Annotated in this window: 54 protein-coding genes, 1 pseudogene and 1 riboswitch (1 of these 56 only partly in view); of the genes and pseudogenes, 27 read left to right on the top strand and 28 right to left on the bottom strand. The window is 68.0% G+C overall.

All coding sequences use genetic code 11. The features are described from left to right. Positions 1-687 carry the 3' end of a malate synthase G gene (locus tag G6N67_RS32870; protein WP_036439840.1) on the top strand. Its footprint begins 1,512 nt before the window's first position, so the window shows 687 of its 2,199 coding nt (coding positions 1,513-2,199); the start codon falls outside the window, past its left edge; it ends in the stop codon at positions 685-687. A gap of 64 nt (positions 688-751) precedes the next feature. Then, positions 752-2,971 carry a substrate-binding domain-containing protein gene (locus tag G6N67_RS32875; RefSeq protein WP_036439838.1) on the top strand — a complete coding sequence of 740 codons (2,220 nt, stop codon included), beginning with the start codon at positions 752-754 and terminating at the stop codon, positions 2,969-2,971. Positions 2,972-3,032: 61 nt separating this feature from the next. Here G6N67_RS32875 and gcvP read toward each other — a convergent pair whose 3' ends face one another. The 11 genes from gcvP to secA2 all read right to left on the bottom strand — a co-directional run bounded on the left by gcvP (position 3,033) and on the right by secA2 (position 14,603). Continuing rightward, positions 3,033-5,858 (bottom strand): aminomethyl-transferring glycine dehydrogenase, encoded by a 2,826-nt coding sequence (gene gcvP / locus G6N67_RS32880; protein WP_036439836.1) that lies wholly within the window; start codon positions 5,856-5,858, stop codon positions 3,033-3,035. Between the two features lie 150 nt (positions 5,859-6,008). Then, positions 6,009-6,107, bottom strand: a riboswitch (glycine riboswitch). 108 nt (positions 6,108-6,215) lie between these two features. Continuing rightward, entirely contained in the window at positions 6,216-6,836 is a 621-nt protein-coding gene (locus G6N67_RS32885; RefSeq protein ID WP_036439834.1) for a MerR family transcriptional regulator, read from the bottom strand. 233 nt (positions 6,837-7,069) lie between these two features. Further along, positions 7,070-7,564, bottom strand: coding sequence for a bifunctional nuclease family protein (locus tag G6N67_RS32890; protein ID WP_036439829.1), 495 nt, complete (start codon positions 7,562-7,564; stop codon positions 7,070-7,072). 111 nt (positions 7,565-7,675) lie between these two features. After that, positions 7,676-8,416: a transcriptional regulator FtsR gene (gene ftsR / locus G6N67_RS32895; RefSeq protein WP_036439828.1), complete on the bottom strand. Its 741-nt coding sequence runs from the start codon at positions 8,414-8,416 to the stop codon at positions 7,676-7,678. A gap of 3 nt (positions 8,417-8,419) precedes the next feature. After that, complete coding sequence (gene garA / locus G6N67_RS32900) at positions 8,420-8,902, bottom strand: glycogen accumulation regulator GarA (RefSeq protein WP_036439825.1); 483 nt, start codon at positions 8,900-8,902, stop codon at positions 8,420-8,422. A gap of 177 nt (positions 8,903-9,079) precedes the next feature. Continuing rightward, entirely contained in the window at positions 9,080-9,475 is a 396-nt protein-coding gene (gene gcvH / locus G6N67_RS32905) for a glycine cleavage system protein GcvH (RefSeq protein ID WP_036439822.1), read from the bottom strand. A 37-nt stretch (positions 9,476-9,512) separates the two neighbouring features. Continuing rightward, positions 9,513-10,361 (bottom strand): DUF881 domain-containing protein, encoded by an 849-nt coding sequence (locus G6N67_RS32910; protein ID WP_163642391.1) that lies wholly within the window; start codon positions 10,359-10,361, stop codon positions 9,513-9,515. 11 nt (positions 10,362-10,372) lie between these two features. Continuing rightward, positions 10,373-10,705, bottom strand: a complete 333-nt coding sequence (locus G6N67_RS32915; protein ID WP_036439818.1) for a small basic family protein — start codon at positions 10,703-10,705, stop codon at positions 10,373-10,375. 23 nt (positions 10,706-10,728) lie between these two features. After that, positions 10,729-11,634: a DUF881 domain-containing protein gene (locus tag G6N67_RS32920; RefSeq protein WP_036439816.1), complete on the bottom strand. Its 906-nt coding sequence runs from the start codon at positions 11,632-11,634 to the stop codon at positions 10,729-10,731. Beyond that, positions 11,631-12,260, bottom strand: coding sequence for a CDP-alcohol phosphatidyltransferase family protein (locus tag G6N67_RS32925; RefSeq protein WP_036439814.1), 630 nt, complete (start codon positions 12,258-12,260; stop codon positions 11,631-11,633). The genes G6N67_RS32920 and G6N67_RS32925 overlap by 4 nt, the downstream gene beginning before the upstream one ends. Positions 12,261-12,269: 9 nt before the next feature. Next, the gene (gene secA2 / locus G6N67_RS32930) at positions 12,270-14,603 is read right to left on the bottom strand and encodes an accessory Sec system translocase SecA2 (protein WP_036439812.1); all 2,334 of its coding nucleotides are present in this window, start codon (positions 14,601-14,603) and stop codon (positions 12,270-12,272) included. A 136-nt stretch (positions 14,604-14,739) separates the two neighbouring features. Between secA2 and G6N67_RS32935 the strand changes: the two genes are divergently transcribed. Together G6N67_RS32935 and G6N67_RS32940 are read left to right on the top strand one after the other, a co-directional pair. Next, complete coding sequence (locus G6N67_RS32935; RefSeq protein ID WP_036439810.1) at positions 14,740-16,671, top strand: ABC transporter ATP-binding protein/permease; 1,932 nt, start codon at positions 14,740-14,742, stop codon at positions 16,669-16,671. A 28-nt stretch (positions 16,672-16,699) separates the two neighbouring features. Continuing rightward, positions 16,700-18,610 carry an ABC transporter ATP-binding protein/permease gene (locus G6N67_RS32940; protein WP_036439809.1) on the top strand — a complete coding sequence of 637 codons (1,911 nt, stop codon included), beginning with the start codon at positions 16,700-16,702 and terminating at the stop codon, positions 18,608-18,610. Here the strand turns inward: G6N67_RS32940 and G6N67_RS32945 are convergent. From G6N67_RS32945 to G6N67_RS32955, 3 genes are read right to left on the bottom strand one after another with little or no spacing between them, the layout of a single operon-like run. Continuing rightward, positions 18,607-20,100, bottom strand: a complete 1,494-nt coding sequence (locus G6N67_RS32945; protein WP_036439807.1) for an FAD-binding protein — start codon at positions 20,098-20,100, stop codon at positions 18,607-18,609. The two genes, G6N67_RS32940 and G6N67_RS32945, sit on opposite strands and share 4 nt — an antisense overlap. Continuing rightward, a complete protein-coding gene (locus G6N67_RS32950; RefSeq protein ID WP_036440717.1) occupies positions 20,097-20,591 on the bottom strand; it encodes a VOC family protein in 495 nt (164 codons plus the stop codon). The genes G6N67_RS32945 and G6N67_RS32950 overlap by 4 nt, the downstream gene beginning before the upstream one ends. 51 nt (positions 20,592-20,642) lie before the next feature. Next, positions 20,643-21,332 (bottom strand): TetR/AcrR family transcriptional regulator, encoded by a 690-nt coding sequence (locus G6N67_RS32955; protein ID WP_036439805.1) that lies wholly within the window; start codon positions 21,330-21,332, stop codon positions 20,643-20,645. A gap of 104 nt (positions 21,333-21,436) precedes the next feature. Here G6N67_RS32955 and G6N67_RS32960 point away from each other — a divergent pair, with 104 nt between their 5' ends. Next, complete coding sequence (locus G6N67_RS32960; protein WP_036439803.1) at positions 21,437-21,880, top strand: nitroreductase/quinone reductase family protein; 444 nt, start codon at positions 21,437-21,439, stop codon at positions 21,878-21,880. 28 nt (positions 21,881-21,908) lie between these two features. Here the strand turns inward: G6N67_RS32960 and G6N67_RS32965 are convergent, their stop codons facing one another. From G6N67_RS32965 to G6N67_RS32985, 5 genes are all read right to left on the bottom strand, one after another. After that, the gene (locus G6N67_RS32965; RefSeq protein WP_036439801.1) at positions 21,909-22,589 is read right to left on the bottom strand and encodes an Rv1815 family serine proteinase; all 681 of its coding nucleotides are present in this window, start codon (positions 22,587-22,589) and stop codon (positions 21,909-21,911) included. Positions 22,590-22,732: 143 nt separating this feature from the next. Continuing rightward, positions 22,733-23,353 (bottom strand): LysM peptidoglycan-binding domain-containing protein, encoded by a 621-nt coding sequence (locus G6N67_RS32970; RefSeq protein WP_036439799.1) that lies wholly within the window; start codon positions 23,351-23,353, stop codon positions 22,733-22,735. Positions 23,354-23,591: 238 nt separating this feature from the next. Continuing rightward, a complete protein-coding gene (locus G6N67_RS32975; RefSeq protein ID WP_036439796.1) occupies positions 23,592-24,512 on the bottom strand; it encodes a sterol desaturase family protein in 921 nt (306 codons plus the stop codon). Between the two features lie 18 nt (positions 24,513-24,530). Then, positions 24,531-26,081, bottom strand: coding sequence for a carboxylesterase/lipase family protein (locus G6N67_RS32980; RefSeq protein ID WP_036439793.1), 1,551 nt, complete (start codon positions 26,079-26,081; stop codon positions 24,531-24,533). Further along, on the bottom strand, positions 26,078-26,734 hold the full coding sequence (locus G6N67_RS32985; protein WP_179976772.1) for a vWA domain-containing protein: 657 nt from the start codon (positions 26,732-26,734) through the stop codon (positions 26,078-26,080). The genes G6N67_RS32980 and G6N67_RS32985 overlap by 4 nt, the downstream gene beginning before the upstream one ends. A 157-nt stretch (positions 26,735-26,891) precedes the next feature. Between G6N67_RS32985 and G6N67_RS32990 the strand changes: the two genes are divergently transcribed. Genes G6N67_RS32990 through G6N67_RS33005 form a run of 4 tightly spaced genes read left to right on the top strand, consistent with a single transcriptional unit; the run spans position 26,892 to position 29,936 of the window. Next, positions 26,892-28,139, top strand: coding sequence for an acyl-CoA dehydrogenase family protein (locus G6N67_RS32990; RefSeq protein ID WP_036439791.1), 1,248 nt, complete (start codon positions 26,892-26,894; stop codon positions 28,137-28,139). A gap of 17 nt (positions 28,140-28,156) precedes the next feature. Continuing rightward, positions 28,157-29,248, top strand: a complete 1,092-nt coding sequence (locus tag G6N67_RS32995; protein WP_036439789.1) for a hypothetical protein — start codon at positions 28,157-28,159, stop codon at positions 29,246-29,248. 29 nt (positions 29,249-29,277) lie between these two features. Beyond that, positions 29,278-29,613 carry a DMT family transporter gene (locus G6N67_RS33000; protein ID WP_036439788.1) on the top strand — a complete coding sequence of 112 codons (336 nt, stop codon included), beginning with the start codon at positions 29,278-29,280 and terminating at the stop codon, positions 29,611-29,613. After that, entirely contained in the window at positions 29,613-29,936 is a 324-nt protein-coding gene (locus tag G6N67_RS33005) for a DMT family transporter (RefSeq protein WP_036439786.1), read from the top strand. The genes G6N67_RS33000 and G6N67_RS33005 overlap by 1 nt, the downstream gene beginning before the upstream one ends. Before the next feature lie 276 nt (positions 29,937-30,212). Here the strand turns inward: G6N67_RS33005 and G6N67_RS33010 are convergent, their stop codons facing one another. Genes G6N67_RS33010 through G6N67_RS33020 form a run of 3 tightly spaced genes read right to left on the bottom strand, consistent with a single transcriptional unit; the run spans position 30,213 to position 32,922 of the window. Continuing rightward, entirely contained in the window at positions 30,213-31,370 is a 1,158-nt protein-coding gene (locus G6N67_RS33010; protein WP_036440710.1) for an MFS transporter, read from the bottom strand. A gap of 50 nt (positions 31,371-31,420) precedes the next feature. Beyond that, on the bottom strand, positions 31,421-32,320 hold the full coding sequence (locus tag G6N67_RS33015; RefSeq protein WP_036439783.1) for an SDR family NAD(P)-dependent oxidoreductase: 900 nt from the start codon (positions 32,318-32,320) through the stop codon (positions 31,421-31,423). After that, the gene (locus tag G6N67_RS33020; RefSeq protein WP_036439781.1) at positions 32,317-32,922 is read right to left on the bottom strand and encodes a TetR/AcrR family transcriptional regulator; all 606 of its coding nucleotides are present in this window, start codon (positions 32,920-32,922) and stop codon (positions 32,317-32,319) included. Before G6N67_RS33020 ends, G6N67_RS33015 begins: the two co-directional genes overlap by 4 nt. Before the next feature lie 116 nt (positions 32,923-33,038). Between G6N67_RS33020 and lysA the strand changes: the two genes are divergently transcribed. The 8 genes and pseudogenes from lysA to G6N67_RS33060 form a co-directional block, all read left to right on the top strand. Continuing rightward, positions 33,039-34,319 carry a diaminopimelate decarboxylase gene (gene lysA / locus G6N67_RS33025; RefSeq protein ID WP_036439779.1) on the top strand — a complete coding sequence of 427 codons (1,281 nt, stop codon included), beginning with the start codon at positions 33,039-33,041 and terminating at the stop codon, positions 34,317-34,319. A 33-nt stretch (positions 34,320-34,352) separates the two neighbouring features. Beyond that, the gene (malQ, locus tag G6N67_RS33030; RefSeq protein ID WP_036439777.1) at positions 34,353-36,488 is read left to right on the top strand and encodes a 4-alpha-glucanotransferase; all 2,136 of its coding nucleotides are present in this window, start codon (positions 34,353-34,355) and stop codon (positions 36,486-36,488) included. A 79-nt stretch (positions 36,489-36,567) separates the two neighbouring features. Continuing rightward, positions 36,568-36,981 carry a hypothetical protein gene (locus tag G6N67_RS33035; protein WP_036439775.1) on the top strand — a complete coding sequence of 138 codons (414 nt, stop codon included), beginning with the start codon at positions 36,568-36,570 and terminating at the stop codon, positions 36,979-36,981. An 82-nt stretch (positions 36,982-37,063) separates the two neighbouring features. Next, positions 37,064-37,963 carry a metal-dependent hydrolase gene (locus G6N67_RS33040; RefSeq protein WP_036439773.1) on the top strand — a complete coding sequence of 300 codons (900 nt, stop codon included), beginning with the start codon at positions 37,064-37,066 and terminating at the stop codon, positions 37,961-37,963. After that, on the top strand, positions 37,963-39,069 hold the full coding sequence (locus tag G6N67_RS33045; protein WP_170315720.1) for a PDR/VanB family oxidoreductase: 1,107 nt from the start codon (positions 37,963-37,965) through the stop codon (positions 39,067-39,069). Before G6N67_RS33040 ends, G6N67_RS33045 begins: the two co-directional genes overlap by 1 nt. A gap of 23 nt (positions 39,070-39,092) precedes the next feature. Beyond that, positions 39,093-40,520, top strand: a complete 1,428-nt coding sequence (locus G6N67_RS33050) for a serine/threonine-protein kinase (protein WP_036439768.1) — start codon at positions 39,093-39,095, stop codon at positions 40,518-40,520. Continuing rightward, positions 40,517-41,392 (top strand): LLM class F420-dependent oxidoreductase, encoded by an 876-nt coding sequence (locus G6N67_RS33055; protein ID WP_036439766.1) that lies wholly within the window; start codon positions 40,517-40,519, stop codon positions 41,390-41,392. Before G6N67_RS33050 ends, G6N67_RS33055 begins: the two co-directional genes overlap by 4 nt. Next, a pseudogene (locus tag G6N67_RS33060) lies at positions 41,362-41,781 on the top strand (nuclear transport factor 2 family protein); the annotation flags it as partial. The gene G6N67_RS33055 and the pseudogene G6N67_RS33060, both read left to right, overlap by 31 nt. A 22-nt stretch (positions 41,782-41,803) precedes the next feature. Here the strand turns inward: G6N67_RS33060 and G6N67_RS33065 are convergent. Beyond that, positions 41,804-42,325: an NUDIX hydrolase gene (locus tag G6N67_RS33065; protein ID WP_036439762.1), complete on the bottom strand. Its 522-nt coding sequence runs from the start codon at positions 42,323-42,325 to the stop codon at positions 41,804-41,806. 63 nt (positions 42,326-42,388) lie between these two features. Between G6N67_RS33065 and G6N67_RS33070 the strand changes: the two genes are divergently transcribed. The 3 genes from G6N67_RS33070 to G6N67_RS33080 all read left to right on the top strand — a co-directional run bounded on the left by G6N67_RS33070 (position 42,389) and on the right by G6N67_RS33080 (position 44,689). After that, complete coding sequence (locus tag G6N67_RS33070) at positions 42,389-43,207, top strand: hypothetical protein (RefSeq protein ID WP_036439760.1); 819 nt, start codon at positions 42,389-42,391, stop codon at positions 43,205-43,207. A gap of 285 nt (positions 43,208-43,492) precedes the next feature. Then, the gene (locus G6N67_RS33075) at positions 43,493-43,792 is read left to right on the top strand and encodes a hypothetical protein (RefSeq protein ID WP_036439758.1); all 300 of its coding nucleotides are present in this window, start codon (positions 43,493-43,495) and stop codon (positions 43,790-43,792) included. Between the two features lie 123 nt (positions 43,793-43,915). Beyond that, on the top strand, positions 43,916-44,689 hold the full coding sequence (locus tag G6N67_RS33080; RefSeq protein WP_036439756.1) for an SGNH/GDSL hydrolase family protein: 774 nt from the start codon (positions 43,916-43,918) through the stop codon (positions 44,687-44,689). A gap of 9 nt (positions 44,690-44,698) precedes the next feature. Here the strand turns inward: G6N67_RS33080 and G6N67_RS33085 are convergent, their stop codons facing one another. Both G6N67_RS33085 and G6N67_RS33090 read right to left on the bottom strand, forming a co-directional pair. Next, positions 44,699-45,262 carry a hypothetical protein gene (locus G6N67_RS33085; RefSeq protein WP_036439754.1) on the bottom strand — a complete coding sequence of 188 codons (564 nt, stop codon included), beginning with the start codon at positions 45,260-45,262 and terminating at the stop codon, positions 44,699-44,701. Positions 45,263-45,333: 71 nt separating this feature from the next. Further along, positions 45,334-46,128, bottom strand: a complete 795-nt coding sequence (locus tag G6N67_RS33090) for a nuclear transport factor 2 family protein (RefSeq protein WP_036439752.1) — start codon at positions 46,126-46,128, stop codon at positions 45,334-45,336. Positions 46,129-46,224: 96 nt separating this feature from the next. Here G6N67_RS33090 and G6N67_RS33095 point away from each other — a divergent pair, with 96 nt between their 5' ends. From G6N67_RS33095 to G6N67_RS33105, 3 genes are all read left to right on the top strand, one after another. After that, positions 46,225-46,584 carry an Rv0313 family protein gene (locus G6N67_RS33095; RefSeq protein ID WP_036439750.1) on the top strand — a complete coding sequence of 120 codons (360 nt, stop codon included), beginning with the start codon at positions 46,225-46,227 and terminating at the stop codon, positions 46,582-46,584. A gap of 100 nt (positions 46,585-46,684) precedes the next feature. Beyond that, positions 46,685-47,110 (top strand): hypothetical protein, encoded by a 426-nt coding sequence (locus tag G6N67_RS33100; RefSeq protein WP_036439748.1) that lies wholly within the window; start codon positions 46,685-46,687, stop codon positions 47,108-47,110. 88 nt (positions 47,111-47,198) lie between these two features. Next, the gene (locus G6N67_RS33105; protein WP_036439746.1) at positions 47,199-48,881 is read left to right on the top strand and encodes an acyl-CoA synthetase; all 1,683 of its coding nucleotides are present in this window, start codon (positions 47,199-47,201) and stop codon (positions 48,879-48,881) included. A 36-nt stretch (positions 48,882-48,917) separates the two neighbouring features. On the opposite strand, the gene G6N67_RS33110 is transcribed toward G6N67_RS33105, so the two are convergent. Next, positions 48,918-49,211 (bottom strand): hypothetical protein, encoded by a 294-nt coding sequence (locus G6N67_RS33110; protein WP_036439744.1) that lies wholly within the window; start codon positions 49,209-49,211, stop codon positions 48,918-48,920. Positions 49,212-49,223: 12 nt separating this feature from the next. Beyond that, a complete protein-coding gene (locus G6N67_RS33115; RefSeq protein ID WP_036439742.1) occupies positions 49,224-50,933 on the bottom strand; it encodes a sodium:solute symporter family protein in 1,710 nt (569 codons plus the stop codon). A gap of 130 nt (positions 50,934-51,063) precedes the next feature. Here G6N67_RS33115 and G6N67_RS33120 point away from each other — a divergent pair, with 130 nt between their 5' ends. From G6N67_RS33120 to G6N67_RS33135, 4 genes are all read left to right on the top strand, one after another. Beyond that, positions 51,064-51,855: a DeoR/GlpR family DNA-binding transcription regulator gene (locus tag G6N67_RS33120; protein WP_036439740.1), complete on the top strand. Its 792-nt coding sequence runs from the start codon at positions 51,064-51,066 to the stop codon at positions 51,853-51,855. Beyond that, a complete protein-coding gene (galT, locus tag G6N67_RS33125) occupies positions 51,852-52,934 on the top strand; it encodes a galactose-1-phosphate uridylyltransferase (protein WP_036439738.1) in 1,083 nt (360 codons plus the stop codon). The genes G6N67_RS33120 and galT overlap by 4 nt, the downstream gene beginning before the upstream one ends. Before the next feature lie 3 nt (positions 52,935-52,937). Then, a complete protein-coding gene (locus G6N67_RS33130; protein ID WP_036439736.1) occupies positions 52,938-54,041 on the top strand; it encodes a galactokinase in 1,104 nt (367 codons plus the stop codon). A 67-nt stretch (positions 54,042-54,108) separates the two neighbouring features. Further along, complete coding sequence (locus tag G6N67_RS33135) at positions 54,109-55,611, top strand: AMP-binding protein (protein WP_230021472.1); 1,503 nt, start codon at positions 54,109-54,111, stop codon at positions 55,609-55,611. Here the strand turns inward: G6N67_RS33135 and G6N67_RS33140 are convergent. Then, complete coding sequence (locus G6N67_RS33140; protein WP_081812792.1) at positions 55,522-56,544, bottom strand: esterase family protein; 1,023 nt, start codon at positions 56,542-56,544, stop codon at positions 55,522-55,524. The genes G6N67_RS33135 and G6N67_RS33140 overlap by 90 nt on opposite strands. Positions 56,545-56,828 lie beyond the last annotated feature (284 nt).

Raw genomic sequence — 56,828 nt, forward strand, 5'->3', positions numbered from 1 at the left:
GCCACGGGCCTGTCGGGCAAGGCCCAGATCGGCAAGGGCATGTGGGCCATGACCGAGCTCATGGCCGACATGGTCGAGCAGAAGATCGGCCAGCCCAAGGCCGGCGCCACCACGGCGTGGGTGCCCTCACCCACCGCCGCCACGCTGCACGCCATGCACTACCACCAGGTGGACGTGTACGAGGTGCAGAAGGAACTGGTCGGCAAGTCCCGCGCGAGCATCGACGACCTGCTGACCATCCCGCTGGCCGACTCGTCGCTGACCTGGTCGCCCGAGGAGATCCACGAAGAGGTCGACAACAACTGCCAGTCGATCCTCGGTTACGTGGTCCGCTGGATCGACGCGGGTGTCGGCTGCTCGAAGGTGCCCGACATCCACAACGTCGCGCTGATGGAAGACCGCGCAACGCTGCGCATCTCCAGCCAGCTGCTGGCCAACTGGCTGCGCCACGGCGTAATCACGGCCGAGGACGTCAAGGCCAGCCTGCGCCGCATGGCGGCCGTGGTCGACGAGCAGAACGCCAAGGACGCCGACTACCTGCCGATGGCGCCGAACCCGGACGCCAGCATCGCGTTCCAGGCCGCGCAGGAGTTGATCCTGTCGGGAGCCGAGCAGCCCAACGGGTACACAGAGCCGATCCTGCACCGACGCAGGCGCGAGTTCAAAGCCGGCGCCGCTGCCCGGTGACTAGACTGCGGCGGGGTCGGATGGCGAATCGACGCTTCGAGTACAGGGTTTGGGGTGGCTAGGTTTGGGCAGACACAGCATTCCCGATCCTGACGATTCCGACGACGAAGCACGGTACGAGCCCGACCCCGACCAGGGATACGACGAGCCGGAGCCGCCGTCGTACCGGTATGAGTCGGACTATCCGCGCGGACGCGGTGACCGAGACGACCGGCCGGACTACCCGCAGCCCGGTTACGACCAGCCCGGCCACCGGCCGTCGCAGTACCGCGAGCCCGACTACCGCCAACCCGAGCCCGGCTATCGCACGTCGCGATACCGTGACGACTACGACGAACCGGCACCGGCTCAGCCCGGGTACAGCGGCGACGAGTACGACGAGTACGCCGACGATTACGACAACGAGTACGACGACACCTACGGTGACGACTACGCCGACGGCTACGACGACGATCGCGATGCCCCGACCGCGAAGTTCAGCGCGGCAGGCGGTCCGCCCCCGTCGACCCCGACCGGCCCGCAGCACACCGGTGAGTGGGACGGCGGCGAGTGGACGGGCAGCCATCGCGCGGTGGCCGGCGGCAGGCGCGGGGTCAGCGTCGGCGTCATCGTGGCACTGGTCACGGTCGTGGTGGTGGTTGCCGCGGTCATCCTGTGGCGGTTCTTCGGCGACATGCTGTCGAGCCGCAGCGACGCCGCGGCGGCGCGCTGCGTCGACGGCGAACTGTCGGTGGCCGTGGTCGCCGACCCGACCATTGCGTCGCACATCGAGACGCTGGCCAACAAGTACAACGAGACCGCGAGCCCGGTCGGCGACCGCTGCATCAAGGTTCAGGTCAAGTCGGCCAGCTCCGATCAGGTCGTGAGCGGTTTCGCCAACACGTGGCCCGAAGAACTCGGGGAACGGCCAGCCCTGTGGATCCCGTCGAGCCAGATCGCCGAGGCCCGCCTGGAAGCCACCGCGGGTGCCAAGACCGTCAGCGACAGCCGGTCCCTGGTCACCTCACCCGTGCTGCTGGCGGTGCGGCCTCCGCTGAAAGACGCGCTCGCGCAGCAGAGTTGGTCGACGCTGCCGAAACTGCAGACCGACCCGAACGCGCTGGCCGGTTTGAAGCTGCCCGGCTGGGGTGCACTCAAGCTTGCGCTGCCCACACGCGGCAACGGCGACGCGAGCTACCTCGTGGGCGAGGCCGTGGCGTCGGCGTCGGCACCGAACGGGGCGCCGGCCACCGCGGGCATCGGTGCGGTCAACACCCTGCTCAGCGGTCAGCCCAAGCTCGACGACAACGAGCTCAACACGGCGATCGACGCGATGGTGAACGCGTCCGACCCGGCAACGGCCCCGGTACACGCGGTGGCCACCACCGAGCAGCAGCTGTTCGCGCGCGCCGCCACCATGAGCGACGCCAAGAGTGACATCGCGGGTTGGTTGCCGCCCGGCCCGACGGCCGTTGCGGATTACCCGACGGTGTTGCTGGCCGGCGACTGGCTGTCCCAGGAGCAGGTCACCGCGGCCAGCGAGTTCTCAAGGGCGTTGCGCAAACCCGAACAGCTCGAGGAACTGGCCAAGGCCGGATTCCGGGCCGAGGGCACCACGGCGCCGTCGAGCGACGTCACCGACTTCGGACCGTTGGGTGCGGCGGTGTCGGTGGGCGACGACGCCACGCGGGTGACCCTGGCCAACACCATGACGGCGCCGGCCAAGACGCCCGCGGTGACGATCATGCTCGACCAGTCGATGCCCACCGACGAGGGCGGCAAATCACGGTTGGCCAACGTCGTGGCCGCACTCAACACGCGACTGCAGGCCCTGCCCTCAGGCGCGGAGGTCGGGCTGTGGACGTTCGACGGCACCGAGGGCCGGTCGGCGGTGTCGACCGGGCCGCTGTCGGACCAGGTCGGCGGCCAACCGCGCTCAGAGGTGCTCAGCTCCACGCTCGAAGAGCAGACCGCTTCGGGCGGCGGCGCGGTGTCGTTCACCACGCTGCGCCTGGTCTACACCGAGGCCATGGCCAATTTCCGTGAGGGTCAGGGCAATTCGGTCCTGGTCATCACGACCGGGCCGCACAGCGATCGCAGCCTCGACGGGCCGGGACTGCAGGACTTCATCAAGGGTGCGTTCGATCCGGCCCGCCCCGTCGCGGTCAACGTGATCGACTTCGGCGGCGACACCGACCGGGCCACCTGGGAAGGCGTGGCAGAGGCCAGCGGCGGTACCTACCAGCACATCGCCAACTCGACGTCACCGGAGTTGACGACGGCGATCAGCACCATGCTGGGCTGATCGCCGGCTCGGCAAAGACCGTTTGGGAGCGCCGCCCGGTTCGGGCGGCGCTCCTGACGTATTACGCGAACGCCTCGACAGGCGGGCACGAGCACACCAGGTTCCGGTCCCCGTATGCCCCGTCGATGCGGCGCACCGGCGGCCAGACCTTCGCCCGAAAGCCCTTGCCCAGCGGATAGGCGGCCTGCTCGCGCGTGTACGGGTGATCCCAGTCGGCCACCAGCAGGCACTCGGCCGTGTGCGGCGCACCGCGCAACGGATTGTCGTCCACCGGCCACTCCCCCGAACCGACCCGGTCGATCTCGGCGCGGATCGCGATCATCGCGTCGCAGAACGCGTCGACCTCGGCCAGGCTCTCACTCTCCGTCGGCTCCACCATCAGGGTGCCCGCCACCGGGAAGCTCATGGTCGGCGCGTGGAAGCCGAAGTCCGCCAGTCGCTTCGCGACGTCGTCGACCGTGACCCCGGTGGCCTTGGTGATACCGCGCAGATCCAGGATGCACTCGTGGGCGACCATGCCGTTCTCGCCCGTGTAGAGCACCGGGTAGTACTCGTCGAGCCGGCGCGCGATGTAGTTGGCCGACGCGATCGCGGTGAGCGACGCGGCCCGCAGGCCGTCCGCGCCCATCATGCGGATGTAGGCCCACGTGATCGGCAGGATCGACGCCGACCCGTATGGTGCGGCCGAAACCGTGTGCTCATCGGGCAATTCGTCGGCCAGCGGGTGACCCGGCAGGAACGGCGCCAGGTGCGCGCGCACCGCCACCGGACCTACACCGGGGCCGCCGCCCCCGTGCGGGATGCAGAACGTCTTGTGCAGGTTGAGATGGCTGACGTCGCCGCCGAAACGCCCCGGCCGGGCCAGCCCGACCAGCGCGTTGAGGTTCGCGCCGTCGACGTACACCTGGCCGCCCACATCGTGGACCGCGGCGCAGATGTCGGCGACGTCGTGTTCGTACACGCCGTGCGTGGACGGGTAGGTGATCATCAGGGCCGCAATGCGATCGGAGTGCTGGGCGATCTTGGCGCGCAGGTCGTCGAGGTCGACGTCGCCGTTCTCGCGGCAGGCCACCACGACGACCCGCATGCCCGCGAGCGCGGCCGAGGCCGCGTTGGTGCCGTGTGCGCTCGACGGGATCAGGCAGATGTCGCGGGCGGCGTCCCCGCGGGCGTCGTGGTAGGCCTTGATCGCCAGCAGGCCCGCGTACTCGCCCTGCGAACCGGCGTTGGGCTGCAGCGACACCTCGTCGTAGCCGGTGATGGCGGTCAGCCAGGACTGCAGATCGGCGATCAGCCTACGCAACCCGGGGTTGTCCGAAGCCGGTGCGAAGGGATGCTGGCGGGCGAATTCGGCCCATGTGATGGGTTCCATCTCGGCCGCCGCATTGAGCTTCATGGTGCACGAGCCCAGCGGGATCATGCTGCGGTCCAGCGCAATGTCCTTGTCCGCCAACGACCGCAGGTAGCGCATCATCTCGGTCTCGGTGCGGTAGCGGGTGAACGCCGGGTGGGTGAGGAACCCAGACGTACGCGTGACGATGCCCGCACAGCGCGCCTCTGCCGGCCCGACGCCGAAGGCCTCCAGCACCGCGGCCACGTGAGCGTCGGTGGTGGCCTCGTCACACGACACCGACACGTGGTCGGCGTCGACGCGCCACAGGTTGATGCCCTTGGCCTTGGCAGCGGCGATCACGTCGTCGGCCCGGCCCGGCACCCGGGCGAGCACGGTGTCGAAGTACTTGTCATGCACCAGAGCGTCGCCCAACCCGGCTGCGATCGCCTCGGCGTGCCCGTGCACGCGTCGCGCGATGGCGGTCAGGCCCGCCGCGCCGTGGTAGCTCGCATACATCGCGGCAATCACCGCCAGCAGCACCTGCGCGGTGCAGATGTTGCTGGTCGCCTTGTCGCGACGGATGTGTTGTTCGCGGGTCTGCAGCGCCAACCGGTATGCCGGTGCGCCGTCGGCGTCCACCGAAACGCCGACCAGGCGCCCCGGCAGTTGGCGGGCATGCTTGGCGTGCACAGCCAGGTAGCCGGCATGTGGCCCACCGAATCCCATTGGCACACCGAACCGTTGGCTGGTGCCGAAGGCCACGTCGGCACCGATCTCGCCGGGCGGGGTGATCACGGTCAGCGCCAACAGGTCGGCACCGACCGCCACCAGGGCGCCACGGTCGTGGGCCTCGGCGATCAATCCCGACCAATCGTCGACGCGCCCGCTGGCGCCCGGCAACTGCACGATCACGCCGAAGAAGTCACCTTCGGGCAAGCCGTCGCGCAGGTCGGCGGTGACGATCTCGATGCCGAGCGGCTGCGCCCGGGTCGCGAGCACTGCCGCGGTCTGGGTGTAGATGTCGGCGTCGACGACCAGGCGGTTCGCCTTCGACTTGGTGGCGCGGTGCATGAGCGTCATGGCCTCGGCCGCGGCGGTGCCCTCGTCGAGCATCGAGGCGTTGGCCACCTCGAGACCCGTCAGATCGCTCACCATGGTCTGGAAATTGAGCAGGGCCTCCAGCCGGCCCTGGCTGATCTCCGGCTGGTACGGCGTGTAGGCCGTGTACCAGGCCGGGTTCTCAAGAATGTTGCGCCGCAACACCGGCGGCGTCAGGGTGTCGAAGTAGCCCTGGCCGATCATCGAGACCGCGACGGTGTTCGAGTCGGCCAGCGCGCGCAGTTCGGCGAGGGCCTCGTGCTCGGCCGCGGCGGCGGGCAGCTGCTCCAGGCCGGGTGCGAGCCCGTTGGCGCCCAGCGCGTCGAGGATGCCGGCGGGCAGCGCCTTCGCGGCGAGTTCGTCAAGGGAGGCCACGCCGATCACATCGAGCATGGTGGTTACTGCGGCGGAGTCCGGACCGATGTGACGATCGACGAACCTGGATATCTCGGACACGACGTCTCCCCTGGTTAGAGGCGCAGCTGGCGCTACTGCCCTCTCCCTCTGTCGTCGACCCGGTCCGGGTGCCTGAGAGATTCGGCCCATGACGGTGGGCCTTTCCCCATGGGCGGGCACCCCGACGGGCACCACTTTCCAGAGGCATCGGGGCCCGGCGCGGTCCTGGGTGCCTGAGAGGTTGACGGAGAGGTGTTGCTCCTTCGGCGTCCGTGACTGGCGATCACGGAACTCTCCCGCGCAAGGGCGATGCGCCGACGATTCTACCGGCAGCTCACCCCACACCGGCGAGCAGACGCTCCGGTACCCGGAAACGGCGGTCTACGGGTACCTGCGTGTCTGTTCGCGGGAGAAAATTCAGCCGATCTTGCGGTCGCGGCTCTTGCGGCGCGACGCCAGCTCGTCCTCGGGTGCTGCGATCGACTCGCCACCGTCGGCACGCTCGCCCGGGAAGTCGGCGATGGCGCCGGTCAGCTCCCGCATGGCTCCGGATACCGCGATGCCGAACACCCCCTGGCCGCCCTGCAGCAGGTCGACCACTTCTTCGGCCGACGTGCACTCGTAAACCGTGGTGCCGTCGGAGAACAGCGTGATGTTGGCCAGATCCTGCACACCGCGCTGGCGCAGGTGATCCACCGCGACGCGGATGTTGTGCAGCGAGATGCCGGTGTCCAGCAACCGCTTCACGATCTTGAGGACCAGGATGTCCTTGAACGAGTAGAGCCGCTGACTGCCCGAGCCGGCCGCGCCGCGGATGGACGGCACCACCAGCGACGTGCGCGCCCAGTAGTCCAGCTGGCGATACGTGATGCCCGCGATCTGGCAGGCGCTGGGGCCGCGGTAGCCGACGAGCTCGTCGGGTACGGAATCGTCGGGGAACAACCCCGCCTGGACGGGCTCGCTGGACGGCCTGACAGGCGGTTGACCACCGGATGCGGTGGTCAGATCCAGCTCTTCCTGCCGTGGCGTGTCACCCACTGTGAATCCTCTCGCCGATCAGACCCGTCAGCTTCCATACTGCCGTGACCTGCACTGCAGCACGTTTGCTGCGAGCCCGAATGTGTCGAGCATACGCTTCCCGCCGAGCCCTGACTGCTCGTCGCCATCAAAGTATGGCTGGCCGAACGAGACTTGGATGACACCCGCGCCGCGTGTCGACGCCACGCGCCCCAGTTGAGACGCATCCGTGACAAACCCGGCCCGGGCGGCGGTCATGTCGCCTTGAAGTCGTCCGGCGACACGCTGTCCAGGAACTCTTTGAACTTCTCGACCTCGTCCTCACGGACGGTGCCTGCGGCTTCCTCGTCGTTCTCGTCCGGGATCAGCAGACCGGCCTCGGCCAGCACTGCCTCCTCGACGTAGATCGGCACGCCGACCCGCAGCGCGATGGCGACCGAATCCGACGGCCGTGCCGAAACCTTGATGTCGCGATCGAAGATCAGGTCGGCGTAGAACGTGCCCTCCTGGAGGTCGACGATGCGCACCTCTTTGAGTGAATGCCCAAGCGCGGCAATCAGATCTCGGATCAGATCATGCGTCAGCGGCCGCGCGGGCTCGACACCCTGCTGCTCCAATGCGATGGCCGCGGCCTCGGACTGCCCGATCCAGATCGGCAGATAGCGGTCACCGTTGGATTCGCGCAGCAGCAATACCGGCTGGTTCTGCGGCTGCTCCACGCGAATACCGACCACCCGAACCTCAGCCATCTGTGCCTACCCTCCGCACCGCTGTGCTGTTTCGTCGCTGTTTGTCCGTCGCTGTCACGCGCCGGACCCTGACCCTTTGACGAAGTAGCCGTCAGAATTCGAGTCTAATCCTCAGCGATCCAGAACGTCGCGCACCGCCGACTTGATGAGCGACGTGTGCAACGTGATCGCCAGTGCCGCAACTTCGCGCGCGAGGTCGTCGGCCCGGTCCCGCGCACCGGCCTTACCGGCCTTGACCACCGGTCCCGCGATCTGAGCGATGAGATCCGACTGCCTGTCGGCGGCGGAGCGGAACGCCCGCAGATGTCGCGGCTCGACCCCGTAATCAGCCAGCGCCCTGGCGCATTGCGCGATCACGACCGAGTGTTCGTCGAAGAATCCGGCCGCACCGGTGGTGATCACGCCGTTTTTGACGAGTGCGCCGAGCAACTCCTCGTCGATACCCGACTTGGCCAGCAGATCCTCGCGGGACAGCCGCACCTGCGTCGGCGCCACCCCGGACACACCCGTGTCCCCTTCGGCACCACCGTCGGCGACCGGCACCAAACGCGGTACCCCGTAAGCGGTTCCGGATTGCGGCAACTCGCCGTCGGGCTGGGCGTCGAGTTGCGCCTTGATGACCTTGAGCGGCAGATACTGGTCGCGTTGTGCGGTCAGGATGAACCGCAGCCGGGCACAGTCGTATGCCGTGAACCGGCGGTATCCCGACGCGGTGCGTTCCGGCGTGACCAACCCCTCGGCCTCCAGGAATCGGATCTTGGAGATGGTCACGTCCGGAAAGTCGCCCCGCAGCAGGTCAAGGACTGCGCCGATCGACATCCCGGCCAGTGCAGGTCTGTCGGGGGCAGTCATCAGCTAGCCGGCTGCGCCGCTGTCGTCGTCGGACTTCGGTCCGGTGAGGAACACCAGCCGGAACTTGCCGATCTGGACCTCGTCACCGTTGGCGAGCACGGCCGAGTCGACCGGCTCGCGGTTGACGTAGGTGCCGTTGAGGCTGCCCACGTCGACCACCTGGAACTCACCGCGCTCCAAACGGAACTCGGCATGCCGCCGGCTGACCGTGACATCGTCGAGGAAGATGTCGCTGTCGGGGTGCCGTCCGGCCGAGGTGGTGGCCTGATCCAGCAAGAATCGCGAACCGGCGTTGGGGCCGCGCTTCACGACGAGGAGGGCCGAACCGGCAGGCAGGCCCTCGACGCCCGAGACGGCCCCCTCGGTGCCTGCCGAAGCAGGCGCATCCAGCTCGTTGAGGAAGTCCGCGCGGAAAACCGATGTGGTCTCCACCGTGACCTCTTCCGACGTCTGGTCAGCCCCCAAATTGCTGTCTTTGTCCGTCACCCGCTGCTCCTCACTGGCTGCTGTGGCGTTGCCCGGCGGGCCCCCAGCCGTCGTCGGTCTCACGTCGACCGTACCGCGCAACGGGCGTCGTTGTATCCACCACCGCCGGATCCGATGGGGTAGATCTTGTGCGCGCTGTTCACGGTCGAACCGGTCGAGCCAAACCCTAACAATTGATTACTCGGTCACCGCGGCACGGTACCCGTCGGCGTCCAGCAGACCGGCCAGCGCCTCGTCCACGGTGCCCGCCTCGAGCCGCAGATCGACCAGCCAGCCGTCGCCGTAGGGGTCGGAGTTGACCAGCTGAGGGCTGCCCTCCAGATCACCGTTGACGGCAACGACTTTCGCCGTAACCGGGGCGTAGAGGTCCGACACCGACTTGGTGGACTCCACCTCGCCGAACGAATCGCCCGATGCGAGGTCGGCACCGACGTCCGGCAGCTGGACGAACACCACGTCACCCAACGCGGACTGCGCGTAATCGGTGATTCCGACGCGGACCGTGTCATCACCGGTACGCAACACCCACTCATGCTCGGTGGTGTAGTACAGGTCGGCTGGGATATCGCTCACGACACTCCTTGTCGATTGTCAGGCCTCATTGTGGCGCTCATTTGACGGGCTGAGCGTATTGGCGCGGTTTCGGTTGCCGCAAGGCCGTCACGTCCACCCGTTCGGCTTGTTGTACCACCATCGAGCCGCCGACACGCTTCACACTGTCCATTGCCCCGCCGGGAATGTTCATCGCCGCCGCCAGCGTCGGCGGATCACCAATCGCCAGAACTGAATACGGCGGCCCAAGGGCCACGTTGTCCACGCTCAGCGCTCCTGGCGTCCCGGCCACCCACGTGTCGACCCCGACGCGCACCGCGGTCTGCTGGTCGGGGGCGCCGCCGCGGATCTCGATGGCCTCTGCCCCTGCGGCTCTCAGCTCGTTGATCACGTCGAGCATGGTCTCCGCGGCCACGCCGGGCGCGGTGTCCTCGATGGTCAAGGTCACACCCGGCCCGGTGGCCGCGACCGTGCCGATCTGGATGGACAGCGCAGCCAGCCTGGCCTGCGCGTTCTCGATCGCGGCCTGGTCGCTGCTGCCGGAGGCCTGCAGCTGCCGCAGGGTCTGCTGCAGGTCGGCCACCTCGGTGTTGAGCGAGGCCTCGCGCTGTTGCAGGGAATCCAGCAGCACCAGCAGATCTGCCGGCCGCGCGGTTTCGAGTGAATCGCCGGAGTCGTTCTGCCGCACCTGTGTGACGATCGCGACACCCAGCAGTGCACACAGCAAAACGCCGAGCGCGCCGAAGACCAACTGCGACCGACTGCGTTGCAGCACCCGAAGATTGCGGAAGCGGCGCGGCGAGACGTCCGGCGGCATCTCGTGGCGTCCGTGATGTTCGCCCGGCACTTCGGCGTGTCGTTCGGCCGGCTGGTCGGCGGGCGTGGGTTCGGATTCGGATTCGCTCATGTCAGAACCTGTCACGCGCCGAACAGCCTGCGCCGCAGCGCGGCAGCGTTACCGAAGATGCGGATGCCGAGCACCACGATGATGGCCGTGGAGAGCTGCGTGCCCACCCCGAGCTGGTCACCGACGTAGACGATCAGCGCGGCGACCAGGACGTTGAACACGAACGACACCACGAAAACCTTGGAGTCGAAAATCCGTTCCAGATAAGCGCGCAAGCCGCCGAACACCGCATCGAGCGCCGCCACCACGGCGATCGGCAGATAGGGCTCGACGAACTCCGGCACGCTGGGGTGGAACACCAGCCCCAGCACGATCCCGACGACAAGTGCGGCGATTCCGATCATCTACCCCGTCAATCCTGTCTGCTTCACGGCGGTCCAATCTCCTTGGCGAAGTTCACATCCCGCACCGACACCGCGGGCACCGTCAGGCCGTCCCCCGCGCTGACGTTCACTCCCACACCGTAGGAGGTCTCCAGCAAGCGCATACGGTGCAACCCCGGACTGCGGTCGAACGCGTCGGCCATGCTGTTCGGCGGGCCGATGGCGACGATGACATACGGACTGGTGATCGGTTGATTGTCGACCAGAATCCCGCCGCCGGCCTGCCGGATGGTTACGCCCGCGCCGACGCGGACCCCGCCCACCGAAACCGCTTCGGCGCCGCTGCCCCACAGCGAATTCACCACCAACTGCAGATCGCGGTCCAGTATCACCTGCCTGCTGCCCGCGACACGCTGCTTGGACACGTCGCTGAGATCCTTGGACACCCCGGGATCGGTGACGGTCACGGTCAGTCCCGGCCCGATCATCGGGGTCGCGGCCGCCGCGATGTTGGCCTCGTCGAGCTGACCGAGCAACTGCTGGCCGTTCTCGTCCATGCCCAGCCGCGTGCGGCGTTCGGCGTCGACCTGGTCGCTGAGTGCGTCGCGTTGCGTACTGGCCTTGTCCGCGGCCACCTCGACGGCGCGCACGCGGCCGGCGAGCGCGTGCTGGGCCTCGCGCGCGGCGGGAGCCGCGGTCTGCGCCTGCGCGGCTGCCACCGCGAACACCGTCGCGATCGCGAACGCTGCCAGCAGTTGCCAACCCCAATCGAACACCCGCCGCCGTGGCCGACCGCCTTCGGCGCGGGCTGCGGCGGCCGCGGCGTAACCGGGATCGAGATGCTCGGACAACAGTGAGCGCAGCAGCGACGGCACGGGAATGCGCTTGGGCGCGTCGGCCTCGTGGTGGTTGAGGCCTGCTTCCGAGCCGTAGCCCCCGAGCATGCTCATCGCACTCTCGGCATCCGCCGCATCACGAGAACGACCTGGATCAGGTACAGCACGCCCGACCACAGGTACAGCGCCAGCCCCCAGATCAGGAACGCCCAGCCGCAAGCCAGGATCACCCTGCTCCACAACGCATCCCACTGGCCCAGCAGCACCAGCGGGAATCCCGACATCAGTGCGAACGTGGCGGCCTTGCCCAGATAGGTCACCGGAAGCGCGGCCAGGCCGCGGCTGCGCACCAGCGGCAGGGTGGCCGCCAGCACCGCATCACGTCCCAGCAGCGTGACCACGAGCCACCACGGCACGACACCGGCAAAGGCCAACGCGACCGGGACCGTCACCATGTAGATGCGGTCCACGAGCGGGTCGAGGAGCGCCCCCAGCCGGGACGACTGGTTGGCCACGAGCCGCGCGATCTTGCCGTCGGCCCAGTCGGAGAAGCCGCTGAACATCAGCACCGCGACCGCCCAGCCGTTGGCGTGGGCGCCGAACAGCAGCCACAGGAAGACCGGCACCAGCACCAGCCGCAGCACGCTGAGCGCGTTGGGCACGGTGACCACGCGATCGGACGAGGACGGCGCGGCCCGACTCGCTGCGCTCCTGCCCTCGGGAGCAGGCGCGTGGTCCATGTCTAAAACCTAGCGGAACACCCCCGGCAGGCTCAGCGCCGACATGGTGTCGTCGTTGAGCGGGTTGTCGTGCACCATGTACGTCCACGTCGACGTGGGCCTGGCCAGCTTGGACAGATCGACGCCGGGCTCGTCCTCGATCGACTCTGCGGTGTCGAATGTCTGCTGCGCGGCTTCGATGGCGTCGGCGGCCAGCGAGGCGAACGCGTCGACGGCCATCCGGTGGAATTCGTCGAGCGGGTTCTGCCTGCCGAGGGCCCGCAGATGGATGCTCTCGCGGATGTCGGCCAGGAACGCAAGGTGGTCACACCAGCCGCGGTCCAGGTGGTACAGCATGATCAGCCGGCAGATCTTCTCCAGCTTCTCCTCGGCATCCTCACCGAGATCCTCGGCCAGCTTGGCGTAGCGCTCGGGTGACCGCTCTTGGAGCTCGTCTCGTGCGGTCGCGGTGCGCAACAGGGTGTCGCGGCGGGCCACGATGATGGCGCGTTGCTGGGCGATGAGCTGGTTGTAGCGCCAGGTGTTGGCGTGCACGTCGAGCAGGCGTCCCTCGGCGACGCGCTGCGCGTGGTCGAGCAGACCCGCGGCCTTCGGGCTGAGCACCCGGCCGTCTTCGTCGGTCTCGGTGGGCAGTTTGCCCGGCTCGAGGTGCGCCGCCACGACCTCGTCCTCCCAGCTGGAGAAGAACACCGACGAGCCCGGGTCGCCCTGGCGGCCGGCCCGGCCGCGGAGCTGGTTGTCCAACCGCTCGGTGTGGTGCCGACCGGTGCCGACCACGTGCAGGCCACCGAGTTCGGCGACTTCGTCGTGGCCTTCCTCGTCGGATCCGCCCAGCCGGATGTCGGTGCCGCGACCGGCCATCTGGGTCGACACCGTGACGGCGCCGAGCTTGCCCGCCTCCGCGATCACCTCGGCTTCCTCGGCGTCGTTCTTGGCGTTGAGCACGACGGCGGGGACGCCCGCCTTGACGAGTTTCTCGTGCAGCTCTTCGGATTCGGCCACGTCGTGCGTGCCGACCAGGACCGGCTGTCCGGTCTCGTGGATCTCGGCGATGTGCTCGACGATCGCATCGGTCTTGGCCGCGGCGGTGATGTACACGCGGTCGGTCTCGTCCTCGCGGACGTTGGGCTTGTTCGGCGGGATGGGCGACACCCCGAGCTTGTAGAACTGCCGCAGCTGTTCACCGGCGGCCAGCGCGGTGCCGGTCATGCCGCACACCGTCGGATACCGGTTGATCAGGGCCTGCACCGTGATGGTGTCGAGCACTTCGCCGGTTTCGGTGGTGGCGATGCCCTCTTTGGCCTCGACCGCGGCCTGCAGGCCGTCCGGCCAGCGCTGCAGTGACGCGATGCGCCCACGCGACGCATTGATGAGGTGCACGGCGTCGTCGCGCACGATGTAGTGCACGTCGCGCTGCAGCAGCACGTGTGCGTGCAGCGCCACGTTGATCTCGGTGAGCGTGGTGGCGACGTGCTCCTCGGAGTACAGGTCGATATTGCCGAGACGAGCTTCCAATTTCCGCGCGCCGGCCTCGGTGAGGTGCACGTTGCGGTTGTCGTCGTCGGTGTCAAAATCGGTGCCTGCCGCGAGCTCGCCGACCATGCGGATGATCTCGACGCGCGGTTGTTCGCGATGGCTCGTGCCGGCCAGCACGAGCGGGACGAGCGCCTCGTCGACCAGGACCGAGTCGGCCTCGTCGATGAGGGCGACGTCGGGATTGGGCGACACCAGATCCTCGACGTCGGTGACCAGCTGATCGCGCAGCACGTCGAAGCCGATCTCGTTGACCGACGCGTAGGTGACGTCGCACTTGTAGGCCTCGCGCCGCTCGGCCGCGGTCGAGTCCGCGGTGATCCAGCCGACCGTAAGCCCCATGGCCTCAAGCAGCGGGCCCATCCATTCGGCGTCGCGGCGGGCCAGGTAGTCGTTGATGGTGATGACGTGCACGTTGCGACCACCGAGCGCATAACCCGCGGCCGCGATGGCACCCGACAGCGTCTTGCCTTCGCCGGTGGCCATCTCGACGACGTCACCGGCGAGCATGCGCAACGCGCCGAGCAGCTGGACGTCGAAAGGACGCAGCGCCGTCGTCCGCTCAGCGGCCTCGCGGGCGATCGCGAGGAATTGCGGGATGTCCGACGACTCGGCCAGATCCTCGAGTTGGAGCAGCTTGGCCGCCTTCTTGAGCTGCTCGTCGTCCAGGTCGGCGGCCTTCTTCTCGAAGTCGGCCGCCCCTTTGACCTCTGAGAGTGACCGGGCCTGATTCCGCTCGGTGGAGGCACCCAGAAGCTTCCAGAACTTGCTGCTCAAGCGCCCCGGTTTGGCGCTGGACGTCTTTGGCACATGTTCACGGTACGCGGAGGCCGAGAGGCCCCGCGTCCCAGACCGGTCGGACGCCGCGACCGGGCCCGCCGGCGATTTCCCGGTGTGCCCGCACCCAGAAAAGGCCACATCGCGAATGTCGGGGTACCTTGCCGGAATGGAGATGTTCACTCCGTCGCTCGACTGGAGCAACGAGCTGGGCGCATCGCTGAAGTGGATTGCCACCGTGTGGCTCTACACCGCGGTGCCCACCCTGATCGTGCTCGTGGTGCTCGGGATTTTCACGACGTGGGGCCGGCAGTGGTGGCGCATCACCGGCGCGTATTTCACCGGACGCGAGAGCCTCGTCGTCTGGGTGTGGCTGGCGGTCCTGCTGCTGTCGGTGGTCGGCGGCGTGCGCATCGACGTCCTCATGAGCTATTACGGCAACGACTTGATGTCCGCGGCGCAGACCGCGTTCGAGGGCATGGGTGCCGGCAACGAAGCCGTCAAGCAATCGGGTGTCGACGGGTTCTGGTGGGCCCTGATCCACTTCGGCATCCTGGCCACGATCCACGTCGTCCGCGTGATGCTGGACCTGTTCCTGATGCAACGCTTCACGCTGAGATGGCGCGCGTGGCTGACGGCGCGGCTGACGGGTGACTGGCTGGACGGCAGGGCGTACTACCGCGGGCGGTTCATCGACGACACGATCGACAACCCCGATCAGCGAATCCAGTCCGACATCGACATCTTCACCAACGGCATCGGCCCGCTGCCGAGCAACCCGAACACGTTCACCAAGAGCACGCTGCTATTCGGCGCGATCGACGCCATCGTCAGCGTCGGTTCGTTCACCGTGATCCTGTGGAACCTGTCGGGCGACCTCACACTGTTCGGCTTCACCCTGCCCAAGGCGATGTTCTGGATCGCGTTCGCCTACGTCCTGGTGGCCACCGTGATCGCGTTCTGGGTCGGCCGTCCGCTGGTCCGGTTGACCTTCAACAACGAGAAGTTCAACGCCGCGTTCCGCTACGCGCTGGTGCGCCTGCGCGACGCGGCCGAGGCCGTCGCGTTCTACCGCGGCGAGATCGCCGAACGGCTGCAGCTGCGACAGCGATTCGACCCTGTGGTGACCAACTACAAGCGCTTCATCAACCGGTCCGTCAAGTTCTACGGCTGGAACCTGACGGTGAGCCAGATCATCAATCCCCTGCCGTGGATCATCCAGGGCCCGCGCATGTTCGCCGGCGAGATCAAGCTCGGCGACATCTCGCAGACGTCGTCGGCGTTCGGCAGCATCCAGGACGGGCTGTCGTTCTTCCGGAACAACTACGACGGGTTCGCCGGCTGGCGCGCCTCGATCCTGCGTCTGCACGGTCTCGTGGTCGCCAACGAAGAGAGCCGCGCGCTGCCCCAGCTGACCGTCGAACCCAGCGAGAGCTGCCTCGTCGAACTCGAGGACGTCGACATCCACACGCCTACCGGCCAGCCCCTGATCGACACCCTGAACCTGCGGTTGGAAAGCGGTGACACGCTGATCATCACGGGCAAGTCGGGCAGCGGGAAGACCACGCTGCTGCGCAGCCTCGCCCAGCTGTGGCCTTACGCCACCGGCACGTTCCGCTGCCCGCAGGGCGTCGAGGAGACGATGTTCCTGTCGCAGCTGCCGTATGTCCCGCTCGGTGACCTTCGCGCGGTGGTGTCCTACCCGAAGAAGCCGGGCGAGATCTCCGACGAGGATCTGCAGTGGGCCTTCGACCAGGTGGCGCTGCCGCAGTGCACCCAGCGGCTGTCCGAGGTCGCGGACTGGGCCAAGGTGCTCTCCCCCGGTGAACAGCAGCGCATCGCGTTTGCCCGCGTGCTGCTGACCAAACCACGGGTGGTCTTCATGGACGAGGCGACCTCGGCGCTCGACGAGGGCCTGGAGTACACGCTCTACGCGTTGGTGCGCAAACAACTGCCGGACACGATCCTGGTCAGCGTCACCCACCGCAGCACCGTGGGTCAGCATCACGAGCTGCACCTCGAACTGCTCGGCGAAGGGCGTTGGCGTTTCGGTGAAGTCGACAACCGCGATGCCAACCCGGCGTTGGTAAAGCAGTCGTAGCGGGGCCGTAGCCGGTAACTTCCCCGCCATGGACATGTTCACCCAGTCGCTGGACTGGGGCAACGAGATCCTGGCGTCACTGTGGTGGGTGGCCAAGGCGTGGGCCATCAGTGTGGTGGCACTGGTCGTGGTGTCGGCGCTGCTCGCGCGGTTCACCACGTGGGGCAGACAGTTCTGGCGCGTCACGGGTGGCTATTTCGTTGGGCGCCAAAGCCTTCCCGTGTGGGCCCTGCTGGGCGTGCTGATGGCGTCGGTGATGATCTCGGTCCGCATGGACGTGCTGTTCAGCTTCTACCTCAACGACCAGTCCACCGCGCTGCAGGTGGCGTTCGAGGGAGTCGCCGCAGGCAACGACGCGGTGCGGGATTCGGGCGTCGCCGGGTTCTGGAAGTCGATACTGATCTTCGCGATGCTGGTGACCGCCGACATCACCCGCACGGTGCTGGATCTCTATCTCATGCAGTACTTCATCATCCGGTGGCGGGTGTGGCTGACCCACCGCTTGACCGGCGACTGGCTCGATGACCGGGCCTACTACCGCGGCCGGTTCCTGGCGGCGTTCGACGGCGAGCCGGTGGACAACCCGGATCAGCGCATCCAGCAGGACATCGACGTGTTCACCACGGGCACCGGCCCGGAGACCAACACCCCGACGGTGGCCACGTCGCAGACCCTCGTGTTCGGCACGGTGTACGCGATCGTGTCCGTGGTGGCGTTCACGCCGATCCTGTGGGATCTCGCGGGCCCGCTCGACCTGTTCGGCGTGACCGTGCCCAAGGCGCTGTTCTGGATCGCACTGCTGTGGGTTGCGGTGACGACGGTGGTGGCGTTCTGGATCGGCAGGCCGATCATCCGGCTCACGTTCCGCAACGAGTTGACCAACGCGGCCTTCCGATATGCGCTCGTGCGCATCCGCGACGCCGCCGAGGCGGTCAGCTTCTACCGCGGCGAGGCCACCGAACGTCGTACGCTCGCAGCCCGATTCGGCCGCGTGATCGAGAACTACCGCAGGCTCGTGCTGCGCGGTGTGGCGTTTCTCGGCTGGAACCGGTCCATCAGCCAGGTCATCGAGCCGCTGCCGTTGATCGTGCAGGCACCGCGCCTGTTCGCCGGTGAGCTCAAGCTCGGCGATGTCACGCAGTCGGCAAGCGCATTCAGCTCGGTGCAGAGTTCACTGAGCTTCTTCCGTGCCGTGTACGACGCGTTCGCGGGTTACCGCGCGGCCATCATCCGCCTCGACGGGCTCGTCACCGCGAACGAACAGGCTAGGGCGTTACCGCGATTGGCCGCCGAACCCAGCGCCCACGGCGGCATCGAACTCGACGCGATCGAAGTGCATTCGCCGACCGGCGAAGTTCTCGTGACCAACCTCGACTTGCAGCTCGCGCCGGGCGACTCGCTGGTCATCACGGGCCCGTCGGGCACCGGCAAGACCACCCTGCTGCGCAGCCTGGCCCAGCTGTGGCCGTACAGCTCCGGCACAGTACGGTTTCCAGATCAGGGGGCGGTGATGTTCCTGTCCCAATTGCCCTATGCCCCACTGGGCGACCTGCGCGCCGTGGTGAGCTACCCGGCAGCGGCGGGAACGTACCCCGACGACGAGATCCGCGACGCCCTGCAGACCGTCACGCTCGCGCACCTGACCACCCGACTGGACGAGGAGTCGGACTGGTCCAGAGTGCTCTCGCCCGGCGAGCAGCAACGCGTGGCGTTCGCCAGGGTGCTGCTGGCCGGGCCCCGCGCGGTGTTCCTCGACGAGTCGACCTCGGCGCTGGACGCCGGTCAGGAGTACGCCATGTACGCGGCGTTACGGACGCGCCTGCCCGAGACCATCGTCGTCAGCGTCAGCCACCGCGAGAGCGTCAACCTGCATCACGCGCGGCAACTTGACCTGCTCGGTGGCGGCCAGTGGCATCTGACCGCCGCCGAGACACCCTAGCCGGCAACGCTTTTCGTGTGCGCCGCGGCATGCGCGCCGGCCCGTCGACCGAAGAACGACCCCTCGCCGAGCTGCACGCCGCTGGCATAGCCCTTGCCGTCCTGCGCGATGTTCGACGCACATGCCCCCGCCGCGTACAGGCCCGGTACCGCGCTGCCGTCCTCCCGCAACACCTCACCGTCCACCGAAACCGCGAGACCGCCCATGGTGAAGCCGGAATACATCGCGACGCCCAGCGACAGGTCGAAGACCGCCCAGGGCCCCTTGTCCTGGGCCGCAAGGTATTCCGGCTGCTTGTGGAAGTCCGGATCCTCACCCGCGGCCGCGTTCTTGTTGTAGCGCTCCAGCGTCGCGGCCAGCCGGCCGGCCGGAATACCCAGCGCGGCTTCCGCTTCCGCGATGGTCTCGAAGCCGTCGAGGAACTTGATCAACGGCATCTCGGGCATTTGCATGTGCGCCTCGTCGACCACCAGATACGCGCTCTGATCCGGTTGCTCGAGGACGAACGCCGAGGTGCGGGAGTGGTAGGAATCCTCGGCGACGAACCGGTCCCCGTTCTTGTTGACGATGACGCCGGTGATGAGAACCTCCGGCGGGTAGGCCGCCGCCGTGATGAACTTCTGATCCAGGTTCACCGCGACCCCGCCTGCCGACACGCCCATCCGGATACCCAGGCCGTCGTCATTGGGGTTGCCCAGGATGTAGGGCGCGACCGTGCCGTGGTGCTTGGTGCGCCGTTCCTGCCCCAGTTCTGGGGTGTACTCGGCGACCATCTCGGGGTTCATCGCGAACCCGCCCGCTGCGATGACGACCGAACGGGCCTTGACCGCACCGGTTTCGGTGAAGTGCTTCCAGCGCACGCCGACGACGGCGCCGTCCTCGACCACGAGGTTGGTGGCCCCTGTCTCATAGCGGAACTGCACACCCAGGTCGTCTGCCCGCTTGAGCAACAGGTCGATGACCATCGCCGCGCCGCCCAACTCGCCGGGCACCGGAACCGAATGGCCGCGGGGCGCGGGCTTGGCCTGCTCGAAGAACGGCCAGACCTTCTCGTTGCCGGTGTAGCTGAGGCCTTCGGTACCGGGCGGCACCACCACCTTGCCCTTGTAGAAGCTGCGCTCGAACTGGAAGCCCAGCGCCTCAAGCCAATTGAAGTGTTCGACGCTGCCGTCGCAGTAAGCGCGGATCTTGTCCAGATCGGGGTCGGGGGTCACCGCGACCAGGTATTTGTACATCTCCTCGGCCGAGTCCTCGTGACCGGTCGCCTGCTGCACGGCGGTTCCGCCGCCGAGGTAGAAATGCCCGCCTGCCATCGCGGTCGTCCCACCGGCCGCGGCGGCCCGTTCCAGGACCAGCACCCGGGCACCCGCGGCCGCGGCGCTCACCGCCGCGCACCCACCTGAGATGCCGAAACCGATCACCACCACGTCGACCTCGTCGGACCACTCCGTGATCGTGGCCGCGTCGACGGTCTCGGGGATGTCTTTCATTGCTGCTCCTGCTTCACGTGGTCGAAGAACGCCCGGATCTCGGGCGGTACATAAGCGATCTCGAGATACGGCACGCCGGCTTCGGCTGCCGAGAGGTAGGCGAAGCGCATCCCGCCGGGCATGACGCCGTGTGCCACCGCGGGCGTGCCATCCCGCTCGGCGGCGGCGAGCCTCGCGTCGAACGCATCGGCGTCGGCGACTTCGACGCACACGTGGTGCAGTCCGGGCCCGTTGGCGGCGAGGAACTCGGCGTACACGCTCTCACCGCGCACCGGCGCGATCAGCTCCAACTGCGTGTCACCGGCATAACTCAGCGAGATGTCGGCCACGAAGTCGGCGGGTGCGCCGCGGTGCGTGCAGGCCTCAGGGGCGAAGTGCACCCCGGGCAGGCGTACCCACCGTCGCGCACCCAACATTGCGGTCAGCGCACGTTCGGTGTCATCCAGCTCGCGAGTCACCCACGCGATCTGGACAGGTGTCTGAATCAGCATCGCCATGAGGATATCTCCGCCACGCGCCGATTGCTAGAACGTGTTCTAGTTTCAGCTCGCCGATTTCGGCGGGGCCACGGCATCGATCAGCAGCCCGACCTGAAGGTCGAAAATCTGCCGCGGATCGGTCAGGGTATCCGCACCGTACTGACCGAACACCTCGAGGCTGACCGCACCCACCAGGGTCGCCCACAGCGCGAAGCACCTGGCCACCACGGCGTCGTCGCCGGAAAAGCCGAACTCGGTCCTGATGCGGTCGAAGTCCGATGAAAGTGGCTGCGCCACACGGTCGTTGCCTTGTTCAACCTCACCTGCGGCGATTCCGTCGGCCAGCGCGGCGAACAGCTCGCCGACCACTCGCGTGCCGGGCCCCACCGTGCGTTCGGCCGGCGCGTGATAACCGGGCACGGGGCTGCCGTAGAGCAGCGCCCAGCGTGCGGGCTGCTCGACCGCCCAGCCTCGGACCGCGTGCGCGATCGCGCGAACCCGGTCCCGCCACGGCAACCCGGCCGATGCCGCCGCCACGGCGTCGGCCAGCTCGGTGTAGGCGTCCACCACCAAAAGCGTGAGCAGGTCGTCCCGGCTCTGGACGTAGCGGTACACCGCCGACGACACCATGCCGAGGTCACGCGCGACGGCACGCAGCGACAGGCCGGCCGCGCCTTCGGTGACCAGGTGCCTGCGGCCGATCTCGACGATCGCGGCCTCGATGCGCTGCCTACCCTCCTGACGCTTGCCCATGCCGCAGAGTGTGCCAGATCCGAGATCACTGCTCTTGAATTATCCGCACATCCGTGCCAGGCTTTATCAAGAGCAGTGCTCTCGAAAACTCACAGGAGGTAGATATGACCACGCGTTACGACGCGCCCGGCCGGGTGGCCCGGGTCGGCAACGATGTGATCCGGCGGCTCGCCGAGGCCGGTGTCAGCATTGCGGGATCCACGGCGCTGCAGGTGCGCGGCCGGCGCAGCGGTGAGCTGCGCAGCGTGGTGGTCAACCTGCTGACGGTGCAGGGCCGCACGTATGTGGTCGCGCCGCGTGGCACCACGGAGTGGGTGCGCAACGCCCGCGCGGCAGGCGAGGTGTCGACCGGGCCGCGGTGGCGGCGCAGGCGTCACCGGGTCGTCGAGGTCGCCGACGATCAGAAACCACCGCTGCTGCAGCGCTATGTCGATCGCTGGTTCTGGGAGGTCAAAGGCCACATCGGTGGCTTGACCCCACAATCCACGCCTGCCGAATTACGCGCCGCCGCACCGTCGATCCCGGTGTTCGAACTAGTGAGTGCGTGAGCAAGGCTGCGGCACAGCCCAATTGGCGTCAACCCGAGGCTTGGCTGACGTCGCCCTGCCTGGCCTGGCCGCTGGCGTTCTGCCACGCCACCGCGGCGGGATAGTCGCCCCAGGTGCTGTTGAACATGCCCACGATCGCGGCTCGGCCGTCGGGCGTGACGACGTACACCGGTCCGCCCGAATCACCCTTCTGACTGACGACGCCGTGCGCCATGGTGAACCAGCCGTTGTTGACCGCTTCGATGTTGCCGCAGCTCTCGCCGGTCACCACCCCGAAGTGGCATACCGCGAGCCCCGGCGTCGGGACGATCGCCGGATCTTCCACGAGCATCCGCCCGCCCGGCAGGATGTTGTTGACCGCCACGTCGCCGGCAAGCTGGATGGTCTCCCAGTCCGAGATCACGTGATTGGTGTCGATCGTCGCGCCGTCAGGCGTGTTGTCCCGGAACAGGCTCTGATGCCCGATGAAGTTCCCGTCGCGGTCCCCCACCGGCCCACTGCCCCGACAATGGCCCGCGGTGAAGGCCACCCGGGAAATCGGATCGACGAAGCCCAACGTGCACACATTGGTGTCCTGATGGATCTCCATACCCGGGTAGACCAGAACGCCAGGCGTCGCCGAGGCGGGGGCCGCCCACAGCAGCGATCCGGCCAATGACGCAGCCGCCGCGAGGACGGTCGGCAAACCCCGACGCCGTGGCTGACGCACGACTGGCCTCCGATCGATATGGGACGTGTGGGGTACAAGGGTACCGGCGGTGCCTGTGTGTCACATCATTCCGGCCGATATTGCGTCTCGGTGAGATGACGACGGCCCGGACCTCAGCGGTCCGGGCCGTCGGAAAACGCAGGTCAGGGAATCGTCAGCACCTGACCCGGGTGGATCAGGTCCGGGTTGGCGATGCCGCTGGCGTTGGCGATCTCCTGGTACCGGTTGCCGTCGCCGTAGAAGCGCTCGGCGATGGCCCACAGCGTGTCACCGGAGACCACCGTGTAGGTGCGAGGCTCGGGAGCCGGCGGCGGTGGCGGCGGCGCAGCGGGCTCCGGCTCGGGAGCCGGCGCGGGCGCGGGCTCTTCGACCGCGGCCGGTGCCACCTCGGGCTCGGGCTCGGGGGCCGGCGCCGGTGGCGGCGGCTCGGAAGTCTCGGTCTTCGACGACCACGCCGGACCGTCCGCGGCGTAGAGCACGAGATTGCGGTCGTCCTGCAGGACCAGCTTCACGTCCTTCTTGCCCTTGGTGTCGGTGTGCCACACCGGCTTGTCGGGCGTGTAGAGCACGAAGTTGCCGTCGGTCTGCACCTCGGCACGGACCACGTCCTGGCCGTTGGTTTCCGTCGACCAGACCGCCTGGTCACCGCGAACGTAGAGAACCAGGTTGCCGTCATCTTGAAGCGTCAGTGTGTAAGCGCCGTTGTTGGAGGTGAGCGAGCCGCCCTTCTCCAGCTTCTGGCCCTCTGTCAGTGTGTCTCCCACCCAGTTACCCCTTTCGTGACCTGATTACCGGTTCGGCACCGGCACCCGCCGAGCTTACTGATGCCTGCCTGCATTGTGGGTGATTCCGCTCGGCGGAATTCAAACGTCAGGAGAACAGTTGGCGGCAGTTGGTGCCGCGCACGCAGGAATACCGCAGAATCCGACTGTGCCCGCAGCGCATCCACTCTCGGCGTTCTACTGAAATCCATTGCCGGCATGAAGGTTTCGACGACCTCGATCACGCCCGGTCTGCCACCCCGGCCGGCGTCTGCGGTGCGGGGTGCCATCCCGGCGGGCCGAACGCATAGCCGAACCGATCGGCCCACCGCGTTGCGCCGCGGATGTCGCGCGCGATCGCCACGTATTCGTGGGTCTGCAACCTCCAGATGTTGAAGGTGTCGACAGGCTTGGTGAGTCCGTAATGGGGCCGGAACAACTCGCGCTGGAACGTGCCGAACAGCCGGTCCCAGACGATGAGGATGCCGCCGTAGTTGCGGTCCAGGTACTGCGGATCTCGACCATGGTGCACCCGGTGGTGCGACGGCGTGTTGAAGACGAATTCTATTGGCCGCCAGAGTCTGTCGATTCGCTCGGTGTGCACCCAGAACTGATAGATCAGGTTGACCGAAAAGCTCGCGAACACCAGCCACGGCGGGATCCCCAACAGTGGCAAGGGGATCCATGCGACGATCTCACCGCTGTTGTTCCATTTCTGCCGCAGTGCGGTCGCGAAGTTGAAGTACTCGCTGGAGTGGTGCGCCTGATGGGTGGCCCAGATCAGCCGTACACGGTGCGCCGTGCGATGGTAGGCGTAGAACAGCAGGTCGACACCCACGAGGGCGAGCACCCAGGTGTACCAGCGGTCTCCCGGCAGGTGCCACGGTGCGACATAGGTGTACAGCACGGCGTACCCCAGCAGCGCAACGAACTTCCAGGCTGCCGTGGTGGCGACCGACACCAGCCCCATCGAGATGCTGGCCCATGCGTCCCGCGGGTGGAATGCGCCCGCAGGCGGGCGCCCGCCGGCCTCGATGTGCTCAAGCCTGCGAGCCGCGGTCCATTCGATCGTCAGCAGGATCAGGAAGAACGGGACCGCGAACAGCACGGGATCCCGCATCTGCTCCGGCAGCAGATCCAGCACGGACCGCAGCGCGTCCATATCGACCCCTTCGTTCGGCTACCGGAAGTTCAGCACCTCACTGCCCCACGCGGTGCGCAATTCACGGTCAAGGTCGGCGACGGTCTTGTCCTGCTTGTCGATCACCAGCGTCGCCCGATCGTCGTGGCGGTAGGGCCGCCACACCGGCTCGCCCGGCGCACCGTCGGGCTGGGCCGTCGCGGCGAAGTTGACCCAACGCCGGCGCATGCGTCGCGAGACCGCCTTTCCGTGCTTGAGACCGCCCAGCTTGAACGTCGGATCCTTGGGCCCCGCAACCAGATTGCCCCATACATACGGCAGCTCGGTGGCATGCGCGGCGCCCAGCCGGAGCAGCCGCAGCATCGGAGTCGAGAAGTCGAACCGGTAGAGGTATACCGGCGCCACCGTGCTGTGTCCTTCGGTGAACCACAGCGTCGGCATCCGGAACCCGATGTCGCGGGCCACTCCCATGCCGCGGGCCTTCGTGCGCAGGCCCGAGTAGGCCGACTGGATCTGCGCCTCGCTGGGCAGTTGCAGACCGGGCTGCTCGGCCGCGATGCCCTCGAACATCGCCCGGATGGCCTCGGGCGTGATGGGCATGAGCGGCGACTTCATCCACCGGAACAGCGCAGCTTCGTGCTCGTTGGTGCCGATGATCAGTGGCACGCGGTGGGTCCGCCCTTCGCGCGCGAGTTTGACGGGATAGTCCGGTACCACGTCACCATCGACGATCGGCGCGAACGCCAGCGTGCCGGGGCTCTGCGACGGTACGCCGTTGAAAACCTCCTTGGTGGCGGCCAGGATCGCCGCGACGGGGATGTCGGCCAGCCGACCGCCGTCGCTGCCCAACTGGTCGAGCACCTGCTCGGCGACCCGGCGCGACCGTGCGGCGTCGTAGACCGACGTCGCAGGCGAACTCTGCGCGATCGCCCCGGAGAACAGGCCTTCCGCGGCCGGGCTTGCCAGCAGCGTCGTGACGATCCCGCCACCCGCCGACTCCCCGAAGAGCGTGACCCGGTCCGGATCGCCCCCGAACGCCGCGATGTTGTCGCGCACCCATTCGAGCGCGGCGAGCACGTCGCGCAGCCCGAGGTTGGTGTCGAACCGCATGCCCGCCGTGCGCGATGGCGAGCCCGCCTCGGACAGGTCCAGGAATCCGAACGCCCCCAGCCGGTAGTTGACGTTGACGACGACGACGTCGCCCTCACCGGCCAGTACCCCGCCGCGGTACAGCGGCTGGTTGGCCGAGCCCAGCACGTAGGCACCGCCGTGCACCCACACCATGACGGGCTTGCCGTCGCCGGGAGTGCTGCCCGAGGGCGCCCAGATGTTCAACCGCAGGCAGTCCTCGCCTTGCGCGCCACCCAGGTCGAGGGGTATGCGCGGGTCGGTGACCTGCGGGCACACCGGACCGACCCTGGTGGCGTCCGCGACCTCGGTCCACCGGTGCGGTGGTTGCGGTGCCCGCCAACGGAGTTCACCTGCGGGAGCGGCGGCGTAGCGGATACCCAGCCAGGCCTTGGTCGTACCGTCGTCGACACCGCGCACCGGTCCGTAGGCGGTCTCGACCACCAGATCGTCGCTCGTCACACCGTTCCCTTTCCGCCGTCCTGCGCGGCCTCCCGGTCCGCAGCGGAGAATCCCTCGACCGCAGCGCCCGGCGCCGCCATGCGTTTGCGCGACACGTAACCCGCCGCCGCGGCGAAGGCGTTGCTCACCCCGGCCCCCGACGCTCGATAGGTGATCGACTTGTCGGCCGCGATGCCCAGCCCGCGCCCGATCGCGACGGCGTCCATGTTCGCACCGAGAAACAGGAAATCCCAGGCATATTCGGACTCCTGGCGGCGGATGACCGCGCGAATGGCCTCGTGCGTCCATTCCTTGCTGGAGTTCTCGTGCCCGTCGGTGAGGACGACGACGACCACCTTGCCGGGGCGTTCGTGCTCGGGCAGCGCGGAAAGTTCCGCGCCGACATCGGTGACGAGTCGGCCGAGCGCGTCGTACAGCGCCGTCGCACCGCGCGGCTGCAGCTCCAGCCGCGGCACGGCACCGATCTCACGGTTGGCGTACACCACGTCGTAGTCGGTGTCGAACTGCGCGAGCGTCACATGCACCGTGCCGGGCGTGGCTCGCTGCTGATCGATGAACGCGTTGAATCCGCCCTCGGTGTCGGCCTTGATGGATTCCATCGATCCAGACCGGTCGAGAAGTACGGCGATCAGAGTCCGTGTCGGGTCTGTCATGGTTGCTCCTCGCTGACGCAACTAGGTGAACTCTGCCACGGTACGCAGCAACCATCGACACGGCCTGGACCGGCCATTTCCGGCCCGGCCCCGGACAAACATTCTCGGTGGTCGCAAACCTCGGCACGGCCGCGGACCGACCGTAGCGTCGGCGCCCATGACCGTCACCGCACCGGAGATCACCGATGTCCCATTTCTGAGTACGCCGCAGGAGGCGCTCGCCGCCGCCGATGCGCTGAGCGCGGAGCTGGCCGACGGCAGCGCCGAGCGTGAACGCTCGGGTGCCTCGCTGCTGCCGCAGCTGCGGCGGGTCGCCGAATCGGGCCTGCTTGGCATCGTGGTACCCGCCGAGCACGGCGGGCCGGGCCTGCCAGCGGCGACGAAGGTCGACGTGCTGCGTCGGCTGTCGCGCGGCGACGGTGCGGTCGGCCAGCTGCTGTTGTCGCATTTCGTTATCGGGCAAGCCATTTCAGGGCTCGGCCGACAGGAGCCCGCCAACCGCATCTATGCCGACATCCTCGCCGGCGCCCAGCTGGGCAACGCCAGCGCCGAGCGGGGCACCGCGACAGCGCTCGACCGCCGCGTCACAGTCGCCAAGCGCGACGACGGCAGTTGGGTGCTGAACGGCACGAAGTACTACGCCACGGGCGCGCTCGGCGCAACCTGGATCGCGGTGGCCGCTGTCATCGCCGACCGCGCCGGCGAGACCGCGACGGTGTTCGTGCGCCCCGACCAGGACGGTGTCACGCTGGCCCTGGACAAGTGGTCGGCATTCGGCCAGCGCGGCACCGCGAGCGGTGAGGTACGGCTGGCCGATGTCGTTGTCGACGGCGATCTGGTCGTCGAAGAGGGTGCGGCGCCGGACCCGGTCGACGGCCCGCCCAGTGTGCTCGGTGCCTACGACCAGGCCTTGCACGCCGCCGTCGACATCGGAATCGCCCGTGCCGCACTGGAAGACGGTGCCGCGTTCGTGCACACCACATCGCGGCCGTGGAAAGAGGCGGTGCTGGCCGGGGTGTCGCGTGCCGACGAGGAACCGCATGTGGTGCGGCGCTTCGGCGAACTGACAGCGCGGCTGTACGCACTGGAGGCGCTGTTGGCCGCGGGCACCGCGGTGGTGGACCGAGGCCTGGCCGAGGACGAGCTGTCGCGGGACACCGCGGCGGAGGCGTCGCTCAAGATCGCGGCGGCCAAGGCACTTGCGCAGGAGTACGCCGTCGAGATCGCCAGCGGCATCTTCGAACTGACCGGCACCTCGGGAACCGACTCCGCGGTGAACCTCGACCGGCATTGGCGCAACGTCCGCACGCACTCACTGCACGATCCGGCCCGCTGGAAGTACGTGCACCTGGGCAATCACACGCTGCGCGGCACTCGCCCGCCCCGGCTGGGCCTGGTGCTCTGACGGGAAAGCGGCCAAACATGAGCTACGACAAGAAGTTCTACCTCACCGGAAGCATCAACCAGCCGACGGTCGCCGATGCGTTCCGATTCGTCGGCATCAAGCTGCAGGGCGCCGCGACGGGCGAGACACGAGTGAGCCGGGTGCCCGACGGTGAACCGGGCGACCGGGCAAACTGGGTACTCACCCAGACCCCGCATTTTCTGGACAACCCGACGCTCGACGTGGTCGAGGTCGATGGCCGACGCGTGGCCCGGCTGCGTCCCGGCACCACTGCGGCCGACGTGACGTTTCCGGGATTCGACTACCAGGACCACGCCATCGCGTCCTATGAGTTGTTCCGTGCCGCCCGAGCCCGCGGTGAGTTAGCCGCGGACTCCAAGTTTCTGGTGTCGATTCCGACACCGTTCAACGCCGTGAACTTCTTCGTCGAGTTCGGCTCGCAGGTCGAGGTGGCCCGCGCCTACGAGAAGCCGCTGAAGGACAGTGTCGACGCGATCCAGGACACGATCCCCCATCGGGATCTGGTGATCCAGTGGGATCTGCCGATCGAGGACGCCACGATCGAGGGCTGGTTTCCGAACCCGTACCGCGACTTCGAGGAGATCTACGCCGTCACGGCACGCGCCGCTTCGTGGGTGCACGACGATGTCGAGCTCACCTTCCATCTCTGCTATGGAGATTCGAAGTTCGGGGCGTCGCCGTTCATGGGTGATCCGCCCGACGACGAAGCCGCGGCCCGCGGCGGCAGGCACATCTATCCGCGCGACGCCTCGGTGATCGTCGCGGTGGCCAACGGGTTGTCCCGCCACGTCGCACGCCGCATCGACGCCTTCCAGGCGGCGACCGTGACCACATGGAACAAGCTTGCCCATTGGCAGCCGTTAGCCAGTCTGGCCATCGAACCAGAGACCGAGTTCTACCTTGGTCTGGTGCACGCCGAGGACGGCGCAGCCGGAGCCCGGTACCGCGCGGCACTGGCCGCCAAGTTTCTGGACCGGTTCGGGCTGTCCACCGAGTGTGGCCTGGGCCGGCATTCGCCTGAACAGCTCGACGCGGTCACCGATGCGGTCGCGGAACTGTTCGCGGAGCGAGAAGCCGCACTGACCTGACCCGACACCGCGTCGGATATGTTGGTGCGGTGCGGAAATGGGCGTTGCTGGTCGCAGCCGTCGCCAGCGAGGTCGCCGCGACGCTGTCGCTTCGCGCGTCCCAGGATCATTCGGCGTGGCTGATCCTTGTGGTCGTCGGCTATCTCGGAGCGTTCGTGTTGTTGACCTTGGTGCTGCGGGCCGGGATGCCCGTCGGGGTGGCGTACGGCATCTGGGGCGCACTCGGCACCGCGGCGACTGCGGTGTTGGCGGCCGTGCTGTTCCGCGACCCGTTCACGTGGCCCATAGTGGCCGGGATCGGCCTGATCATTGCCGGGGTGCTGCTGGTCGAAATGGGTTCGCGGCCACGGGAGCCGCAGACGTGATGTGGCTGGCACTGGCCGGCGCGATCGTGGTCGAGGTGTGCGCGACGCTGGCGTTGCGGGCCAGCGACGGATTTCGCCGCAAGGCCTGGATCGTCCCGGTGATCGCCGGTTACACGTTGTCGTTCTATCTGCTGTGGCTCGCACTGTCGCAGGGTGTTCCCGTCGGCGTGGCCTACGGCATCTGGACGGCATGCGGCGTCGCGCTGGTGGCGCTCATCGCCCGGTTCTTGTTCGACGAGCCGCTGACCCCGGTCATGATGCTGGGTATCGCGTTGATCGTCTCGGGCGTCTTCACCATCGAGCTGGCCGGCGTGACTCATTGACTCCTCCCGGCGTTGAGCCTGCACTCACGGCCTAGCCCACTCGCACTTTTGCGCCCGCGCCGCAGAACCAACGCAGCGCCAGTCGACCGCCCAACACTCCCGGCGTTGAGCCTGCACTCACGGCCTAGCCCACTCACACTTTTGCGCCCTCGCCGCAGAACCAACGCGGCGCTAGTCGACCGCCCAGCACCCCCGGCGTTGAGGCTGCGCTCACGGCACAGCCCACTCGCACTTTTGCACCCTCGCCGCAGAACCAACGCAGCGCTAGTCGACCGCTCAGCACTTCCCGGCCGGCCGGCGTAACGCACCAGCCAGCAGCACCACCAACACCCCGGCCAGCGGCACGCTCACCAGCCCGACCCGGAGTCCGGCGGCGTCGGCGATCACGCCCACGAGCAGTGGCGCACCGAAGAATCCCACGCGCATGAGCCACGTGACCGCGGTCAGCCCGGTACCGGGACGCAGGCCGGGCAACTGGTCGGCGCCGTGCATGGCGGCCGGGATCAGGATCGCCACGCCGAGGCCCGCCGCGGCAAACCCGACGATGGTGCCCGGCACACTCGGAAAGGCCAGCGCGGCACCCATTCCGGCTGCGGCGACCACGCCACCGGCACGCGCCACCGTGGCTTCGCCGTACCGGTCCACCAACCGGTCGCCCACGAGTCTTCCGACGAACATGAACCCGACCAACGCGACGTAGCCGAACACGGCGATCGCAGGCGGTGCATGCAACGTGTCCCGGAGATACAGCGTGGCCCAGGAACTCCCGGCATCCTCGACAGTCGCGCCGGCCACCGCGATCAACACGAGGGCCAGCAGGGTCAGCCACACCCCCACGCCGGGCCCGGACTCCGCCACGGTCCGGGCGACGGTGTGCTCGTCATGGTCGGGACCGGCCAGCAGGAACCGGTAGGCGATCAGCACCACCGCGCAGCACACCACGGCCACGCCGAGAAGGTGGACGCTTCGAGGGGTCTCCAGCGCGATGGCTCCGGCTCCGGTGAGGCCGCCGAGGATCGCGCCGACGGCCCACACGGCGTGAAACGAGTTGATGATCGAGCGGCCGTAGTCGCGCTGCAGACGCAATCCGTGGGCGTTCTGGGCGACGTCGGTGACCGCATCGCATGCGCCCGCGAGGAACAGCGCCCCGGCGAATGCCGCGGGGCTGTCGGCAAGGCATGCGAGCACCACGAACAACGCCAGCCCGATCGAGCCGAGCACCGCGACGCGCGCGGAGAAGAATCTCCGGATGAGCATCGCGGCGCTCAGCCCGGCCACCAGCGCGCCGCCCGAGAACGCCGCAACCGCACTGCCGTAGATGGCATTCGACAAGTGCAGGTCGGTCTTGATCTCCGGATAGCGCGGCAGCAGATTCGCGAAGATCGCCCCGTTGGTGAAGAACAGTGCCGCCACCGCGATGCGGGCCCGCAGCATCACGGTCGAATCGAGCTGTCCCGGGAGCACTTCCGTGACGATACCGCGCGTCAGCGCACCGCTGACACGAGCCGATCGCTGACCTGCCAGAGGTCCGCGGCCAGCGCGTCGTCGTATGAGTCGGCCGACGACCGGGTCTGGCGGGTTCCGTCGAAGTAGGCCCCTGTGACGCCGTCGAACGCGGGATCGGCGATCAGCGCCGCGAGATCGCTTCCCGAGCGACGCGTGCTGCGCACACCCGGCAGTACCCGCAGGGCCGGCAGCACGAAGCGCCAGGCCAGCCGTTGCACCGGCGGGTAGTCACGGGCCAGCCCGGAACCGGGCATCATGCCGGGGTCGAACACGTTGACCGTCACTCCCCTGGCACCGTGGTCGAGCCGCCGGTCCAGTTCATAGCTGAACAGCACGTTGCACAGCTTCGACGTGGTGTAGCGACGGCGGCCTTCCTCGGCGGTGAGCCCGCCGCTGACGGGTTCGCTGAGCTGCGCGGCCGTGGTGTAGCGCGGCGCGGGCATTCCGGTGTGCCTGGCCGGGTCATGAGTTCCGCTGCTGACCACCACGATCCGGGCTGGCGCGACCAGCTGATCGAGGAGCCCGCGCACCAGCGCGAAGTGCCCGAGGTGGTTGACGCCGAACGTCAATTCGTAGCCGTCGCGGGTGGTCGGCGTGCCCGAGACCACCTGCACGCCTGCGTTGCACACCAACGCATGCACGTCGCGCCGCGGCAGCTCCTCGGTGAACCGGCGCACCGACTCCAGCGATGCGAGGTCGAGCTCGCAGACCGTGGTCCGCGCCGGGTGCCCCAGCGCCGCGGCGGCGTCGGCGCCGCGCGCGGTGTCCCGCACGGCAAGCACCACATGCCAGGCCGGATCGGAATTCAGCAGCGCGCGTGCGCATTCGAAGCCAAGACCGGTGTTGGCGCCGGTGATGACCACGGTCTTGTTCGTCACGGTTCCTCCAGCATTGTCGGGATGAGCGCCGTGACGGCCCGCCACAGCATCTGGTACATGCGTGCCACATCGGTGGCTTCTGGTTCGAGATGCCGGGCGTAGAAGATCCCGTCGGATTGCGCCACGGCGAAGGCCGTCAGGTCGGCCACGATCCGTTCGGCCCGTGCCGCGTCCACACCTGCGGGTAGCAGCCCGCGCACCGCATCGCCGAACCGGGCGATCGCGGTGTCGCGCACCTGGCGCACCACGGCCGCGACCGCCGCGTCATCAGTGCGCTCCATGGACAGCAGGTAGAACAACCGGAGGAAGTCCGGGTGGTGCGCCTGCAGTTCGGCCGTGACGGCGAGCTGCCGCTCGGCGGTGTCCTCAACCGGGATGGCTGAGAAGAACCGCTCCGCTCCGCGCGCCATGACGGCCGCGAGCACGCCCTCCTTCGAGCCGAAGTGCCAGTAGATGGAACTGGCCGGCAAGCCGCACGCCTTCCGGATGTCACTGATCGCGGTCGCGGCGTACCCGCGGGTCGCCATCAGCCGCTCGGTGGCGTCGAGGATCAGCTCGCGCGATTGCTCGCCCTGCTGCTGTTTCTTGGTGGGCCGAGACACGTCATACCTTCTGTACGGATCGTTACAGACACTACGGTAGCACCGGGCCGTCAATAAGTTCGCGCGACTTTTGCGCACTCGGTTCGCGGCCGCCCGCGCGGTGGCACGCTGAGGCGGTGTCCACCGAACTCGTCTCGCACACCACCGAAGAACTGATCGGCCTGTTCCCACCCGGAACGCGCCCGGACGCCGACGGCACGCTCATGGTCGGCGGCTGCCGCCTCGACGACATCGCCGAGGAGTTCGGCACCCCGGCCATCGTGGTGAACGAGGATGCGCTGCGACAACGCGCGCGTGACTACCTGGCGGCCTTCCGCAGCCGGTGGCCGCGCGCCGACGTCGCGTTCGCGTCGAAGTCGTTCCCGTGCACCGCGGTTCAGCGGGTGATGGCCGAGGAGGGCCTGCACCTCGACGTCGCGGGCGGCGGAGAGATCGTGACCGCGGTCAAGGCGGGCGCCGACCCGGCCAAGCTCGTGCTGCACGGCAACGCCAAGACCGACGAGGAGATCACTCTCGCCGTCGAGCACGGGGTCGGCCTGGTCGTGGTCGACAACTTCGACGACATCGACCGGCTCGAGCGGATCGTGCCCGCCGGTCGGCAACAGGGCTGCCTGGTCCGGGTCATTCCGGGCGTCGAGGCCGCCACCCATGCCTCGCAGGCCACAGGGCACGCCGGTTCGAAGTTCGGCCTGATGCCCGACGACGCGCGCCGGGCCATCGCCCGCATAGAGGCCAGCCCGCGGCTCCGCCTGGACGGCGTGCACACCCACGTCGGGTCGCAGCTGCTCAACACCGAACAACTCGCGGCCGCGGTGGAGCCGATCGCCAAGCTCGGCACGTTCGACGTGTACGACCTCGGCGGCGGGCTCGGCGTGCGCTACACCTACGACGACCACGCGCCGAGCCTCGATGACTACGCCGAGGCCATGGTCGGCCAGGCCCGGGCCCTGCTGCCCGAGGGCAGCCGCATCATCGTCGAACCCGGACGCAGCATGGTCGGCACGAGTGCTTGCACGGTCTACCGCGTCACGACGGTCAAGCGCGGCCAGATCGTGCACGTCGCGGTCGACGGCGGGATGGGCGACAACCTCGACGTGTCGCTGACCGGGCAGCGCTTCGAGGCGACGATCGTCAACCGGGTCGGCGGCGGCGAGACGGTCACCGTGGTCGGCAGGCACTGCGAGTCCGGCGACCAACTCGTCGACGGGGTCGAGCTGCAGGATCCCAAGGTCGGCGACCTCTTGGCCATCCCGGTCACGGGCGCCTACTGCTACACGATGTCCAACCAGTACAACGGCGCAAGGCGCGTGCCAGTTGTGTTCGCGCGCAACGGAAAAACCCGGCTCGTAGTCCGCAGGGACACCTGGGACGACCTGCTGATCCGGGACGTCGACTGACGCGACGAGCCGTCAGGCACCAAGATTGGCGGTATGAGTACCCCGTCCCCCGCCCTGGCCGAACTGGCCCGTCGCCACGGTGTGGCAACCGAGTTCGTCGATTGGACCGGCAGGCACACCCCGGTCGCGGAATCGACCCTGGTGGCGGTGCTTGACGCGCTGGGCGTTCCGGCCGGGACAGACCGGGAGCGGGCCGAAGCGCTGGCCGCGCACGACCGCGAGCACTGGCAGCGATCGCTGCCGCCGATCGTGCTCGGCCGGGCCGGCTCCACGACGCCGTTCTGGGTGCACGTCACGCACGGCGATCCCGTGGATCTCACGCTGCTCTTGGAGGACGGCACCGCACGCACCGGGCTGCGGCAGCTGGAGAACAACACCCCGCCGTTCGATGTCGGTGACCGCTGGGTCGGCGAGGCGACCTTCGAACTACCCGCCGACCTTCCGCTGGGCTATCACCGCCTGCTGCTGACGGTCGGCGGGTTCACCGCCCAGACCCCGGTGGTCGTCTCCCCCGCCACCCTCGGCCTGCCGCCGCGGCTCGGCGACCGCCGCTGCTGGGGCCTGGCCACGCAGCTCTACAGCGTGCGCTCCCAGAACTCCTGGGGCACCGGCGACCTGACGGATCTCACCGACCTGGCCGTGTGGTCGTCGGCCCGCCACGGCGCGGGCTTCATCCTGGTCAATCCCCTGCACGCGGCCGCGCCCGTCGCACCCATGGAACCGTCGCCGTACCTGCCGACGTCACGACGGTTCGTCAACCCGCTGTACCTGCGCGTCGAGGCGATCCCGGAGTACGCGTCGATGCGGCACCGGGGCCGCGTGCGCAAGCTGCGCACCGCACTGACCGACCGGGCCGATCGCACGGACCTCATCGACCGCGACGCCGCCTGGAAAGCCAAACGCCGCGCGCTGGAACAGGTGTATGCCGTCCCCCGCTCGGCGGGCCGGGAGCTGGCCTACGCCGCGTACCGGGACCGGGAGGGGCGCAGCCTGGACGACTTCGCGATCTGGTGCGCGCTGGCCGAGAAGTACGGAGCCAACTGGCACAACTGGCCCGCCGAACTTCAGCACCCGGCCGGCCCTGACGTCGCGGCGTTCGCCGCGGCCAACCCGGCCGCCGTCGACTTCCACCGCTGGCTGCAGTGGCTGCTCGACGACCAGCTGACCGCGGCCCAGGCCACGGCTGTGCAGGCCGGCATGGAGCTGGGCATCATGGGCGACCTCGCGGTGGGTGTCGATCCCGACGGCGCCGACGCCTGGGCACTGCAGGACGTGCTGGCGCTCGGGGTCACCGCGGGCGCGCCGCCCGACGAGTTCAACCAGCTGGGCCAGGACTGGTCGCAGCCGCCATGGCGGCCCGACCGGTTGGCGGAGCGCGCGTACGAGCCGTTCCGCGCGCTGGTGCACAGTGCGCTGCGCCATGCCGGCGGCGTCCGGATCGACCACATCATCGGGCTGTTCCGGTTGTGGTGGATCCCGAAGGGAGCCGCGCCCACGGAAGGCACATACGTCCGGTACGACCACGACGCCATGATGGGCATCATCGCGCTGGAGGCACACCGGGCCGGCGCGCTCGTGGTGGGCGAGGATCTGGGCACGGTCGAACCGTGGGTCCGCGACTATCTGCGCGACCGCGGTTTGTTCGGCACGTCGATCCTGTGGTTCGAGGCGGACGACGCGGGCGGCCCGCTGGCAGCGGAAAACTGGCGCGAGTTCTGCCTGTCGTCGGTGACCACACACGACCTGCCGCCGACGGCGGGCTACCTCGCCGGTGAGCATGTGCGACTGCGCGACGAGCTGGGCCTGTTGACCCGGCCTGCCGCCGAGGAACAGGCCGAGGACCAGGCGGCCCAGGCCCGCTGGCTCGACGAACTGCGCCGGGTCGGCCTGCTCGACCCCGACAGCGAACCGACATCGGCCGACATCGTCGCGGCGCTGTACCGCTACCTCGGCCGGACACCGTCGAAACTGCTCGCGCTGTCGCTGGCGGACGCGGTCGGTGATCTGCGCACCCAGAACCAGCCGGGCACCATCGACGAATACCCCAACTGGCGGGTGCCGCTGGCCGGGCCGGACGGCCGGCGGCTGCTGCTCGAGGAGGTGTTCGTCGATCCGCGGGCGGCAGCCCTGGCCGACGTCATGGCCGAGGTCAGCTCGGTCCGGATGTAACGCCGCGGGGCCTCGCTGCGGTTTCACATTTGTCACTGCTGCGATATGTTCGCAGGCGCACCCGACCTACGGAGATCACGTGAAGAAGCTTGTTGTACTTGCCGGTGGGTTGATCGCAGCCGGCTCTGCCGCTGTGCTCGGCGCGGGCGTTGCGACGTCGCAGCCCGACGTGAGCTCCTTCAACGTGGTCGGCGAGCCGTATGTGAAGGCCGTGGCGATCCTCAAGAGCCAGGGCGTCAAGGCCACGTTCGGCGGTTCCCGCGGCAGCGTGTTGCCGCAGGCGCAATGCCTTGTGGACTCCCAGAAGGTCAACTCGAGCGGCAAGATGATCCTGATGCTCGACTGCACCCAGGAGGCCGCTGACCGGCTCGCGGAACAGGGCCCCTCCGGTGGCCCGACGGTCGGTTCGAACGGCGTCACGACCGTGACGCCGACGCCGGTCGTGCCGGTTCCCGGTGCCCCCGGCGCGGGCACGCCGCCGCCCGCCGGCTGACACAACGGGGCCCTACCCGGTACCCGCGTTCCCACCTAGTTTCGTACACTTCTGGAAGTCCACTCATTCCAGGAGGCTCGCGATGCTGCGTCCACTCAGGTTCGAGCACGAGATCGATCCCGGCCCGGTCCAGATCCAGGCCCGCAAGGTGCACTTCGATCTCACCGACATCCCGCTGCATTGGATTCCCGACCATCCGGTCGCCGCGACGATGGTCAACCTCTTCAACGTGGTGCTGCCGACGGCCGAGCACTGGTTCGTCGCGACCTTCAACGAGGCGCTGCCCTACGTGCGCGACGCCAAACTCGCCGACGACATGCGTGGCTTCATCGGTCAGGAGGCCACCCACGCCGAAACACACGATCAGGTGCTTGAGCAGTTCCTGACCGCACACGGCGTGGACTACCAGCCCGTCATGGACCTCGTCCAGCACGTGTTCACCAAGCTGCTGGCACCGACGACATCGGCCGACCCGCGGCGCCGCCTCAACGACCTCTGCGACCGGCTGTGGCTGATCGCGGCCATCGAGCACTACACCGCGGTGCTCGGGGATTTCGTGCTCAATTGCACGTGGGACGACTTCGACGCCAATCCGACCATGACCGATGTGTTCCGCTGGCACGGCGCCGAGGAGGTCGAGCACCGCAGTGTCGCCCACGACGTCGCGGTCTACTTCCAGGACAGCTATTTCAGCCGCGTACGGGCCATGTCCATCGCCGCGACCGCGGTCTACCTGTTCTTCCAGCGCGGGACGTGGGAGCTCGTCAAGCGTGATCCGACCCTCGACATCGGCTGGTTGCGCATGAACCGCATGCGCATGCGCGATTCGAAACTCGGTCTGCTGCCCAAGTTCTCGTCGATGTTCGGAAAGCAGACCCTGACGTACTGCCGCCCGCGGTACAGCCCAGAGGAGATGGGGTCGACGGCCCAGGCCGTGGCCTACCTCGCGAGCTCGCCCGCGGCGCGGGCCGCGCACCTGTAATGGCGCTGCTGTCGCGGTACCGGGCCCTGCCGCCGAGCATGTCCGGCCGGTTCCGCCATGACCCCATGCTGGGCCTCGCCGACATCGCCATCAACACGATGTTGGGCGTGACGCGCCTGGTCCGGCGGCCGGCACCGCCTCCCGAACTCAACCGCATCATCGAACTCACGGTCGCGGGGCGTGAGGTGGTGGCGCACGACCAGGATGTCATCGCCCTGTCTCTGGCTGCCGCCGACGGCGGGGCACTGCCGCGGTGGCATCCAGGCGCCCACATCGACGTGCACCTGGCCAGCGGCCGGATCCGGCAGTATTCGTTGTGCGGCGATCCCGAGTCGGCCGGCACGTATCGGATCGCGGTGCGCCGCATTCCCGACGGCGGCGGTGGCTCGATCGAGGTGCACGAGGATCTGCGGGTCGGCGCCCGCCTGACCACGCACGGCCCGCGCAACGCGTTCCCGCTCACCGTTCCCGGCTACGGCTCGCCGACGCAGCGGTTCCGGTTCATCGCAGGCGGTATCGGCATCACCCCGATCCTGCCGATGCTGGGCCTCGCCGAGCGCCTCGGCATCGACTGGTCGATGGTCTACGTAGGCAGACACCGCGACAGCCTGCCGTTCCTGCACGAGCTGGCCCGGTTCGGCGACCGCATCGAGATCCGCACCGACGACGTCAACGGTGTGCCCACGGCCGCCGACCTGCTGGGCGACTGTCCGGACGGCACCACGGTGTACGCGTGCGGTCCGGCCCCGATGCTCACCGCGATCCGCGCCGACCTGGCGGGCCGCGATGACGTCGAGCTGCACTTCGAACGGTTCGCCGCTCCTCCGGTGGTCGACGGCGCCGAGTTCTCTGTGACCATCGCCTCGTCGGGGACCACGATCGACGTGGGTGCCGACGAAACACTGCTGGCCGCATTGAACCGGTCCGGGGTGACCGCGCCGTGGTCATGCCAGCAGGGGTTCTGTGGCACGTGCCGGGTTCGGGTGCTCGACGGCGAACCCCAGCATCGCGACACTCTGCTCACCGATCCGGAGCGCGCGGCGGGGTATCTGCTGACGTGTGTGTCTCGGGCCGAAGAAGGTCGGCGGCTCACGCTCGAACTCTGAGCTGCGGCGGTACTATTCGGCCCATGCCGTTGGCCGCTGGTGCGATATTCGCCGGCTACACCATCGTGCGGCCGCTGGGGTCCGGTGGCATGGGCGAGGTGTATCTCGCCCGGCATCCGCGGCTACCCCGGCAGGATGCGCTGAAGGTGCTGCCCACGTCCATCTCGGCCGACACCGAGTACCGCGAACGGTTCCACCGCGAGGCCGACATCGCTGCGGCGCTGTGGCATCCGCACATCGTGGCGATCCACGACCGCGGCGACGAGCACGGCCAGCTGTGGATCTCCATGGACTACGTCGACGGCACCGACGCGGGCAAGTTGCTGCGGGACCGCTATCCGCACGGCATGCCGCCCCACCAGGCGTGCCAGATCATCTCGGCAGTCGCCGATGCACTCGACTACGCGCACCAACGCGACCTGCTGCACCGCGACGTCAAACCCGCGAACATCCTGCTGGCCAAACCCGATTCCGACGAACAGCGGATCATGTTGGCCGACTTCGGCATTGCCCGCTACGCAAGTGAGGCCAGCGGGTTGACCGCGACCAACATGACGGTGGGCACGGTGGCATACGCGGCGCCCGAGCAACTCCTCGGCGGCCACCTGGACGGCCGCGCCGACCAATACGCCTTGGCCGCCACGGCCTTCCAGCTGCTGACCGGTTCACCGCCGTTCGAGCACACCAATCCGGCAGTCGTGATCAGCCAGCACCTTTCGGCCGCCCCGCCGGCCGTCGGCGAACGGCATCCGCACCTGGCGGCCTTCGATCCCGTCCTGGGCAAGGCCTTGGCCAAGGATCCCAAGGACCGGTTCGCGCGGTGCGCAGACTTCGCCCGCGCGCTGCGTCATCACCTCGACGACGGCGACGGCGCGGTCGACGCCACCCGGCCCGCGCCCGTCGCAACCCCCGCAGCCACGCGTACGTGGCTGCGGACCGGGGTTGTCCTGCCCGCGGTGCTCGCGATACTGCTCGCCGTGGCAATCGTGGTCGCGGTGACGGAATTCCGGCGCGCCGACGACGAAAGCACAACGGCACGTGCGCAATCGACGTCCAGCGTGTCGCCTGCCACCGCGCGGCCGCCGAACCCGTCCAGCACCGTGCCGCCGCCGCCCGCCGCTCCCCCGCCGGTGACCGACACCGAGACGGTCACCGAAACCACCACGGCAGCACCCGCATCCGTGGTGATCGGCGCGAACTGCACACCGGTCGGGTCCACCGCGACGACGGCCGACGGGTCCACCGCGTATTGTTCGACGCTGCAGACCACCGGTGCCTCGATCTGGTCCTTGACCCAGGGCGACATCCCGAGCCCGACCGTGACGGCAGACCCGACGGAACCGGCCCTGCCGGTGGCGGAGGAGTCACCCGTGCGGGTCTGCATGCAGCAGACCGGCATGACGCGCCGCGAATGCCGGGAATCCATCCGACGCGGCAACGGGCTGCCGTGAAATACGCCGTGCTGGCCCCGGTCGCGGCAGCGGTCACCGCAGATCCGCAGTGGATGACCGCCTTCGCCCAGCATGTCGAAGCGTGCGGCTTCGAATCCATCGTGGTGGTCGAGCACACCGTGCTGATGTCCGAGTACACCAGCGTCTACCCGTACGACACGTCGGGCCGCGTCGAACTCCCGGCGGACTGCCCGGTGCCCGATCCCCTTGACCTGCTGGCATTTCTGGCCGGCCAGACCACCACGCTCGGACTGGCCACAGGCGTGCTGGTGCTGCCGAACCATCATCCGGTGGTACTGGCGAAGCGGGTCGCGACGCTCGACGTGCTGAGCGGCGGGCGGCTGCGCCTCGCGGTGGGTGCCGGGTGGCTCAAAGAGGAGATCGAAGCGTGCGGAACGGATTTCGAAAGCCGCGGCAGGCGCGCCGACGAACAGCTCGCGGTACTACGCACGCTGTGGCAAGACCACCCCGGCGGAGCCGCCTTCCACGGTGAGTTCTTCGAGTTCGAGCACGCGATGTCCTACCCGAAACCCCGCGGGCACGTCCCCGTCCACATCGGCGGGCACAGCCGCGCCGCCGCCCGGCGCGCCGGCCGGCTCGGCGACGGGTTCCAACCGCTCGGAGTCGCGGGCCAAGAGCTGGCCGACTTGCTCGACGTGATGCGCACTGCGGCAACCGAATCCGGTCGCGACCCGGCAGCTCTGGAGGTGACCCTGGGTCATCTGGTGACCAAGATCGACGCCGACCGTGCGGGCCGCCTGGCCGAGCTGGGTGCCGACCGCGTCGTCCTGGCGATGCCTACGGTCGGCAGCCTCGACGAAGCCCGCGAGGCACTGTCGGCATGTGCGCAGCGGCTGGGCCTCCTACCGTGACCCTCACCGTCGCCGACCGGTTGGCACTGGCCGACCTCGTGCACCTCTACGCGGCGGCAGTGGACGACCGCCGGTTCGATGACGTGGTCGAATTATTCACCGAGACAGCAGAATTGCGGTTGCCTGAACCACCCGCCAGCTTGGATCCGGTGCGGCGGTGGCACGGTCGCACCGGGGTGCGCTCGGCATTGAGGTCACTTGCGGACGTGGCGCGCACTCAGCACGACATCGTTGGTGAGGTGTACGCCGCGGGGCCGTCGGTCGACTACGCGCTGGGCCGGATCACCGCAGTGGCACACCACTGGAATTTCGGCGCCGATCAGCCCACCGACCTGGTGTGGCATGTGCGCTACGACGACGAGTACCTCCGGACTCCCGCCGGCTGGCGGATCCACGGACGCGCACTGACCATCAACGCTGTCGAGACGCGGACTCTGCGCCGGCTGCGGGCCCACCCTCGTGGTAATCCGCCAGTTCCGGCGCAGCCATCAGTTCGTCCAGCAACGGGCGCTGACCGACCAGCAGCTTCGCCCGGGCCACGGCGACCGGAAACCAACCCACCCGGTCGATTTCGGGAAACTCCATGATCCGCCCGGATCCCTTCGGCCACTCGATGGTGACCAGGTTGCTCGTCGCGGCAGCCGGATCGAAATCGCCGCGTACGGCGAACGCTGTGACGATCTTGCCACCCGCCTGGCGGACCGGCGTCAGGTCACGACGCGGACCGTCCGGTGGCGCAGCTCCCAGCTCCTCGGTGAATTCACGGCGCGCCGCGAGCCATGGCTCCTCGTCGGCGAGGTATTCGCCTTTGGGCACCGACCAGGCTCCGTCGTCCTTGCGGGCCCAGAACGGCCCTCCTGGGTGTGCGATGAGGACTTCCACGACATCGTCGACGATGCGGTACAGCAGGAGCCCCGCGCTCAGCTTCGGCATTGGGTGCAGCCTACGCGTGGGGTCCGTGCCGGGCACTCACCGGCGATGGCGGATGCTGGTGGCATGACCCGCCCCGGGCCGGTGCGCCGCTGGGATCCACTGCGGCCGCTCGACATGCTGGCGTCGCTGTGGTCGGCGGCCGCGGTCGCGCCCGTCACCGGCAGCGCGGCAACGGCATATCGCACGTTGTTCTTCACCGCCCGGCGACTGGTCGTCGGTCGGCGCATCGGGCTGCGGTTCGACGACATCGACCTCACGCTCACAGTCACGGAGTTCGATTCCCAGCTGGACATGCGGGCCCTGACGGTCGGTCAGCTCGGCAACGTCCAGCTGGCGGCGCGTGACATCGACTGGGGCGGAACCCGCTTTGCGCGCGCCACGGCCGTCGTACACAACGCCCACCTCCGGCCCACGGTCCCACCGGTCTTGGTCGCGGCGCCCGTGGAGTTGTCCCTCGACATCCCGGCGCCCGCGCTCGACGATCTGTTCGCCTGGGCCGCTCCCCGGTTCCGGGTGCATGTCGGGCCCGACGGCGTCGCGCGGCTACGGCTCGCGCGCCGCCCCCGCCTCGGGAACCTTGAACTCGACGGACGCCTCGACGGCTCGGTGTTGAGGCTGGTTCCGCGCGGGGTGAGGGTCGGCCGGCGCCGCTGGGCCCTGCCTGCCCGAACACCGTCGTATTCGATCCGCCTGCCCGAACTTCCGCACGGCCTGCAGCTCACCGGGATCAGCGTCGCTCCCCATCTCGTGCGGGTGCATGGCGTCGTGCCCGAGTGGCAGTTGCCGCTCCCGCGGGGACGACTCGACGAGCTGGTGGGTCAGCTCAGCGCAGTCGGCCGACCGTTGACTGTTCCGATGAACCTCGCCAGGCTGCTGCGCTGAACGTCAGCCGCATCACTTTGCTGGCGAGACGTGATGCGCGCCACTGCCAACATGTGAGACGTGCGTCTCATTCCTAGTCCCGGGTGGTGCGGGACATCCGTCTCCACGCCGCGTTCCTGCCAATCTGCAACATTTTTCTGCCAGTGGAATTAAATCTCTGAACAGCAGGTTTAACCGCTTGTAACAGGAAGTGATCTTGACGATGACCACCCGGTGAACACGCGTCGCACGCGCATCGGCACCGCGGCTCGACAGACAACCGAACACCGAAAGAAGGCACCAAAGATGAAGAAGATCGGATTTGCTACAGCACTCGCCGGCGGCGCTGTCGCCGCCGTGATCGGCCTTGCCGCGCCCGCGCAGGCCGCACCGTCGGGCCCGGGCAACGCCCAGCAGACCATCAGCGACCTGCAGGCGCAGGGCTACACCGTGATCGTCAACCGGACCGGCACCACACCGCTCGAGAAGGCGACCGTGGTCGCGGTCCGGCCGGGTCAGACGTACTCCCGCACCGACTCGGGCAACCCGGGCGACAGCAGGCAGACCACCGTCACCGGCAAGACGGTTTACGTGGACGTGAAGTAATCCCCAACAAGGCCGTACATCGGCTCGACATCATGGTGGGGCGCCCAATTCGGGCGCCCCACGTTGCATTTCACCGGCAGGCCCGGCGCTGAACTGCGGTCTGACAGCGCTAAAGTCGCCACCGTGCCACGATTCACCCGATATGTCGCACTCGGCGACAGTCAGACCGAGGGATTGTGGGATGGCGACGACGACAACGGCCTGATGGGATTCGCCGATCGGCTGGCTGTCGAGATCGACCAGCTCTACCCCGGTTTGGCATACGCGAACCTGGCCGTCCGGGGCCGGCGCATCGGTGATGTGCTCACCGATCAGCTCCCACGCGCCCTGGCGATGCGACCCGACCTCGTCACGGTCTGCATCGGGATGAACGACGTGACCAGGCCGGGCCGGGCGTTCGGCCGCGCACTGGCAGATCTGGAGCGCATCTACGCCGCACTCGACCGCTCGGGAGCGACCGTGGTCACCACCACGTTTCCCGACATCACCCAGATCCTGCCGGTCGGCCGACTCCTCGGCGGGCGCGTGCTACAGATCAACGACACCATCGTCGAGGCTGCGAACCGCTACGGGTTCCGGCTCGTCGACCTGTATTCCGCGCCGTCGATGCGCGAACCGGACACCTGGAGCGCCGACCGGGTACACGGGTCGGCAAGAGGGCACGCGCTGTTCGCGGCCGCTGCCGCCGAAGCCCTGGAATTGCCGGGCAGCAACCATGATTGGGCCGCCGCGAGTGGCCCGGCCGCACCCGAGCAGTCGTTCCGGTCCCGCGCCTACTCGCAGGCGTTGTGGACGCAGAACATGCTCATGCCGTGGATCTGGCGGCATCTCCGCGGGCGGTCGAGCGATGCGGGGCGTGGCCCGCGGCGCCCGGCCCTGATGAGCCTGAGCGCCTAGAACTGCGCCTCAGACCCCGGTCCACGCCGCGTCGAGCCGGTCGCCGACATCGATGACCTTGGCTTTCTCCGATTCCGGACTGTCGATCTCGCCGGCCACGTGAGCAGCGATGAATCGCTTGATCTCGGCGTCGACGCCGGCCAGGATGCGCAGCACCTCGGCGCGGAGCGACTTGGAGGTGACGTGGATCGAGATGTCCGATGGCCGCGGCTTTTTCACGTCGAGAATCAACAGCAGCGGCTCGGCCGCCACGGCCGAGGCCCGCAGCGCGATCTCGCCGAACACCATGAACTGCGGACGGTCGATGCGCAGGTCGATGATCATGTCGATTTCCAGCGGGATCCGGATCGAGAACGTGATGGTCTCGCCGACATGCCGGGTCACCCGCGGTTTCTGAATTTTCACCCGCGCGGTGACCTTGGCAATCTTCCCGGGCCCCTGCCCGATGGGGCCCATCTCGAATTCGTCGCCGGCGATCGCACCGATGGCGTCACCGACGCGTTCTTCGGTGACGGCAACCTCGAAGAATCGGCGGCCGAATTCTTCGTAGGTGATGTAGTCGTGGTCAGCCATGGTGTTGATACGGTCTCACGTCGGTGGCCTGCGGCGGTACAACCGGGCCGACACCGGGCGGTTTGCCCAGCTCAGCCGGCGAAGTACCGCAGGCGTCGCACGGTCTGCGTACCGGGCGTGAGGTCCGCGATGAGGACACCGGGATCCCGGTCGCCCCGAAACCCGGCCACCAGGCTGTATCCCGACGTGATGGGCTTGCGCCATCGAGTGCCTGCCGTCAGTGCCGACAGTTCGGCAGTGCCCATCGATTCGGCATCGCCGCGGCGGATCTCGGTGTCGCGGGAGACCTGCCGCCGCACCGCGACCTCGTCGCCCGCGCACAGGGCATCGAGCAGCCGCGTGAAGCGGCCGCGTCCCCGCCGGCCCGCCCTGCGGAAGCCCCTGGCAAATCCCAGCGCACCGGCGGGCCCCTGGTTGCGCAGCAGGGCGCCCGCCAGGTGCAGACCGGCAGGCCCGGCGGCAGGCCCACTGCGCAGGAACTGCCCCACCATGGCCGGCAACTCCCAGTACGCCTGCAGTTGGGTTATCTGCAAGTCCGGACCCGCGGGTTGCAGCGCGTAACGCAGGTAGGCGGGGATATGCATGGTCACCGAGGGCCCCATGGCCACCTCGAGTTCGAGGTCACGGATCACCGTCGTCGCCTCGACGACGTCGACGTCGCGGTGGAACGTGATGTCGCGGGGACCGATGAAGGTGTCGTAGAACCGCGCGATCCGGTCGGTGCCGCGGTGCGGTCGGGAGCCGACGGGATCTTCGACCTGTCCGCCCGCAGCGAACAATCCCACCCAGCCGTCGCGGTCGTGGGTCGTCGCGGCCTGCGGCGATCGGTCGGCGGCGGCAATCAGGTCGGCACGGGTGAAGGGCATAGGGATCGTTTACCACCCCGCCCGGTTGCGCCTGCGCGCACACTGGAGGTTGACCACGTTTCCCCGGTTTACCGGACTGCATTAGAGAGGGACGCGATGAGCGGACCATTCGGATTCGACCCCGACGACCTCGACCGCGTCGCCCGCGAGGCCCTCGACGGGATCAGCAAGTTCTTCGTGACTTCGGGCGAGCGCGCAGGTTGGGCCGGCTTGGTCGACGAGTTCGCGCGGTTCACCAAACCCCGTACCGAACCGGAGACCACCGGTGAGACCGGTGACGGCGTATGGGCCATCTTCACGGTCGACGACGACGGCGGTGCCCGCATCGAACAGGTCTTCCGGACCGAGCTCGATGCGTTGCGCGCCAACAGCCGCAACACCGACCCGACGCGGCGCGTGCGGTTCCTGCCGTACGGCATCGCCGTGAGCGTGCTCGACGCCGACACCGCGGAGTAGTCGTCGGCAAAACTCGACCGGCTCCAGGTTCGACCGACTAGGCTTCTGGCCCAGCGCTAACGAGTCGGTCTGTGCTGGCCGGCCAACCTGAGGGTGGGACATGATTCGCGAACTCTTCGTCGCCGCGTCGATCGCCGGGGCTGCGGTGGCCGCCGCGCCCGGCGCGGCCGCCGATCCGAACGACAACATGTATTTCGATCAGCCGGGCCGCTATTCGACCGATGTGCCGGGGATGAGCTACGAGGCCTACAACGGTGCGCCGTGCTTCAGCTGGGAACGCAACGTCTTCGGCCGCGGTCCCGGTGGCGAGGCCATGCAGTGCCGCTGGATTCCCAACCAGTGGCCGCCCGTGGACACCGGGTTCTGGACCTACGCATACCCGTTGCACGGCGTGCAGGAGATCGGCTCACCGTGCCCGGGCCCGCAGGCTGCGGCGCAGTCCCCCGACGGGCGGCCCATGTTGTGCCTGGGCGCGCAGGGCTGGCAGCCGGGTGTCCTGACCGGCGCAGGTTTCTTCCCGCAGTAACCGGTCCGGTGTGACCCACACCGCTGGCCATACAGAAATGTGATGAGTGTATGGTCGGTGGCATTCCAGCGTGCCACACAGGAGTGCCATGAGCGGTGATGTGACGTTCGACCTGTCCACAGTCTTTTCCACCGTGGCGAAAGCCGTCGGCGACCAGACCTTTCTGGTGTGGCGCGATCGGCGGCTGAGTTACGCCGAGATCGACTCCCGCGTCGACGGGTTCGCGCGGTATCTGGTCGCCGCGGGTCTCGGCGTCCACACCGAGCGCGCGGCTCTCGCCGGCCACGAGTCCGGCCAGGACCATCTCGGCATCTACCTGCGCAACGGCAACGAATACCTCGAATCGATGATCGGCAGTTACCGCGCGAGGGTTGCCCCGTTCAACGTCAGCTACCGCTATGTCGAAGAGGAGCTCCTCTACCTGCTGACCGATTCGAACGCCACGGCGCTGATCTACAACGCCGAGTTCGCCCCGCGCGTCGCCGCGATCCGCGACCGGCTGCCCAACCTTCGGGTGCTCGTCCAGGTCGCCGACGAGTCCGGCAACGCCCTGCTGCCCGGTGCCGTGGACTACGAGGCGACCCTGGCGACACCCGAGCCCCCGGCGGGCATGCCGACGCCGTCTGGTGACGACCTGTACATCCTCTACACGGGCGGCACCACGGGAATGCCCAAGGGCGTGCTGTGGCGCCAGCACGACATCTTCCTGTCGTCGATGGGTGGCCGGCCGTTCGGCAGCGACAGCTTCATCGCGTCGTACGACGAACTCGCCGAGCGCGCCCGTACGGCGGGCGGCGGCCTGTCGATGCTGATGATCCCGCCGTTCATGCACGGCGCCGCGCAGTGGGCCGCGTACAACGCCATCACCATGGGCGGCAAGCTCGTGATTCCCGACGACGTGGTGCGGTTGCGTCCCGCCGACGCGCTGCGGCTCGCGGAACGCGAACGGGTACTGAGCATTCCGGTCGTCGGAGACGCGATCGCCCGCCCCCTGCTCGACGAGATCGAGAACGGCGGTTACGACCTGTCCTCCCTGGTGACCATCAGCAACGGCGGCGCACCATTGTCTCCGACTGTGCGCCAACGCATCCTGACCGCGCTGCCGCATCTGATGCTGCTCGATGCGGTCGGCGCGTCGGAGTCGGGCGCCCAGATGAGCACGTATGCGACCGCGGGTACGGAAACTCAACCGGCCACGTTCAATCCGCAGTCCGACACGGGCGTCGTCTCCGAGGATCTCAGCCGCGTGCTCGGTCCCGGCGAAGGCGGGGGCTGGCTAGCCCGCCGGGATCTGATCCCGCTGGGGTACCTCGGTGACGCGGCCAAGACCGCCCGCACCTTCCCCACCATCGGCGGCGTGCGCTGGTCGGTACCTGGCGACCGCGCAAACGTGTTGACGGACGGGCGGATTCAGCTGCTCGGCCGCGATTCGGTGACCATCAACTCCGGCGGCGAGAAGATCTTCGTCGAGGAGGTCGAACGCGCCGTCGCCGCGCATCCCGCGGTGTATGACGTGGTGGTGGTCGGTCGGCCGTCGGAGCGTTGGGGCAGCGAGGTGGTCGCGGTCGTGCAGTTCGCTGACGGCGCCTCGGCCACCGACGACGAGCTGGCGCAGGTCTGCGAAACCTCGATCGCGCGATACAAGATCCCCAAGGCGTTCATCAGGTCGCCGCAGATCGTGCGCTCCCCCGCGGGCAAGGCGGATTACCGCTGGGCCAAGGACATTGCGGTGCAAAGCCTGCAGGGCGCAGGCGAACCGGTGGGCTCCTAGCGTTCGAAGCGCACCGGCAGCCGGGTGGGCGACCCGCTACTCGTCCTTCGACGTCTCCTCGACGTGCACGGGACGAAAGTACGCCCACGCGAAGAAGATCGCGGCCACCCCCAGCAGCACCACGCCCACCCACCAGTTGGCATCGGTGCCGATGTAGAGGTCGACGCGGTTGCCGACCGCGTCGTCGTGCCGGTCGGCCAGGATGTTGGGCGCCACGCCCGCGATGAGTAGCACCACGCCGTAGATCTCAAGCAGCGCGCCGATGATGTTGCGGATGTCGAACAGGTGAAAGGCCGGTCCGTTGTTGCGGTTCGGCTTTGGAGTGGACATTTCGGCTCCGAATCAGTGGAAGACGATGTTGAGGGCGATGGCGAGGGCGAGCGCGACCCCGGCCAGTGGCGCGGCTCTCAGATACCACGGCTTTCCGACGCTGTCGGGGTCGTGGAAGAATTCGCGCGGCGTCTCCGAGTACACCAGGCCGGCCAACTCGGCGGCCGGTTTGGGCGTGGTCACCAGGCTCACCGCGACACTGACGATGATGTCGACGACGAACGCCGCGGTGGCCGCGACGAACGGCACGCCCTGGCCGGGCAGGCTGATCACACCGGTCTCGCCCAGCAGGAAAACGCCGACCGCGGAAAGCGTTCCGGCGACCAGCCCCGTCCAGCCCGCGGTCGGGGTCATCCGGCGCCAGAACATTCCCAGGATGAACGTGGCGAACAGCGGCGCGTTGAAGAACCCGAACAGGGTCTGCAGGTAATCCATCAGATTCGAGTAGCCCGCCGCGATCAGTGCGGTGAAGATCGCGAGCACCGTGGCCGCCAGGGTGGCGACCCTGCCGACCTGGATGTAATACCCGTCGGGCCGGTCCTTCACCACGTACTGCTGCCAGATGTCGTAGCTGAAGACGGTGTTGAACGCCGAGATGTTGGCCGCCATACCGGCCATGAACGAGGCCAGCAGGCCCGTGACGGCGACGCCGATCAGCCCGTTGGGCAGGATGTCGCGGATCATCACGAGCATCGCGTCGTTGTACGTGATCTCGCCGGTACCAGTCGTTTTCAGATGGATCACATCGCCGATCGCGGCCGCCGCGATCATGCCGGGGATCACGACCACGAACGGGATGAACATCTTCGGGAACGCCGCGATGATCGGCGACCGCCGCGCCGCCGAGATCGAGTCCGACGCCATGGCGCGCTGTACCTCGACGAAGTTGGTCGTCCAATAGCCGAAGGACAGCACGAAACCGAGGCCGAACACGATGCCGATCACCGACCACACCGGACTGGTGAAGCCCGACAACGCTTGTCCGGGCCAGGTGCTGAGCTGCTGATCCACGGTCGCGGTCACGGCGCCGTCCGATACGGTGTCGATCACCTTGTCTTTCAAGCCACTCCAGCCGCCGACCTTGATGAGACCGAAGACGGTCAGGGGCACCAAAGCGGCCAGGATGACGAAGAACTGCAGCACCTCGTTGTAGATGGCGGCCGACAACCCGCCCAGTGCGGTATAGGTGAGCACGATCAGGGCCGCGACGATCAACGACAGCCAGCGGTTCCAGCCGAGCAGCACGTTGATCACGGTGGCCAGCAGGAACAGGTTGACACCAGCGATGAGCACCTGGGCGACGGCGAAGCTGATCGCGTTCACCAGGTGTGCACCCGGTCCGAAGCGTCGCCGCATGAACTCGGGCACGCTGCGCACTTTGGATCCGTAGTAGAACGGCATCATCACCACGCCAAGGAACAGCATGGCGGGCACGGCGCCGATCCAGTAGTAGTGCATCGTGGACAGGCCGATCTCGGCACCGTTGGCCGACATACCCATGATCTCGATGGCACCCAGGTTGGCCGAGACGAACGCCAAGCCGGTCACCCAGGCCGGCAGCCGGCGCCCGGACAGGAAGAAGTCCAGGCTCGTCGAGATCTGACTGCGGGCGAGGTATCCGATGCCCAGTACGAAGACGAAGTAGATGGCGATCAAGGTGTAATCGATCGCGCCGACGGACAGCCGCAGAACGCCGTCCGCAGCCAAACTGGTCGTGGTCATCACGCCCCTGAAGTGATCATGTTCCGACGAAAACAACCAAAATCTAACAGCCCATGCCACGTATTGTGAGCTATTCCGTGAGAGTTTGTTTGTTAGTGTGTGTTCTCGTCCTGAAGGGGGTGCACAGCCGATGCTGGCCGCCGAACGCCGCCGTGAGATCTTGCGGGCGCTGAACCTGGACGGAGCGGTCCGCGTGACCGAACTCGCGGTCCAGCTCGCAGTGTCCGAGATGACGGTGCGGCGCGACCTCGACGCGATGGACGCCGAGGAGCTGCTCCGCAAGGTGCACGGCGGTGCCGTCCCGCGACACGCCCGCGGTGAGGAACCATCGGCTTCGGTGAAGGCCACGCAGCAACGTGCGGAGAAGGCCGCGATCGCCGACGTCGCGGCGGGCACTGTCAAGGACGGGGCCACGATCGCCATCAGTGCGGGCACCACGACGACCGAGCTGGCCCGCAGGCTCAGGCACCGGTCGTCGATCACCGTGGTCACCAACTCCGTCACGGTGTTCGACGTGCTCACCAGCCCGTCGAGCGACGGTGCCGACGCCCCGCAGGTCTACCTCACCGGCGGGGTACGTACGCCGTCGGACGCACTCGTCGGCCCGATCGCCGACGCGGCCATCGCATCGTTCCGGGTCGACGCCACCTATCTCGGTGTGCACGGGTTCGATCCGGAGGCGGGCCTGACCTCGCCCAACATCGCTGAGGCACAGACCAACCGGGCACTGATCGGAATCGGGGCGCACCTGTTCGTGCTGGCCGACCACACGAAGTACGGCGAGATCGGCACCAACGTCTTCGCCGGGCTGAACCAGGTCGACACGCTTGTCGTCGACAACGGGCTGGCCCCGGCGGACCGGGCCATCCTGTCGAGGTTGATCGGCGACATCATGGTCGCGGATGTGGCGGGTCAGCAATGACCGAACCGATGCGTTGGGAGCTCGCCGACGGGCGCGAGCAACTGTTCTTCTCGTTACCCGGCCATACGCCGGCACCGGTCGCCGACCGACGCCCGTTGCCGCCCCGCGGAAGACAGCAGTCACAGTTGCGTTTCGACCACCAGACCGGGCAGTGGGTCGTCATCGCCGCATTGCGGCAGGACCGCACCTACCTGCCTGCGGCCGACCAGTGCCCGCTGTGTCCCGGCCCGTCCGGGCTGACCAGTGAGGTGCCCGCGCCGGATTACGACGTCGTCGTGTTCGAGAACCGATTTCCCAGCCTTTCCGGCGATTCGCTGTTCGCGCTACCCGACATCACGGGCGTCGACTTCGTGTCCGCGCCGGGATCGGGCCGGTGCGAAGTGATCTGTTTCTCCAGCGACCACAACGGAGCATTCGCGCAGTTGCCGCTTCCCCACGCCCGGTTGGTGGTGTCGGCGTGGCGCCACCGCACTGCGGATCTCCTCGGCCGCAACGGCATACAGCAGGTTTTCTGCTTCGAGAACCGCGGCGAGGAAATCGGCGTCACGCTCAACCACCCGCACGGCCAGATCTACGGCTATCCCTATCTGACCCCGCGCACCGATCAGATGCTGCGCGCCGCGGCAGGACACCGAAACCGGCACGGCACCAATTTGTTCGCGAACCTGTTGGCGCGTGAACTCTCCGATGGCGCGCGGATCATCGCTCACACCGACCTGTTCACCGCGTTCGTCCCGTTTGCCGCCCGCTGGCCTGTGGAGGTCCACATCTACCCGAACCGATTCGTGCACAACCTGACCGAGCTCGACGACGTCGAGCTGGATGCGTTCGCCGAGATGTACCGGGACGTCCTGCAACGGTTCGACCGCATGTACCCCACTGCGCTGCCCTATATTTCGGCATTGCATCAATACCGTGACAACGCCGAACAGCGGGACGGGTACTTTCACGTCGAGCTGATGTCGGTGCGTCGCAGTGCAACCAAACTGAAATACCTCGCCGGTTCCGAGTCGGCCATGGACGCGTTCATCAGTGATGTGACACCCGAAGGTGTGGCCGCGCGGTTGCGGGAGGTCTGACCGATGCACACGTCTTACGCCGCACCGGGCCGGATCAACCTGATCGGTGAGCACACCGACTACAACCTAGGCTGGGCGCTGCCGATCGCACTGCCCCAACGCGTCACGGTGAGCTACCGGCCGGACGGCTCCGACATCATCACGGCGGCCAGCGACCGCGAACCGGGCACCGTCCCCATACCGGTCGCCACCGCGCCGGGCGGTGTCACCGGGTGGGCCGCCTACATCGCCGGCGTGGTGTGGTCACTGCGCACCGCGGGCCACCCGGTCGGCGGCGGCCACCTGACGATCACGAGTGACGTCGAGATGGGCGCGGGTCTGGCGTCGTCTGCCGCGCTCGAATGCGCAGTGCTGGGGGCACTGGCCGACGGTGTCGTCACGGATCGGGTTGAGCTGGCCCGCATCGCACAGCGCGCCGAGAACGAATACGTCGGGGCGCCGACAGGGCTCATGGATCAGCTGGCCTCGCTGTGCGGGGAGCCCCGCAGCGCGATGCTCATCGATTTCCGCGACCTCACTGTCGAACAGGTGCCGTTCGATCCCGACGCGGCAGGCTTGCAACTGCTCGTGGCGAATTCCCACGCCGCTCACCGGCATGCGGGCGGCGAGTACGCGGCACGGCGAGCCTCCTGCGAGCGGGTCGCTGCCGCACTGCATGTCGAATCGCTGCGGGAACTGCAGGCGCGCGGACCGGCGGCGCTGGATGCGTTGGCCGACCCGGAAGATGTCCACCGGGCCCGCCACATCATCACCGAGAACCAGCGGGTTCACGATCTCGTCGCGGCTCTCACGGTGTCGGACTTCCGCGCTGTCGGCGAACTCCTCACGGCCTCACACGCATCGATGCGCGACGACTTCGCGATCACCACGCCGCACCTCGACCTGATCGCCGACACCGCGGTGCGGGCAGGCGCGCTCGGCGCCCGGATGACCGGTGGTGGCTTCGGCGGCTGCGTGATCGCGCTGGTGCCCGCCGAACTGGTCGGCAGCATCAGCGACACCGTGCGGTCGGTGGTCACCACGGCCGGTTACCCCGAGCCGACCTTCACCCTCGCGACCGCGGCCAAGGGTGCCGGGCCGGTGTCATCACACGCGTGCGGCACGTGACCGCCTGCCGAATACCTATGCTGGAGCCCATGTCCAGCAGCACACTCGGCAGGCGGTCCCGAGTTTGGTGAGTAACCCCCGGCCCGAGCTGCTGCACCAGCTGGTGTCCGCCGCCGCGGCGGCCACCCCGGATCGGCTCGCGGTCGTCACCGAAGCCCCGGCCACGTGGACCTTCGCCGAGTTCGATCGCCGGATCGGTTGTGTCGCAGCCTGGATCGCCGATCATTCCGAACCCGGTGATCACGTGGCGGTCGTCGCCGACAACAGTGCCGACTATGCCGCGGCCTACTACGGGGTGCCCCGCAGCGGACGGGTGTTGACCCTGATCAACCAGCGCCTGACACCCGCCGAGCAGGCCGCGCAACTGAGCACCGTGCGGCCCACGGTCGTGCTGGGAGACGACAGATATCTCCGTGCGCTACCGCGTGCCGCAGGACGGTCGGTCGTCGCTTTCGACGATCCGCGGTGGGCGGCGGCGATGGCCGGCGCACATCACTTCGCCGACGTCGCGCGTCCCGACGATGCGGCCTGGGAACTGTTCACCAGCGGCTCCACGGGTGTGCCGAAAAGGGTTGTGCACAGCCACCGTTCGATCCTCGCCGCGGTGCGCGGCAGCGTCGAGGGACGGTCGGTGCAGCCCGGCGCGGTGTACCTGCTGCCGTTCCCGATGTGCCACATCGCGGGCTACAACATGCTCGTGCATCACGCCGTGGCAGCCACGGTGGTGTTGACCGCACAGTTCCGGCCGGATGCGTTCGCGCACTTGGTGAACACGCACGGCGTGACGTCGTGCTCACTGGCACCGACCATGCTGCATGCGCTGCTGGCACACCTCGACCGCACCGGTACCGCGCTGCCGACCCTGCGGTCCATCGCCTACGGCTCGGCGGCCATGGCGCTCGATCTCCTGCAGCGGGCCATCGCGACACTCGGTGTCGACTTCCACCAGGGTTACGGCATGACCGAAACCGGCGGCAACATCACGTTTCTCGGCCCGCATGACCATCGCGCGGGCGCGGCCGGAGACACCGCACTGCTCACCAGCGCCGGGTATCCGCACCGCGAGGTCGAGTTACGCATCGTCGACCGTCACGGCGCCACAGTGCCTGCAGGCACTGTCGGTGAGATCGCCGTGCGTGGCGAGCAGGTCAGCCCCGGTGTCGACGGCTGGCTGCACACAGGAGACGTCGGCCGGCTGGACCCCGACGGACGGCTGTTCGTGGTCGATCGACTCAAGGACATCATCGTCACCGGTGGTGAGAACGTGTCGTCGCGTGAAGTCGAGGATGCGCTGTCCAGCCACCCGGCGGTCGAAATGGCCGCCGTCGTCGGAGTGCCCGACGACTACTGGGGCGAGGCCGTGTGCGCTGTCGTGGTTCCCGCACCGGGCAGCCGGCCCAGCGCCGACGACGTGATCGGTCACGTCCGTTCTGCGATCGCGGGATTCAAACGCCCGCGGGTGGTGCTGTTCGTCGATGCGTTACCGCTGACCGGTAACGGCAAGGTCGCCAAGGACCGGGTTCGCGCCTACGCCAGGGCCGCGGTCCTCAGCGGGGCCGAGCACGCGTAGCACGTCGGGCTTCATGCGCTGCAGCTCCTGCCCCCAGTAGCCCCAGCTGTGGATTCCGTCCGGGAAGTTGAAAACCCCGTTCTGGCCACCTGCCGCGATGTAGGCATCGGTGAAGGCATGGTTGGAATCGATCGCGAAGCCCTCCAGGAAGCCGAGGCCTCCGATCGGTGCGTCCGGGCTGGCCAGCGACGGGTCGCGCGCCGTGCCGTTGCCGCAGTAGATCCAGATCCTGGTGTTGTTGGCGACCAGCCGCCCCACATTGACGGTGGGATCGTTGCGCGCCCAGGCCGGGTCGCCCGGCGGTCCCCACATCGCGTCGGGGTTGAAACCGCCGTTCCACATCATCGCGACCCGGACCAGCCCGGGCCACTCGGCTGCAGACAGGTTCAGGAAACCCGACAGTGAACCCGCATAGACGAATCGGTCCGGGTGGTAGGCCGCCAGCACCAGCGCTGACGATCCACCCATCGACAACCCGACGACGGCATTGCCGGTCGGCGCGACATTCCGGTTTGTGGCCAACCATTCGGGAAGCTCACGGGTGAGAAACGTCTCCCACTTGTAGGTGACGGTCCCGCCGTTCCCCACCGCGGGTGCGTACCAGTCACTGTAGAAACTCGACTTGCCGCCCACGGGCATCACGACCGACAGACCCGAACCCTGATACCAGTCGAATGCCGCGGTGTTGATGTCCCACCCGTTGCGGTCGTCACCGGCTTCCATGCTGTCGAGCAGGTAAAGCGCGTGCGAACCCGCTCCGCCGCTGAGAAATTCGACGCGGATATCGCGCGCCATACCCGCAGAGGGCACGTCGAGGATCTCGATGGGCGTCTGCGAGTATGCGGAACCGCTTGGCGCACAGAGCAGACCGGAACTCAGCAGAGCCGCTGCGGCGACGGCCGCGAATCGTCGTTTACCCGCTATGACGGACATCGCTGCCTCGTTCCCGGCCGGCCTGTCGCCCCGGCGGCGGCGTACGTGGCCAACCCCTCGAACAGCCCCGACTTAGCGGACGATACGCCGCAATGTGGAGTTTGCGGTTCGTTTTTGCAGATAATCGCAACGAGCGATAATTCCCGCATGCCGGGTACCACCCTGATTGACGTTGCCGGAAATTGCGCTGCGTCCCGGCCGTTCCGGCCGGCCGCGCGTGAAACGCGATCAGGTGTAAGCGTTTCCATCAATCCGCTCCGAATTCATTGCGCCATCAACAATCT

The sequence above is a fragment of the Mycolicibacterium mageritense genome (assembly GCF_010727475.1).
Taxonomy (GTDB): domain Bacteria; phylum Actinomycetota; class Actinomycetes; order Mycobacteriales; family Mycobacteriaceae; genus Mycobacterium; species Mycobacterium mageritense.

Bases quoted from the DNA above. Each gene is read 5' to 3' on its own strand.
- G6N67_RS32890 (WP_036439829.1), bottom strand. From the start codon at position 7,564: ATGGCTGAGGTTCGGGTGGTCGGTATTCGCGTGGAGCAGCCGCAGAAC.
- ftsR (WP_036439828.1), bottom strand. From the start codon at position 8,416: ATGACTGCCCCCGACAGACCTGCACTGGCCGGGATGTCGATCGGCGCA.
- G6N67_RS32910 (WP_163642391.1), bottom strand. From the start codon at position 10,361: ATGAGCGAATCCGAATCCGAACCCACGCCCGCCGACCAGCCGGCCGAA.
- G6N67_RS32915 (WP_036439818.1), bottom strand. From the start codon at position 10,705: ATGATCGGAATCGCCGCACTTGTCGTCGGGATCGTGCTGGGGCTGGTG.
- G6N67_RS32920 (WP_036439816.1), bottom strand. From the start codon at position 11,634: ATGAGCATGCTCGGGGGCTACGGCTCGGAAGCAGGCCTCAACCACCAC.
- G6N67_RS32925 (WP_036439814.1), bottom strand. From the start codon at position 12,260: ATGGACCACGCGCCTGCTCCCGAGGGCAGGAGCGCAGCGAGTCGGGCC.
- G6N67_RS32935 (WP_036439810.1), top strand. From the start codon at position 14,740: ATGGAGATGTTCACTCCGTCGCTCGACTGGAGCAACGAGCTGGGCGCA.
- G6N67_RS32940 (WP_036439809.1), top strand. From the start codon at position 16,700: ATGGACATGTTCACCCAGTCGCTGGACTGGGGCAACGAGATCCTGGCG.
- G6N67_RS32945 (WP_036439807.1), bottom strand. From the start codon at position 20,100: ATGAAAGACATCCCCGAGACCGTCGACGCGGCCACGATCACGGAGTGG.
- G6N67_RS32950 (WP_036440717.1), bottom strand. From the start codon at position 20,591: ATGCTGATTCAGACACCTGTCCAGATCGCGTGGGTGACTCGCGAGCTG.
- G6N67_RS32955 (WP_036439805.1), bottom strand. From the start codon at position 21,332: ATGGGCAAGCGTCAGGAGGGTAGGCAGCGCATCGAGGCCGCGATCGTC.
- G6N67_RS32960 (WP_036439803.1), top strand. From the start codon at position 21,437: ATGACCACGCGTTACGACGCGCCCGGCCGGGTGGCCCGGGTCGGCAAC.
- G6N67_RS32975 (WP_036439796.1), bottom strand. From the start codon at position 24,512: ATGGACGCGCTGCGGTCCGTGCTGGATCTGCTGCCGGAGCAGATGCGG.
- G6N67_RS32985 (WP_179976772.1), bottom strand. From the start codon at position 26,734: ATGACAGACCCGACACGGACTCTGATCGCCGTACTTCTCGACCGGTCT.
- G6N67_RS32990 (WP_036439791.1), top strand. From the start codon at position 26,892: ATGACCGTCACCGCACCGGAGATCACCGATGTCCCATTTCTGAGTACG.
- G6N67_RS32995 (WP_036439789.1), top strand. From the start codon at position 28,157: ATGAGCTACGACAAGAAGTTCTACCTCACCGGAAGCATCAACCAGCCG.
- G6N67_RS33005 (WP_036439786.1), top strand. From the start codon at position 29,613: ATGTGGCTGGCACTGGCCGGCGCGATCGTGGTCGAGGTGTGCGCGACG.
- G6N67_RS33010 (WP_036440710.1), bottom strand. From the start codon at position 31,370: ATGCTGCGGGCCCGCATCGCGGTGGCGGCACTGTTCTTCACCAACGGG.
- malQ (WP_036439777.1), top strand. From the start codon at position 34,353: ATGAGTACCCCGTCCCCCGCCCTGGCCGAACTGGCCCGTCGCCACGGT.
- G6N67_RS33040 (WP_036439773.1), top strand. From the start codon at position 37,064: ATGCTGCGTCCACTCAGGTTCGAGCACGAGATCGATCCCGGCCCGGTC.
- G6N67_RS33045 (WP_170315720.1), top strand. From the start codon at position 37,963: ATGGCGCTGCTGTCGCGGTACCGGGCCCTGCCGCCGAGCATGTCCGGC.
- G6N67_RS33050 (WP_036439768.1), top strand. From the start codon at position 39,093: ATGCCGTTGGCCGCTGGTGCGATATTCGCCGGCTACACCATCGTGCGG.
- G6N67_RS33065 (WP_036439762.1), bottom strand. From the start codon at position 42,325: ATGCCGAAGCTGAGCGCGGGGCTCCTGCTGTACCGCATCGTCGACGAT.
- G6N67_RS33070 (WP_036439760.1), top strand. From the start codon at position 42,389: ATGACCCGCCCCGGGCCGGTGCGCCGCTGGGATCCACTGCGGCCGCTC.
- G6N67_RS33075 (WP_036439758.1), top strand. From the start codon at position 43,493: ATGAAGAAGATCGGATTTGCTACAGCACTCGCCGGCGGCGCTGTCGCC.
- G6N67_RS33085 (WP_036439754.1), bottom strand. From the start codon at position 45,262: ATGGCTGACCACGACTACATCACCTACGAAGAATTCGGCCGCCGATTC.
- G6N67_RS33090 (WP_036439752.1), bottom strand. From the start codon at position 46,128: ATGCCCTTCACCCGTGCCGACCTGATTGCCGCCGCCGACCGATCGCCG.
- G6N67_RS33095 (WP_036439750.1), top strand. From the start codon at position 46,225: ATGAGCGGACCATTCGGATTCGACCCCGACGACCTCGACCGCGTCGCC.
- G6N67_RS33100 (WP_036439748.1), top strand. From the start codon at position 46,685: ATGATTCGCGAACTCTTCGTCGCCGCGTCGATCGCCGGGGCTGCGGTG.
- G6N67_RS33105 (WP_036439746.1), top strand. From the start codon at position 47,199: ATGAGCGGTGATGTGACGTTCGACCTGTCCACAGTCTTTTCCACCGTG.
- G6N67_RS33110 (WP_036439744.1), bottom strand. From the start codon at position 49,211: ATGTCCACTCCAAAGCCGAACCGCAACAACGGACCGGCCTTTCACCTG.
- G6N67_RS33115 (WP_036439742.1), bottom strand. From the start codon at position 50,933: ATGACCACGACCAGTTTGGCTGCGGACGGCGTTCTGCGGCTGTCCGTC.
- G6N67_RS33120 (WP_036439740.1), top strand. From the start codon at position 51,064: ATGCTGGCCGCCGAACGCCGCCGTGAGATCTTGCGGGCGCTGAACCTG.
- galT (WP_036439738.1), top strand. From the start codon at position 51,852: ATGACCGAACCGATGCGTTGGGAGCTCGCCGACGGGCGCGAGCAACTG.
- G6N67_RS33130 (WP_036439736.1), top strand. From the start codon at position 52,938: ATGCACACGTCTTACGCCGCACCGGGCCGGATCAACCTGATCGGTGAG.
- G6N67_RS33140 (WP_081812792.1), bottom strand. From the start codon at position 56,544: ATGTCCGTCATAGCGGGTAAACGACGATTCGCGGCCGTCGCCGCAGCG.